This window comes from Bradyrhizobium sp. USDA 4501 (assembly GCF_054062115.1).
Genome location: NZ_JBSSEX010000001.1, coordinates 9,237,086 through 9,292,403 on the forward strand (window position 1 = coordinate 9,237,086; position 55,318 = coordinate 9,292,403).

Consider the following 55,318-nt stretch of genomic DNA (forward strand, 5'->3'; position numbering starts at 1 on the left):
CGCGGCAGAAGATCTGTGCCGGTCCGATGATCTGGCTGAAGAACAGCACGGCGCTCATCGGCAGCAATTCGCCGCGCGCGAGCAGCGGCGCACGCCAGCGCTCGATGCCGTCGGTGAGCCGCGAATTCTCGCTGCGCTGCGCGCCGCGCACCTCCTCGCCCCACTCGCTGCGCGAAATCTCGAACAGGAAGCGCGCCTCGCGCCGGTTGCTCACGACCCAATCGAGATGGGCGTGGATCAGCCGCTCAACGCCCTCGCCCGCCCCGCAGCTGGCGTCGACCGAGCTGATGATGGCGGCGTGATAGGCCTGCAGGATTTCCAGGAACAGGGTGCCGGCGAGCGCCTTCTTCGAGGTGAAGAAGTGGAAGAAGCTGCCGTTGGACGCGCGGGCGCGGGAGCGAATCTCGGCCACCGTCGCGCCCTCAAATCCGTCGCGGTCGAACACCGCCAGTCCCGCTGCCAGCAGATCTTCGCGCGCCGTGCTCAAGTCGTCCTCCTGACTAGATTAACACTCTAGAGCACTACTCTAATGATGGTCAAACAAATACGCCGGACCTTGCGGCCCGGCGTTGGCGATTACTTCGAGGTCGGAGCTTCCGGCGGGCCGGAGCCTGGCGTCGTGGGCGGTGGCGGCGGCGGCGCCGTCGCAGTCACCGGCGGCGCGGTTGGCGCCGGAGCGGGAGATGCGGCTGCTCCCGGCTCGGACGCCGCAGGCGCAGCCGCGGCAGGCGCCGGTGTGACCTGCGGAACCGGATCGGATCGCACGGCAGCCGGCTCGCCGCCGCCATTGCTCTTGGGCGCGTCGACCTTTGCCGTGTCGGGCTCGGCGGCAGGCTTCGCCGGCTTCTCGGCTTCACCCTTGTCATCATGCCGGGTGGATGTCTTGGGGTCTGTCTTGGGCTCGTCGCTGGTCGCCGCGCCCTTGGGCGCCTCCTCGGCCTTCGGCTCCTCGACGGGCTTACCGCGACGGCCGTGCTTCTGACGCGACGGCTTGCCCTCGCCCAAGGCCTGCGGCGTCTGGCCGTCGTCCGGCTTCGCGCCCTCCGGCGCCTCGCTCGGGCGGGCCATCCGCTTGCCGCGGTGAGCTGGACGTCCTTCGGGATTCAAGCCATCGCCATCGAGTTTGGCCCCTTCCTGCGGCGCGGCATCCTGGTGCCGTCGGCGGGCCGGACGCTCGGACGGCTGCTCCGGGGACTGGTTCGCCTCCTGCCTGCCTTCCCTACCGCCCTTAGCCCCCTTGGGCTGATCCTTGGCCTGGTAGCGCGGGTCGTTGGCACCATTCGAAATCAGATAGGACGCAAGCACGCCGGCCATGTCGCTGGACGTCGTATAGTGCTGGCGCAGGAAGCCCGGCAGCGAACCGGCCGGCACCGACTTCAGCAGGCCGCGCGGGCTCTTGTGGCAAGCTGTGCAGGTGCTTGCGAAGATCTGGGAGGGGCTCTTGCCGGCCTCGAGGTTTTGCGCCTGCGCCGATACGGCTGACAGGCAGCCAATCAGAAGCGCCACCGTCGCCAGACTGAGGGCTCGGCTCAACATTCCTTAAGTCTCCAGATTCCGGAAAAATCGCCGCCAGCGCCTGATGGATCGGCCGCGGCGGTCACCTTTTAGCCGATTATCGCGCGAATGGAAGCGCGCCCATGACGCATCCACGCAATTGTCACATTTTGGAATATCGGCTTTGACCACAACGCTATAGCGCGATCTAATTCCCTGCCTATCTTGAGGTTGGGGACACATTGGAGTGATCAACTCCAGTGGTGTCGGTGTGCAGCTTGCCGTTCCGTTGGTGTTTCGATGGACCGATTGTTGCGATATTTCTTGGGGCGCTTCATCCGCCGCGGTTCGATCACGTTCACGACCGCGAGCGGCGCTCAGTTCATCTGCGGTGATGGCACGGGTGTACCGGTCGCCGTGCGCTTCATGACGCGAGGGGCGGAACTCCGCATCCTAGTCGATCCCGAACTTTATCTCGGCGAAGCCTTCATGGACGGCACGTTCGTGGTGGAGCAAGGCACCGTCGCCGACGTGCTGGCGGTCCTGATGGGTCAGGCAGCCATGCTGCCGAACTTTGCCAGGCTGCAGGCCTGGGTACGCTTCCTCGGACGCCGCGCCCAGCAGATCAATGTGCGCGGCCGATCCAGAAGCAATGTCGCCCGTCATTACGATCTCGACGGCCGCCTCTATTCCCTCTTCCTCGACGCGGACAAGCAATACAGCTGCGCCTATTTCGAGACGCCGGACGCGACGCTGGACGATGCCCAGCTCGCCAAGAAGCGTCACCTCGCCGCAAAACTCCTGATCAAGCCCGGGCACCGCATCCTCGATATCGGTTCCGGCTGGGGCGGCCTTGGGCTCTATCTCGCCGAGATGAGCGGCGCCGACGTCACCGGCGTCACGCTGTCGACCGAGCAGCTGCAAATTTCCAACGCCCGGGCGGCGGAGCGGAACCTGGCGCAATCGGCGCGCTTCCTGCTGCAGGACTATCGCGACATCCCCGGGCCGTTCGACCGCATCGTCTCGGTCGGCATGTTCGAGCATGTCGGGGTCGCCTACTATGAAACCTTCTTCGCGCGCTGCGCCGAACTGCTGAGCGACGACGGTGTCATGGTGCTGCACTCGATCGGCCGCTCGACCGGCCCCGACGTCACCAGCCCCTGGATCCGGAAATACATCTTCCCCGGCGGCTACATTCCGGCGCTGTCCGAGGTCATGCCGGCGATCGAGAAGGCCGGATTGCTGATCTGCGACATGGAGATTCTCCGCCTGCACTATGCCGAGACGCTGAAGGCATGGCGCGAGCGCTTCATGGCGCGGCGCGAGGAGGCCGTGCGGCTCTACGACGAGACCTTTGCCCGGATGTGGGAATTCTACCTGGCTGCGTCGGAGATGTCGTTCCGCGTGCAGAACATGATGAACTTCCAGCTCCAGCTCACCAAGCGCCAGGGCATCGTCCCGATAACCCGCGACTATATCGGCGGCGAAGAAGCCCGCCTGCGGCTGAAGGAGGCCGGCGCGGCCAAGCCCCGGCTGCAACTCGCCGGCGAATAGGTCTGAAGGAACGGGTGCTGCTAGTTGCGCAGGCTATAGGCCGACCCGCAATGGCCAAAGGTCGGCGCCGGACGCGCCAGATGGGCCGCGGCGGCCGAAATCAAGCTGGCATCGCAGGGAACATTGCGGACCTCGGGACGCGCCGCCTGCTCCATGGCATCGACAAGCGCCGCCAGCCAGCGGCGATCCATGCCATCTGCCCGGCCAAGCCTTGATCGCGCTGTCTGAAACTCTCGAGCCATCGCCGCCGTATCTTGCCTGAGCGTAGACAACCTGGAATCCGCCGGGTCGTTCCCGCGAACCTGCCGCAAAAAAAGTGCGGCGCATGTGATCTGCTTCACAGAGGTCTGTCCGGGACTGTCGTAGTGGTCCGGAATGACCCGAGAAACACACCAGACGATGTTGGACCCGCAGCGCGATATCGCGACTGACTACGCCCTGATCGCCACTGGCGTGGTGGCCGCCTTGATCGCGCTGGCCTTCCTCATCCTGGTCTGAGAAATCGACGCCAACAGCCGCCTCGCCTCTCCATGGGTCCGCTCGCCTGGCAAAAGGTTCAGGCGGCGTCCAATTTTTGCCAACGACCGTGCTGATCGGCCGGCTCCCGCCCGGTTTCGGACAAAACCCCAGTCAAGCGGAATGCATCCGGCTGTTTCGGATTCACACCTCGCGTTGTGTGAATCGTGCATAAGAAACATCCGTCCTTTCGCTTCGTGCCGGGCTGGCGCTTCATCGCCGCCCCGCAGCCGAAAATCTCAGTAACGACGAAATCAGAAGAATAAGCTCGTCCATGGCCTTGATTGATTCGAACGTCCACAAGCTCGCGCCCGACGCCGCATCCCCGGCCTACCGAAGTGCGCCGCACAACATCGAAGCGGAACAGGGCCTGCTGGGCGCGATCCTGGTCAATAACGACGCCTTCTACCGGGTCTCCGATTTCCTGGAGCCGAAGCACTTCTTCGAAACCATCCATCAGCAAATCTATGAGACCGCCGGAAGCCTGATCCGGATGGGCAAGGTCGCGAACCCCGTGACCCTGAAGACGTTCCTGCCGGCCGAGCTCGACATCGGCGGCATGACGGTCGGCCAGTACCTCGCCCGGCTTGCCGCCGAAGCGACCACCATCATCAACGCGCAGGACTACGGACGCACCGTTTACGATCTCAGCCTGCGCCGCAACCTGATCCAGATCGGCGAGGACATCGTCAACGTCGCCTATGACGCGCCGGTCGACTTCGCGCCGCGCGCCCAGATCGAGGATGCCGAGCGGCAGCTCTACGGCCTTGCTGAAACCGGCCGCTATGACGGCGGCTTCCAGCGCTTCGCGCAGGCACTGACGATCGCCGTCGACATGGCGGCGAAGGCGTTCCAGCGCGACGGCAAGCTGTCGGGCATTTCGACCGGTCTGCGCGACCTCGACGCCAAGATGGGCGGCCTGCAGCCGTCCGACCTCATCATCCTCGCCGGCCGTCCCGGCATGGGCAAGACATCGCTCGCCACCAACATCGCCTACAACATCGCCAAAGCCTATGTGCCCGAAGTCCAGGCGGACGGCACCACCAAGGCAGTCAATGGCGGCTGTGTCGGCTTCTTCTCCTGCGAAATGAGCGGCGAACAGCTCGCCACCCGTATTCTCGCCGAGCGCACCGGCATTCCCTCGAGCTCGATCCGTCGCGGCGGCATCTCCGAGCTCGATTTCGAGAAGATCCGCGACTGTTCGATCGAGCTGCAATCGCTGCCGTTCTACGTCGACGAAACCGGCGGCCTCTCGATCTCGCAGCTCACCGCGCGGGCGCGACGGCTCAAGCGCCAGAAGGGCCTCGACCTGATCGTGATCGACTATATCCAGCTGCTGCAGGGCTCGGGCAAACGCGGCAACGACAACCGCGTGCAGGAAATCACCGAGATCACCACCAACCTGAAGGCACTTGCCAAGGAACTGAACGTTCCGATCATCGCGCTGTCGCAGCTGTCGCGTCAGGTCGAAAACCGCGACGACAAGCGGCCGCAGCTGTCCGACCTGCGTGAATCCGGCTCGATCGAGCAGGACGCCGACGTCGTGATCTTCGTCTATCGCGAGGAATACTACCTCGCCAACAAGGAGCCGCGCGCGGGCACGCCGGAATATGAGAAGTGGCAGATGGACATGGACCTTGCCCACGGCAAGGCCGAAGTCATCATCGGCAAGCAGCGACACGGCCCGACCGGCACGGTCGATCTGCACTTCGAGGCCAGCGTCACGCGCTTCGGCGACCTCGCACCCGACGGTCAGGTTCCGGATCACGGCCACTGAGATCCGGACTCGGTTGAACGACGCAGGGCACCCGCGTACAACTGAGCCATGAACATCGTGACTGACGCGAAATCGCAGCTGACATCCGAGGCCAGTTTGCTGGCGGCCCACCCGACCGCCAGCGGTATCCTCACCATCGACCTCGACGCCATCATCGCCAACTGGCGCAAGCTCGAGAAGACCGCGGTGCCGGCCGAATGCGCCGCCGTGGTCAAGGCCAACGCCTATGGCTGCGGCGCCGAGCAGGTTGCGCGGGCGCTGGCCAAGGCCGGCTGCAAGACCTTCTTCGTCGCCAGCGTCGAGGAGGCCGCCGCGGTGCGCGCGGCCGCTCCCGAGGCGACGGTGTATTCGCTCGGCGGTTTTTTCCAGAACACCGGCGACGCCTACGCCAGGATCGACTGCAAGCCGGTGATCGGCGATCTCAACGAGCTCGCCGAATGGGACGTGTTCTGCCGCCGCTCCGGCTGGTCCGGCGGCGCCGGCATCCATATCGACACCGGCATGAACCGGCTGGGGCTCACGGTCAGCGAGGCACAGGGCATCATCCCGCGTATCAATGCCGGCGATCACGGCATCACGCTGGTCATGAGCCACCTCGCCTCCGCCGAATTGCTCAACAATCCCGCCAACGCCAAGCAGCTTGCGAGCTTCCGCGAGATCGCGAGCCTGTTCACCGGCGTGCCGGCCTCGCTGGCGAATTCTTCCGGCGTGTTTCTCGGCGCGCAATTCCAGTTCGAGATGGTGCGGCCGGGCTGCGCGCTCTATGGCGTCAATCCGACGCCGGAGGCCGACAACCCGATGCAGCAGGTGGTCGATCTCAAGGCGCGCATCGTGCAGATCCGCAATATCGATCGCGGCGAGACCGTCGGCTATGGCGGCACCTGGACCGCGCGCCGGCCGACCCGGCTTGCGATCGTCGCCGCCGGCTATGCCGACGGCTATTTCCGCGCCGCCAGCGCCAATGACGGCACCCGCGGCGCCGAGGTCGTGGTCGCCGGCAAGCGCTGCCCGATCGCCGGCCGCGTCTCGATGGACCTGATCGCGGTCGATGTCACCGACCTCGACAAGAATGCCGTGCGGCGCGGCCACATGGTAACGCTGATCGGCGAAGGCATCACGGTCGACGAGGTCGCGCATCATTTCGGCACCATCGGCTACGAGGTGCTGACCAGCCTCGGCCGCCGCTTCGTGCGCATCTACAAGGGCGGCGATGCCGTCGCCGCGAGAAGCGACGCGGTCGCCGAGACGAGCGAGCCGGCTGCCACGCCCGCAGCGCCGCCAGCCTTGCCAACAGCAGCGCCCGCTGCGCCGCCGCCACTGCCGGCCGCCGAGCCAACAGCGACGTCCACCTGACATGATCAAGGTTCGCGATTGCCAGTGCGCATGAAGATCGCGACCTTCAACATCAACAACGTCAATCGCCGCCTGCTCAACCTGTTGCGCTGGCTCAAGACCGCCAAGCCTGACGTCGTCAGTCTGCAGGAGCTGAAGGCCAGCGACGCCGAGTTTCCCGCGGCCGCGATCGAGCAGGCCGGCTACGGCGCGGTGTGGCAGGGACAGAAGACCTGGAACGGTGTCGCCATCCTCGCGCGCAAGGCCGAGCCGGTGCTGATCCGCACCGCCCTGCCCGGCGATGCCGGCGATCACGAAGCGCGCTACATCGAGGCCGCGGTGCGCGGCATCGTCGTCACCAGCCTCTATCTGCCGAACGGCAATCCGCAGCCCGGGCCGAAATTCGATTACAAGCTCGCCTGGTTCAAGCGGCTGCGCGCCCATGCCGCCAAGCTGCTCAAGCAGGACGTCCCGGTGGTGCTCGCCGGCGACTACAATGTCGCGCCGACGCCGTTCGACATCTACCCAACGCGGTCCTGGGACAAGGATGCGCTGATCCAGCCGAAGAGCCGCGCCGCCTTCAAGGCGCTGGTCGATCAGGGCTGGTGCGATGCGATCCGCGCCCTGCATCCGGACGCGCCGATGTTCACCTTCTGGGACTACAAGCGCCAGCGCTGGCCACGCGATGCAGGCCTGCGGCTCGATCATCTCCTTCTCAGCCCCGCAGTGACGCCGCGCCTCGTGAAAGCCGGCGTCGACCGCGCCATCCGCGGCGAGGACGGCGCCAGCGATCACGCGCCGGCGTGGGTTGTGTTGAGGTGACGGGTTTGCGTGTCGCGCTCGCGCCACAATCACTCTGTCGTCCCTGCGAAAGCACTAGTGCATCTACACGTTTGTCGGGCCATTTGCGAGGATTTGGAAGCGGGCCATTCCGGTGTGGAAGGTGATTGGTCCAGGTGGACGGTGGGAGGCGTAGCCGGTCCATCCGCCGAGTTTTGCGATGATCCATGCCGCCCAAGCAAGAGTGTTGGGGCGATGGTGGTTTTTCTGAAGCTCGGTGCGACCTTTCATGGTTTTGTTGATGGCCCTGAGCGTCTCGATCTCTTCTGCGGTGAAGACAAATTCAGCCGGCAATTCTTCGCCACTGTTGCGGGCCTGAACGAGTTGAATGACGATACATGCCGCTCTGGTGGCGACCGCCACGAGCTTGATCAGGCCTTCGGCGCTCTCGATCTGACTATCCTCGATGCGCAAACCCTGGCTCTTCAGCGAGCGAAAGAGTTGCTCAATGATCCAGCGCTGGCGGTACCAGGAGACGATCTGCCAGGCGTCTTTAACGGTGGCGACCGGATGAGTGGTCAGGAGCAGCCAGCGAATGGGCTCCGCACCTCTCGGCGGATGCAACTCGACCACTTCTACGAAGCTGAGTTTGATGCCCTCCGCCAAGTCGGTGACGCCGGGCCTCTGCGGCCGCTTGAGCACGACGGTTCCGAAGCGCATCGAGAGATGGGCCTGCCGGCCGCGCCGATCCATTCGCTGCGGCAGATCGATCACCGCGTTGTCGCAGAAGCGGCTCCGCTCGACCGCCTGATAAAGTGTGTCGCCATCGACCAGCGCATGGTCGTGCATGGCACGCGACAGAAGATGGACATTCTCGGCTGGCGTCAGCGCCCAGTGAGCAAAGAAATCCCCCTCGCGGTCGTTGACGACGGTGATCATGCGGGCATCTGCCAGGACGTCGCGGCCTTGCTCGGCGGCCGTCACCCAGCGCGCCGACTCCTTGTCGGCCAAGGCGCGCCGCTCATGCGGGATTTTTACCTTGCCTTTGCGCGTCCAAACGTTGCCGCCAGTAAGGCCAAGACAGACCCCGCTGTCGGCATCCACCGCCATCATCGCATGCAACAGCACGCCGCGAGCATTGCCCTTGCCGACTTTGCCCAGCCCGCGCCGCCGTCCCGCCTGGGTCTGGAACTTGACCTCGCTCGTATCCTGGATCGCCAGCACATGACGCCCGCTGACCGCAGTCCGCGTCTGCGCGCTCCAGCCCTCAATCAATTTATCGATCGTGACTTGGGGGTTGTTCACAAACCGCCAGAACGCCATATTGGCAGCCCAATCGCCCCGGGCCATCTGGCGCAAGCAGACGCTGCGCGTGCAAAGCATAGCCCGGAGAAGCGTCGCCCCCTTTTGTCGAGACGAACGTCCCCGAACTCACCCAAAGACAAATCCGGCTGCATCGCTGGCGCTCCTTCGAATCAAAGCGCCAGTGAGAGAATCATACAACATGCTCCAGAGACGCCACTTCTTGCTGCACCGAGTCAATCTGTCGCGCCCCAAAACCGTGTAGACACGCTAGTGCGAAAGCAGGGACCCATACTCCGCGGCCGATGTTGTGAACGGGACTTGTCGTTCCGGCGGCGCGCAATAATCCGCATTCGTGGTTATGAGTCCCTGCTTTCGTAGGGTCGACAACAAATGTGTTGCGCGGTCTGTGAGTCATACCTCCGCATTCTCGCGACATGATTTGTCCAAGTCTTGCTGCGCTGCGCACGATGGCGTGTCGATGGTTCGGCGGCGCCCTTGCGCCGTCTCGAGCCATGAGGTCACACTGAGCCCCTCTCCCGGGGCACGCATTCAGCATGGCTCGGGATCACCTCACCGGAGCGCGCAGGTGGGCTTCCTCTTCGTCCTCATCGTCGGCCTGGTCGCCGGCACCATTTCCGGCATCGTCGGCACCGGCTCGTCGATCATGCTGATGCCGGTGCTGGTCTATCAGTACGGGCCGAAGCAGGCGGTACCGATCATGGCCGTCGCCGCCGTGATGGCCAATCTGTCGCGCATCCTCGCCTGGTGGCGCGAGGTCGACTGGCGTGCCTGCATCGCCTACTCGATCACCGGCATCCCGGCCGCCGCGCTCGGCGCGCGCACCCTGCTCGCGCTGCCCTCGCATGCGGTCGATATAGCGATCGGCGTATTCCTGATCGCGATGGTGCCGGTGCGGCACTGGCTGGCGCGGCACAGGCTGAAGGCCAATCTCTGGCATCTCGCAATCGGCGGTGCGCTCATCGGCTACCTCACCGGCATCGTGGCCTCGACCGGCCCGCTCAGCGTGCCGCTGTTCCTGTTCTACGGTCTCAGCAAGGGCGCGTTCCTCGCCACCGAGGCGGCGAGTTCGCTCGGGCTCTATGTCAGCAAGTCGGTGACGTTCGAGCGCTTCGGCGCGCTGACGCCGGACATCGCGCTGAAGGGTCTGATCGCCGGCGCCTCGCTGATGGCCGGCGCCTTCATCGCCAAGCGCTTCGTGCTGCAGCTGAAGCCGGAGTCGTTCCGCCTGATCATGGACGGCATCATGCTGGCGGCGGGCACGGCGCTATTGTGGTCTGCAATGACGCAGTAAAATTCCGACATCGACCAGGCCCTGGGCAAACGGATTTCACCGTGACGAACACCAACATCCTCCCGATGGTGTCGTAATTCTACGGGGCTTTGCGCATCGGGTGGCGCGTACCCCGAAAGAGTTTTGTTGAGCGCTCACCTTCCGTTGTTATCCGGATTGCCATCGTCCGGCCGCTGCGTTTATGACAATCTCATTACTTGCACTTGATCGTTTGCGGAAAAGAACTTTGCTCCAGCAGGCATCACAGGGTTGATCGACGACCCGGATGCGAGTCCCGAGAGTTCAGGCGACACGAGTTCAGCGAAACATGGCGTGCAGATCGGGCGCAGAGCCCGGCGCCTGATGTCGCCGATGTCGGCCTGACGAATGCGGGATCGCAAGTCGAAGCATTGGGAGTCGCGGGTCGTCAAAGCCCACGACAGGCGGGAAAGGCAGGCGCGCGATGCGCAAGATGATGATCACGACTGCGGCGATTGTGACGTTCGCTGTTGCCGGCTCGGCGTTCTGGCCGACGGCAAGGCCCGATGTCGCGCAGTTCGGAGACAGCGTCTACGAGACGATCTGGGTCTGGCGCATTCCGGCCTACGCCAACAATCCGTCGTGGCGGGTTCGCTGGAGCTGGAGCGATCCGTTGCACGCGCAGGCGAGATGCTGCCGCGCTCTGCCGACGAGTCTGACGCCGCGCGAGAATCCGCCGCTGCTGCTGTCGAGGCGGGACATCCACGTTTGACCGCGCGTACAAACGAGAGCAGTTCCCTTGCGCGAAGCGCATTTGATTCAAATTCGCGCTGTAGTTGAACTTACTTTTTATCCTTAACCAGAAACCTGATCTTTGATTTACATCTGCAAGATGCGGTTTACCTTGTCTCCGCGAGCACAGCGGATTCAGGGACAACAACAACATGCGCCAACCAAGCCTCACCCTGTGGTTGACCGTTGTTCTGGCGACGCAGGGATTGAGCGTCGCGGCAGACGATACAAGACCGGGGCAACCGGGTGCCGTTGCCGCTGCTGACCGCGTTGCATGTTCCCTGCAGCCAAAAAGTGAGGAACGGTCCGATCCGTCGTCGACCTCGGCAATTCCTCACGCCGAAAAATTCGTCGCGCGGGAACATTTCAAGGAGGACATCGCCTCGAGCGCGCCGGTCAGGATTTCCTGGTTAGGCGCGACCTTCGCGCAGCGCTTCACGAACAAGATCGAGGACGATAGCGGCGGCGCATCGTTGCAGACCTTCATCCTGAGCGCAGCCTCGAGCGACAAGGAGATCCTCGCCAAACTGGGTCAGAGCCACGAGAGCAGACTGGCCGACGTCTGGTGCGCGTTGAGCCGACAGCCCAGCGGCAGCAACGGCCCGCTGGAGGTCAACGCCAAGCCGAACGTGTTTTACGTCCGCGACAGCGCCGGAGAGCTTGGTGCCGTCGACGTGCTGTGGGGCGGCGTCGGCTGGGAAATCGGCGCAAGCCCGGTCGGCGACAAGCCGCGCTGGCCGGGCGGAACACGGGTGTTCTCGCGCTGAGCCGGCCCCGCCATCTGGCACTCCGTCTTCGATGGATCGCGCGCGGCGGCCGAACCGTGTTATGCATCGTGCTCGATAGCGCGACTCACCTGCTCCATGGCCAAATCCACCCTCTCCTTCGTCTGCCAGAACTGCGGCGCGGCGTATAATCGCTGGCAGGGCAAGTGCGATTCCTGCGGCGAGTGGAACACGCTGGCCGAGGAGGACACCACAGGCTCGGTGCCGGTCTCGATCCGCAGCAAGCGCAAGGGGCGGACGTTTGCGCTGGAATCGCTGTCCGGCAAGACCCAGGACGCGCCGCGGCTGTCCTCCGGGATGGCCGAGCTCGACCGCGTCACCGGCGGCGGCTTCGTCCGCGGCTCGGTGCTTTTGGTCGGCGGCGATCCCGGCATCGGAAAATCGACGCTGCTGACCCAGGCGACCAGCATGATGGCGCGCGCCGGCCACCGCGCCGTCTATATCTCCGGCGAAGAGGCGGTCGCCCAGGTGCGGCTGCGCGCCGAACGGCTCGGCCTCGCGGACGCGCCGGTGCAGCTGGCTTCGGAAACCTCGGTCGAGGACATCGTCGCGACGCTGTCGGAAGGCGCGGTGCCGCGCCTGATCGTGATCGATTCGATCCAGACCATGTGGACCGACACGGTGGAATCCGCGCCCGGCACGGTGACCCAGGTCCGCGCCTCGGCGCAGGCCCTCATTCGTTTTGCCAAGAAGACGGGTGCCGCGATCATCCTGGTCGGCCATGTGACAAAGGACGGCCAGATCGCCGGTCCCCGCGTGGTCGAGCACATGGTCGATGCGGTGCTGTCGTTCGAGGGCGAAGGCTCGCAGCAGTTCCGCATCCTGCGCTCGGTGAAGAACCGTTTTGGCGCGACCGACGAGATCGGCGTATTCGAGATGACCGGCCTCGGCCTGCGCGAGGTCACCAACCCCTCGGAATTGTTCCTGTCCGAGCGCGAGCTCGGCAGCCCCGGCACGGCGGTGTTCGCCGGCATCGAGGGCACCCGTCCGGTGCTGGTCGAGTTGCAGGCGCTGGTGGCACCGACCTCGCTCGGCACGCCACGCCGCGCCGTGGTCGGCTGGGACCCGAGCCGGCTGTCGATGGTGCTCGCGGTGCTCGAAGCGCATTGCGGCGTCAAATTGTCCGGACATGACGTCTATCTCAACGTCGCCGGCGGCCTGCGCATCCAGGAACCGGCCGCGGACCTTGCCGCGGCGGCCGCGCTGGTCTCCTCGCTGGTGAATGCGCCGCTGCCGACGGATGCGGTCTATTTCGGCGAGATTTCGCTGTCGGGCGCGATCCGCCCGGTGGCGCAGACCCCCGCCCGGCTCAAGGAGGCCCTCAAGCTCGGCTTCGCCCGCGCCATCCTGCCCGAATCGGCCCGCGGCGAGAGCGGCGGCGATTCAGGGCTCACCCTCAACAGCGTCGGCAACCTCACCACGCTGGTCGCCGAAATTGCGGCACGCGGAACGCCCCGGGGCGGCCGGCGCGACCAGGACGGCTCCGGAGGCCCTGATGCGGCTGAGAAAAATGCCACACCGGCCCGATTCCGTCGCGAGACCAGCTAAAGCGGGCGTGACGTATCAGCCCCCCGCCGCTATACATCCGCCGCGCGGGACAGGTGGCGCTCTGGCCTTGCCGGATGCCCCCAATGCGCCTCAGTTAGGACGGCACCGACTTCGCCGATTCGCGAGAGCACTTAGCAGCGTAAGCCCTTAACAGCGTACCGAAACGTACCAGCGGACCTGACCAGCCGATGCCCATAACGATACTTGATCTCGTCCTGCTCGGCGTGATGCTGATTTCGGGCCTGCTCGCGATGGTGCGCGGCTTCATGCGCGAGATCCTGTCGATCGCGGCCTGGGGCGCCGCAGCTTTGGTCACGCTGTATGCGTTTTCGAAGCTTCTGCCGACCGCCAAGACCTATTTCAACAACGACACGGTCGCCGCCGTGGTCGTGGTGGCCGGCGTCTTCATCGGCACGCTGATCGTGGTCTCGATCGTCACGGTGCGGATCTCGGACATGATCCTGGATTCCCGGATTGGCGCCCTCGACCGCACCCTCGGCTTCCTGTTCGGGCTCGCCCGCGGCCTCCTGATCGTGGTCGTGGCGTTCATGTTCTTCACCTGGCTGGTTCCGGACAAGCAGCGGCCCGATTGGGTGACCGGGGCGAAGTCGCGGGTGGTGCTGCAGGGAACCGGGGATTGGCTGATGTCGCTCTTGCCTGACGACCCCGAGAACACCATCTTAAAGAAGTTCAAGAAGAATAAGCCAGACGACGATTCTGCGGCCGATACCAATGATCAGGCGACGCCGGCGTCGGGCGATGGCTATAGCAAACCTGCGCGTGACAGCTTGAAGAAGCTGATCGAGAAACCCGCGGGCCGATAAACTATTTGGGCCCTTACGAGAGGCGATGAACGAGATGCAGACCCCTTCGGATCATACCGACCAAATGGATCTCGACCTCGGCCCGATCGAACCGCAAGACCCTCTCAGATACCACCCCGACCTCGATGGCGACACGCTCCGCGAGGAATGCGGCGTGTTCGGCATCTTCGGCCATCCCGAGGCCGCCGCGATCACCGCACTCGGCCTGCACGCCCTGCAACACCGCGGCCAGGAAGCCGCCGGCATCGTCTCCTTCGACGGCAGCCGCTTCCACAGTGAACGCCGCCTCGGCCTGGTCGGCGACGCCTTCTCCCGCCGCGAGGTGATCGAGCGCCTGCCGGGCAACGCCGCGGTCGGCCATGTCCGCTACTCCACCACCGGCGGCACCATCCTGCGCAACGTGCAGCCCCTGTTTGCCGAGCTCAGCGCCGGCGGATTTGCGGTCGGCCACAACGGTAACCTCACCAATGGCCTGACCTTGCGCCGCGAGCTGGTCAAGGGCGGCGCCATGATGCAGTCGACTACCGACACCGAGGTGATCCTGCATCTCGTGGCGCAGTCCAAGCGCACCCGCTTCATCGACCGCTTCATCGAGGCGCTGCGCACCATCGAGGGCGCCTATGCGCTGGTCGCGCTGACCAACAAGAAGCTGGTCGGCGCGCGCGACCCGCTCGGCATCCGCCCGCTGGTGCTCGGCGATCTCGACGGCCGTCCGATCCTGACCTCGGAGACCTGCGCGCTCGACATGATCGGCGCCAAATACGTCCGCGACATCGAGCCCGGCGAGATCATCGTGTTCGACGAGCGAGGGGCGCACAGCCACAAGCCGTTCCCGCCGAAGCCGGCCCGGCCCTGCATCTTCGAATACATCTATTTCGCGCGGCCGGATTCGATCGTCGGCGGCCGTTCGGTCTACGACGTGCGCAAGGCATTCGGCGCCCAGCTCGCGCGCGAGAGCCATCCCGAGGTCGACGTCGTGGTGCCGGTGCCGGATTCCGGCGTGCCCGCCGCGGTCGGCTACAGCCAGTATTCCGGCGTGCCATTCGAGCTCGGCATCATCCGCAACCACTATGTCGGCCGCACCTTCATCCAGCCGACCCAGAGCGTGCGCGAGCTCGGCGTGCGCATGAAGCATTCGGCCAACCGCGCCGCGATCGAGGGCAAGCGCATCATCCTGATCGACGACAGTCTGGTGCGCGGCACCACTTCGAAGAAGATAGTGCGCATGATGCGCGATGCGGGCGCCCGCGAAGTGCATTTCCGCCTCGCCTCGCCGCCGATCCTCTATCCCGACTATTACGGCATCGACCTGCCGGACCGCGGCGGCCTGCTCGCCGCGACCCATTCGCTCGAGGAGATGCGCGACATCATCGGCGCCGACTCGCTCGCCTTCCTGTCGATCGACGGCATGTACCGCGCGATGGGCTATGAGGGCCGCGACCCGGCAAATCCGAGATTCGCCGACCATTGCTTCACCGGCGCCTACCCGACCCACCTCACCGACCAGAGCGAAACCGAGGCCCCGCCGCGCCAGCTCTCGCTGCTGGCGGAGGCGAGCTGAGGCGAAGCGTCATCCCGGGGCGATGCGCAGCATCGAACCCGGGATCTCGAAGTTGTCTTGCGTTCTTGCCTCAAATTTCGAGATTCCCCGATGCGCGATTGCGCATCTGAGGTCTGGTCCTTCGGACCATCCCGGAATGACCATGTCTTTTAGCCATGGCCGGGCTTGTCCCGGGCATTTCCGTCTGTAATACCCCGGGCAAACACGCGGACAGACAGACATGACAACACCCCTCGCCTCCCGTATCGCCCTCGTGACCGGCGCCTCGCGCGGCATCGGCTATGCGACCGCGGTCGCACTGGCCAAGGCCGGCGCGCATGTCGTGGCGGTGGCGCGCACGCAAGGCGGGCTGGAAGAGCTCGACGACGAGATCCGCAAGGCCGGCGGCAGCGCCACCCTGGTGCCGCTCTCGCTCACCGATTACGACGGCATCGCGCGGCTCGGCCTTGCGCTGCATGAGCGCCACGGCAAGCTCGATATCCTGGTCGGCAATGCCGGCACCGCAGGGCCGTCGTCGCCGCTCGGCCATATCGAGCTGAAACCATGGAACGACGTGTTCGCGATCAACGTCACCGCCAACTTCCAGCTGATCCGCTGCATGGACCCGCTGCTGCGCCAATCCGACGCCGGCCGCTCGGTGTTCGTGACGTCGGGCGTGGCCCACAAGGCCAACGCCTATCTCGGCCCCTATGCGGCCTCGAAGGCCGCGCTGGAGGCACTGGTGCGCTCCTGGGCCAACGAGACCGCCAACACAAAGCTCCGCGTCAACCTGTTCAGCCCCGGCCCGATCCGCACCCGGATGCGCGCGCAGGTGTTTCCCGGCGAAGACCCGATGACGCTGGATACGCCCGACATGGCCGCCGAATTCATCGTGCCGATGTGTTCGCCCGCATGGACCGAGACCGGCAAGCTCTACGACTACAAGGCGCGCACGCTGCGCAGCTTCCAGCCGCCGGCGTGAGCGCGGCTCTCTCTCCCGTAGCCCGGATGGAGCGAAGCGCAATCCGGGATAATCTCTACGCGGAGAAACCGGCCCCGGATTTCGCTTCGCTCCATCCGGGCTACGCACCTCCTTGCGATTGACTCGCTCGCATCCCCACGATTGACTACGCTTCCCAGCGGGACGACCGCCAAGAAAAATCTCGGGAGGCAACCAATGACGCCGACGTTCAATCGCGCGCGCTCCATTCTGTCCGGATTGTTTCTCTCCGCCTGCATCGCATCATCAGCCCTCTTCGCTACACCGACCCCCGCGAAAGCCGGCGACATCCCGACCTTCACCGTGGATGCATCATGGCCAAAGCCGCTGCCGAACAACTGGATCCTCGGCCAGGTCGGCGGCATCACGGTGGATTGGCAGGGCCACATCTGGATGATTCACCGGCCGCGCTCGCTGACCGACGACGAGAAGGGCGCGAGCCTCAATCCGCCCCGCTCGAAATGCTGCGTCTCGGCGCCGCCGGTGCTCGAATTCGACGCTGACGGCAATCTGCTGCGGTCCTGGGGCGGTCCGGGTGACGGCTATGAGTGGGTTGGCCGCGAGCACGGTATCGAGGTCGACGAGCGCGGCTTCGTCTGGATCGGCGGCAACGCCGACAATGACAATGCGATCCTCACGTTCACCCTCGACGGCAAGTTCGTCGCGCAGATCGGCTCGATCGCACCGAGCAAGGGCAGCAACGACACCACCCAGCTCGGCAAGCCCGCCGAGACCGCGATCGACAAGGAGGCCAACGAGATCTACGTCGCCGACGGTTACGGCAACCGGCGCGTCATCGTGTTCGATGCCACCACCGGCGCCTACAAGCGGCACTGGGGCGCCTATGGCAACAAGCCCGACGACGCCAAGCAGCCACCCTACGATCCGAAGGCGCAGGTCGCGCAGCAGTTCGGCAATCCCGTGCACTGCGTGAAGATCGCCGATGACGGACTGGTCTATGTCTGCGACCGCATCAACAACCGCATCCAGGTGTTCAGGAAGGACGGCAGCTTCGTGAAGGAGTTCTTCTTCGAGAAGAGCACGCTCGGCAACGGCGCGGTGTGGGACATCGCGCTGTGGCCCGATCCCAAGCAGACCTACCTGCTCTCCGCCGACGGCGAGAACAACGAGATCCGCATCATCAGGCGTGACGACGGCGCGGTGGTCGGCAGCTTCGGCCGCAACGGCCGCAACGCCGGGCAGTTCCACTGGGTGCACGCGCTCGCGGTCGACGCCAGGGGCAACGTCTATACCGCCGAGGTCGACACCGGAAAGCGGATCCAGAAATTCAAGCTGACCTCCGACGCGCTCAAGTAAGGGTTTCACCGGATGACGCTTCGACGCAGGCCCACCCGGCTTTAGGCGGATTGCCGCCTCCCCCCGGAAAGGGTAAGCGGGAACCTGAGCGACCGGCAAAAAGGCTCCGCAAGAGGGCTGCCCGGGCTTTAGACAGTGGAGGGAATTTCATGACAATGACGTTTGCGCGGCGCTGCGCCGCGCTTCTTGCTTGCGCCGCACTCGGCCTTTCAACTTCTGCGTTCGCGCAGGACAAGACCGTCAAGATCGGCGTGCTCAACGATATGTCGAGCCTCTATGCCGACATCGGCGGCCCGAACTCCGTGGTCGCGATCAAGATGGCCGTGGAGGATTCCGGCCTGCTCAAGAAGGGCTGGAAGATCGACGTCCTCAGTGGCGACCACCAGAACAAGCCCGACGTCGGCGTCAACATCGCTCGGCAATGGGTCGACAACGAGAAGGTCGATGCGATCGCCGACACGCCGAACTCCGGCGTGGCGCTTGCGGTCAACAATCTCGTCAAGGAAAAGAACATCGTCCTGCTGAATTCGGGCGCGGCGACCGCCGACCTCACCGGCAAGGCCTGCACGCCGAACACGATTTCATATACCTACGACACCTACATGCTGGCCAACGGCACCGGCAAGGCCCTGACGAAGGCCGGCGGCGACACCTGGTTCTTCCTGACGGCCGATTATGCATTCGGCCACGCGCTCGAGCGCGACACCACCGCGGTCGTCAACGCCAATGGCGGCAAGGTGCTCGGAAGCGTTAAGCATCCGATCAACACCGCCGATTTCTCCTCGTTCCTGCTGCAGGCACAATCGTCCAAGGCCAAGGTGGTCGGCCTCGCCAATGCCGGCGGCGACACCACCAACGCGATCAAGCAGGCGGCCGAATTCGGCATCGTTTCCGGCGGCCAAAAGCTCGCGGCGCTGCTGCTGTTCATCAACGACGTGCATTCGCTCGGGTTGAAGACCGCGCAAGGCCTGACGTTCACGGAATCGTTCTATTGGGACATGAACGATCAGACCCGCGCCTGGTCGAAGCGGTTCTCTGCTTTGGCCAGCAAGAACGCGATGCCGTCGATGACCCAGGCCGGCAACTACGCGATGGTGCTGCACTATCTCAAGGCGATGGAAGCGCTTGGCGGCAATCCGCATGACGGCGCCAAGGTCGTCGCCAAGATGAAGGAATTGCCGACCGACGATCCGCTGTTCGGCAAGGGCCCGCTGCGCGCCGACGGCCGGCGCCTGATTCCGGCCTATCTGTTCGAGGTGAAGAAGCCCGAAGAGTCCCAATATCCCTGGGACTATTACAAGCTGATCGCCACGATCGCGCCGGAGGACGCCGCAAAGCCGCTTGAGGCCAGCGACTGTCCGCTGCTGAAGAAGTGACCGCGTAGCGGTCATTCCGGGGCGCGCAACGCGCGAACCTCAGATGCGCAATTGCGCATCGGGGAATCTCGAGATTCCGGGGTTCGATGCTACGCATCGCCCCGGAATGACTTTTTGCACCTTCTTACTTCGCCGCCGACTTCGCCTTGACGGGCGGCGGCAGCGATGCCCATTCCCTGTCGGCGCGCGGGCCGCCGACGTCGCCGGTCAGGCCGACGAGCTGGCCCGGCTGCACGTCCAGCGTCTGCGTCCAGGTCTGGGTCTGGCACAGCAGCTTGAGCAGGCATCCCTTGAGCTTCAGCCGGTCGGACTTGTCGCGCCACAGCGAGACCGCATAGGACTTGCCGTCCTCGGCGTTGTAGATGTCGCCGTCGAACCTGCCCTCCGGCGTCAGCTTCAATCCGAGGATCAGCTGATGGCCGAGCAGCGCACGCGTCCGCTTGTCGGGTTCGGGATTGAAGCTGTCGCGGAGCGGCTGGCCGTGTGAATCGAGCGGATCCTTCATCCACACGATGAAGCCGCAGATGCGGTCATGCGCAGGGCCGCAGCGCTCGAGGCGGATGCGTGCGCGGCCGTCTTCGGTCAGCCAGGTGCCGCTGGGATCGGCTGGGGCAATCGTCTCGGCGCGGCCGGTCGAGCTCATCAGCAAGGCAGCGACGAGGCTGCGCAGAAACATGCGAACCAGAAAGTTCATGGTAAAGGACCTTTCAGCGTCGGGATGGTTTGCGGACGCGCGCGGCGCGTGTCACTTCAATTGCGCCATGAAGGCATCGGCACCCTTGTCGATGCCGGCGGTGGCCGCGGCGAGATCGCCGACGCTGGCCTTGATGTCGTAGGCATTGGGATATTGCTTGCTGACATAGGCGCCGAGCAGCCGCGAGGTCGAGCTGTCGAACATCTCGACGGCATAGATGACGGAGCCGGTCATCGTGCCCTCGCCGTCGCGCGCGGCCTGCACGCCGTTGTAGACCGCGCCCGCCAGATCAAAACGCGACAGCGTGCCGAGCACCGGCGTGTTGGCGACCGCGCCGGTCAGCGTCAGCCGCAGGCGGAACGTGTTCGGCCCGCGCGCGTTCACCAGCGTGAAGCGGCCGCGCAGCTTGTCGGCGAAGCGGGTCTGCATGTAGGCAGCGAGCGTCTGCTTGTCCTTCTCGGACATGTCGCCGAACTGATGATCCGCGCCGCGATAGATCACGACCGGATCGATCATTACCTTGTTGTAGCTCCGCCAGTCGACCGGCGGCGCATAGCGATACGGCACACGTCCCGAAGAATCGGACGTGTCCGGCGTCATGTAGGCCGACGATGCCACCTCCGAATAGGCCACCGGCGTGACGGCGGCACATCCTCCCGCGAGGACGCAAAGCGCCATCGCTCCCAGACCGCGCGCGGCGATCGAGCTCTCCATTCCAATCTCCTCATCCGACCTGGGCGGAAGAGCAGCTCGGCCGCAGCCGCGTCCGGGGCTAAATAGTACGGCTGCGGCCGTCACTGCCGGTCTGGCTCGCCGTCGCGGGGCGCCGCCAGACCTTGCCTCAGTGCGATCAACTATAAAACCGACCAGTTGGTTTGTACAATTGCAATCGCAGGAGACGCGTCGGAAAAATGCGGTGGTCGAAATGTCGTGTTGGCTGGCGAGGCGGCTTCGCGAATGGCGGCGCGCGTTGTCACAAAACCCGCGACATCTCGTGTGGTACGGCAGAAATCGCCGGGGGATTTCAGGGGCCCGGTGCCGATCCAACGCCGCCAAGCGATCCATATTCCGCTTGGGCGGCGTTGTGCTTTCGGCGGCGCCGGGAATTCAGCGGCGCTTGCGCGCCGATGCGGGCTTTGCCGCGCGCGCGCCGGCCGGAGGCGAAGATGCCGTGCGCGCCGCCGTCGTCTTGGCTGGCTTTGCTGCTTCCGACGCGCCCTGCTCCATCGCGGTCCACTTGCTGTCGTCGAGCAAGCGCTCGAACAGGCGATCGCGCTCGGCCTCGGTCAGCGACAACATGCCGAACAACGAACTGAGCAGCAGCCCCCGCGCCGCCGCCCAGCGCAGCAGCGCGAGATCCGGATCCCTCGCCTCGGCCTTCATCAGCGCGACCTTCTTGATGTCGACATCGCGCGGCATCGCCATCAATTCGGGGTTCTCGTTCATCGCCGCCAACAGTGCGAACGCCCCTGCCCGCGGCGTTGAGATCGCCTCCCGGAGCGTCGCGATCTGCGCCGACAGCTCGGGCTGGTCCGTGGTCCCGCGTACCTTTTCGATGTAGCGGTTCGAGAATTCCTCGAAATGCGCCATCTGCTGCTCGAGCAAGGCGCGCAGCACCGCTTCCTTGGTACGGAACTGATGCATCACGCCGCCCTTGCTGAGACCGCTCTCGCGCGCAATCGCGTCCAGCGTCAGGCGCCCCGGACCATCGCGCGTCACGATGGTGATCGCGGCGTCGAGTGCGGCGTTGCGGGAGCGTTCCGAACGGGAAGGATTATCCATGGTGTACTCAGGAAGGAGTCGCTTGAGATCACAGTATCTCAGTGGCTTCGGTCAATCTCAAGCGCTGCGAGGCAGCGCGAACGGCGTCCCCGGAATGGCGGTGTCGCCCTCGGAAGACGCGTCAATTTCGGGAATCGGTCTTCGACCTATCCGATCGCTCACGCGCACAAGCGAACCTTTTGCAGCAGGCCATGAAGGAAGCCGTAGGCCATTCGGCCGACGACCCGTTCCCCTCGACCGCGTGCGCGTGCGACGGCCTGCGCGTCGGCATAACTCGCCGCGACGATCGTCCCGTGCCTGCCGCCATCGAGTTTCAGGTCGGTCAGGTAGACAAGGCCGCGCGACGTCAGCAGCGCCGCCTGCGCGGCGCTGAAGCGGGTCAATTCATCGCAGATATCAACGGCCTCGTCGGTCACCATGCTGCTCCTGGCAGCGCGCCCCGGAGCGAGGCGCGTCTTCATCCGGTATCAGCTCCTATATAAACCAACCGGATGGTTTGTAAATGGACAATATGACGCAATCCGCCCGGTGCGGCCGGACACATCATCGTGTCGGATCGGCGCGCTCGCATTCGTCCTCGAAGCATCAGCCAGCATTCGGAGCACGCGAGCGATGACACAGCAGAAACAGAAAGCGGAAACCGAAATCAGGGCGCTCATCGACGCCTGGACGGACGCCGTCCGCAGACGCGACTATCCCGGCATTTTCGCCCATCACGATCCGGACATCGTGATGTTCGACGTTCCCCCGCCATTTCAGTCACGCGGATTGGACGAATACCGGAAGACGTGGGACTTGTTCTTCAGGTATCATCGCCCCTCCTACGCCTTCGATATCGAGGAGATCGCGATCACGGCCGGCGATGATGTGGCCTTCGCGGTCGCGGTGATGCGGTGCGGGCCACCTGATGCCACGTTCCAGTTCAGGCTGACGATCGGATTGCGCAAGGTCGACGGCGAGTGGCGCGTCACGCACGAGCACCATTCGGTGCCGGCGACGGAATAGAGCGTCTCGTGGTGGATCCGTCGGCGGCCCGCCCTACGCTCTCTTTGCCGCCGTCGTGCGCCAGGCGATGGCGAGCGCGAGCAGCAGCAGCGCGCCGGCCAGATAGAACGGCGCGCCGGGCATCTTCACCGGCACGGTATCGCCGATGAAATACGCAAACGTCAGCGTGAACAGGAACGGGCCGATCAATTCCGACATGCTCTGCACGCTTGAAGTCGCGCCCTGCAACTGGCCCTGTTGATCGGCGGCGACGAGCTGCGTCGTCAGCGCCTGCGTCGCAGCGCCCGAGAGGCCCCACAGCGCCATCACGGGAATGCCGATCCAGAACAGCTGGCCGGTCGGCGCGGCGCCGAAGATCACGAAGCCCAAGGCGCCGCAGACGAGGCCGAGGAACAGCGCGTTGCGCTCGCCGAGGCGCTGCACGATCGGGCCGATCGCCGCGCCCTGCACGATCATGCCGCAGAGCCCGACCAGCGCCAGCGTCGCGCCGACGGTGCCGGTGTCCCAGCCATAGCGATAGGTGGCGTAGAGCACGAACACCGAGGGCAGCACGACATGCGCGAGCTGGCCGAAGAACGTCGCCAGCGACAGGCCGGCGAGCGTCCGGTTCGAGCGCAGGAAATGCAGCGCGCCGATTGGATTGGCGCTCTTCCATTTGAACGGCGCGCGCCGCTCCACGGGCAGCGATTCCGGCAGGATGAACAGGCCATACAGCCCGTTGACGAAGCTCAAACCCGCCGCCGCCCAGAACGGCAGCCGCGGATCGATCTCGCCGAGCAGGCCGCCCAGCGCCGGTCCGAGGATGAAGCCAGCGCCGAAGGCGACGCCAATCTTGCCGAACATCGCGGCGCGCTGCTCCGGCGCGGTGACGTCGGCGATATAAGCGAACACGGTCGAGATGCTCGACGAGGTGATGCCCGAGATCGCCCGCCCGATGAACAGCCAGATCAGGTTCGGCGCCAGCGCCATCAGCACATAGTCGGCGGCAAGGCCGAAATTCGACAGCAGCACCACCGGCCGGCGGCCGAAGCGATCGGACAGCGCGCCGAGGATCGGCGAGCAGACGAACTGCATCAAGGCCCAGATCGAGCCGAACACGCCGAAGATGCGCGCCGCATTTGCAGTGTCGTTGTTGACGAAGCCCTCGATCAGCTTGGGCAGGATCGGGATGATGATTCCGAGCGCGAGCATGTCGAGCAGCAACGTGATGAAGATGAAGATCACCGCGCCGCTGCGCGGTTGCGCTACAGCAACCGTGTCGCCCTCCGACCTTTCGCTCACGACGGGCGTTTGCGCTTGTGGGCGAACGGATTGGCCTTCTCGCGCAGCGTGATCCGGATCGGCGTGCCCGGCAGATCGAAGGTCTCGCGCAGCGAGTTGATGAGGTAGCGCAGATAGGATCGCGGGATCGCGTCGGCGCGCGAGCAGAACAGCACGAAGCTCGGCGGGCGCGCCTTCACTTGCGTGATGTAGTTCAGCTTCAGCCTGCGGCCCGAGACCGCCGGCGGCGGGTTGGTCTGGATCGCCTGCTCGAACCAGCGATTGAGCGCCGAGGTCGGCAAGCGCCGGTTCCAGACCGCATAAGCCTCCTGGATCGCCGTCATCAGGCGGTCGATGCCTTCGCCCATCAGGCCGGAGACGGCGACGATCGGGGCGCCCTTGACCTGCGGCAGCCAGTGGTCGGCATCGGTGCGCAGTTGCGAGATCTGGTTCGGCTTGCGCTCGACGAGGTCCCATTTGTTGACCGCGAGCAGGATGGCGCGGCCCTCGCGCTCGATCAGGTCGGCGATGCGCAGATCCTGCTCCTCGAACTTGTTCTGCGCGTCCATCATCATCACGACGACTTCGGCAAAGCGCACCGCGCGCAACGCGTCGGCGACCGAGAGCTTTTCCAGCTTCTCCTCGATCCGCGAGCGACGGCGCAGGCCAGCGGTGTCGAACACCCGGAACTGGCGGCCCTGCCAGGTGATCTCGACCGCGATGGAATCGCGCGTGGTGCCGGCCTCGGGGCTGGTCAGCAGCCGCTCCTCGCCGAGCAGATGGTTGATCAGCGTCGACTTGCCGGCATTGGGCCGGCCGACGATGGCAACGCGGATCGGGCGCTGCGCGGCCTCCTCCTCCGAGATGTCCTCGTCATCCTCGAGCTCGTCGTCTTCCTCCGGTGTCTCCGGCACCAGCGCGCTCAGCGCCTCGTGGAGGTCGCCCATGCCCTCGCCATGCTCGGCGGAGATCTGGACGGGATCGCCGAGCCCAAGCGCGTAGGATTCCATCGCGCCGATCTCGCCATGCTTGCCCTCGGCCTTGTTGGCGACCAGCACCACCGGCTTGTTGGCTTTTCGCGCGAAGTCGGCGAAGGCACGGTCGGTCGGCGTCAGGCCGACGCGGGCGTCGATCACGAACATCAGGGCGTCGGCGAGCTCGATCGCGGTTTCGGTCTGCTCCTGCATCCGCGCCGTCAGCGAACCCTTGGCGCCTTCGTCGAGGCCCGCGGTGTCGATGATGGTGAAGTCGAGATCGTAGAGCCTGGCCTGACCCTCGCGACGGTCACGCGTCACGCCGGGCTCGTCGTCGACCAGTGCGAGCTTCTGGCCGACCAGCCGGTTGAACAGCGTCGACTTTCCGACATTGGGCCGGCCGATAATGGCGATGGTGAAAGACATGGATCATCCAGGCGCGGTCTGTTGTCCGCGGGTCAAGGTGCTGGAAAGAACTACAGCAGGAATGGGGAGCGGTCGAAGCAAATGATGGAGCATCTTCTCCCTCTCCCCGCTCTTACGGGGAGAGGGTTGAAACTCCCCCTCACCCGGAATTCAAGCTGTGCTTGAATTCCGACCTCTCCCCGCAGGCGGGGCGAGGTGGAATCCCGCTCGCAATTAGCGTGAAAATCCGCCACTCGGTAGCGGTGCGGGGAAGGCGCCGCCGGATTGTTGCGTGGTCTGGGTCTGCTGGGCCGGCGCTGCAGGCTGCGCCTGCTGATCGTCGGCGGGTGGCGCGGTGGTGCGGCGGCGGACGATCTTCTTCGGCTTCGGCTCCGGCGGCAGCGCGGCGGGCGCGCCCTCCTCGGCTGCGGCATCGGGAGCAGCCGCCTGATCCGCGGCCGGCGCCGCCCTGCCCTTGGCGTGCTTCTTCGCGCCCTTCGGCGGCTCGGGCGGCGGGGCCGGCTGGGCGGCAGCGGCTGCCGCGGCGTTCTGCTGATCGAGCTGTTCCTGCTGCGAGCCCTTGTACAATTCCTTCGGCACACCCTGCTCGAGGCCGGGCACGCCTTCGGGGAATACCGGCTTGCGGTCGCCGGCCAGCTTCTTCTTGGTGTCAAGGAAGTCGAGCAGGTCGCTCGGATCGAAATTGGACATGCCGCCACCGCCGCACCCAGCCAGCACGCTGCAAAGCGCTGTCAGAACTGCGGCTGCGATCAGGCGTTGCGAGCGGCGCATGGTCGATCTCTCACTCAAACTCGGGTTTCGCGCCAAGTCAGCTCTTCGCGACCGGCGGCAACAAGGCCTGCAGCGCTTCGGCACGCGAGCGCAGGCTCGGCGGCGTCTCACCGTCATTGGCAATCTGGTCGAGCCACTGCCGCGCGGCGGTGGCATCGTTGGCGCGCCAGGCCGACAGCGCCAGCAGCTCGCGGGCGGAGTGACGGAACGTCGAGTCCTTCGCCGTTGCCGTGGCCTCGAGCCCGTTGCAGCATGTTCGGATAGGTGGTGGTTTCCATCGCGAGCTGCGCGGCGCGGATCCGCGCCAGGTCCTGCTCGGGACCGCCGACGCTGCGGTCGGCTGCGATCTCGTCATAGAGCTTCGCGGCAGCCGGCTGATCGCGGGTCGCGACCTCGGCGGCCATGCGCAGCCGCGCCAGATTGTGGTAGCCGGACGGTGCCTTGGTGATGAGAGCGGCGAACGCAGCCTCGGCCTCGGCGTGCTTGTTCTGATCGGACAATTCGACGGCACGGTCGAACGCCGCACCGGCCTCGGCGGCCTTCTTGGCCTCAAGATACTGGTAGCCGCGCCAGCCACCGACGCCCGCAACGATCAGGATCGCCAGGGCGATGATAAAGAGCGAGTACTTGTCCCACAGCTTCTTGAGCTGATCGCGACGGACTTCCTCGTCGACTTCGTCAAATAATTCAGACACTTAAGGCTATCCCATCCCCTCGGGACCGCTGCTATCGGTGGGGCCCAGCCCTACCCGATCCCCACATCGCGGCGGCGTTACCCTAATGGTGTGGCGGAGGCAAGGCAAAGCGAGGCGGATCAAAGCGTTAACGGGGGACGTTTGCGACTTGCCGCAACAGGCCCCCAGCCCGCGCTGCACGTGCCGACCTAAGAGCGAGCTTCGCTCGTCTCGACCCCCGCAAGCGGGAGAGGTCGACCGAATTCGCGGATGGTACGTCCACGCCTCGCTAGGTGCCTATCGCGGACAGGCTCTCCCTGATCTGGCGCTTGATCACCTTGCCGTTGGCGTTGCGCGGCAGCGGCTCTGATGTCAGCGCCATGGTCTCCGGCACCTTGTAGTCGGAGAGCCGCTCGGCGCACCAGGCGCGCAGGCTCTCCGCATTCACGTCCGTGCGGGTCACGATCACGGCGTGCACGCGCTCGCCGAGCACCGGGCACGGCTTGGCGATGATCGCGCTCTCGACCACGGCGGGATGGCCGGCCAGGACAGACTCGACCTCGGCGGAATAGATCTTCAGGCCGCCGCGATTGATCATGTCCTTCTGGCGATCGAACACGTGGACGAAGTTTGCCGCGTCGATCGAACCGAGATCGCCGGAATGCCAGAAGCCGGCGGTGAAACTCTCCATGGTCGCCTTCGGATTGTTCCAGTAGCCCTTGATGACCGAGGCGCTGCGGATCCAGAGCTCGCCGATCTCGCCGCGCGGCAGTTCGCGGCCGTCAGCGCCCATCACGATGATCTCGGCGCCGGGGCACGGCAGGCCGACGCTGTCGATATGGGCGGCGGTCAGTTCGCCCGGCATCAGCGTCGAGGGCGACGTGGTCTCGGTCGCGCCGTAGCAATTCGCAAGCTTCAGCCCGGGAATCTTGGCGTCGAGTTTTTCGATGGTCGCGACCGGCATCGGCGCGCCGCCGAAGCCGCCGATCCGCCAGCTCGACAGATCGTAGCTGTCGAAGTCCGGCTGCATCAGGCAGAGATTGTACATCGCCGGCACCATCACCGTGTAGCTGACGCGCTCGCGCGCCGCGACCTTCAGATATTCCGAGGCCTTGAACTCCGGCATGATGATCAGCGCGCCGGCGCAGCGTGCCATGGTGGTGATGTTGGCGACCGCGCCGGTAACATGCGCGAGCGGCACCGCGGCGATCGAGCGATCCGACTTGGTCAGCTTCAGGCACGACACGAACACCATCGAGGAGTGGATGATGTTGCAATGGGCGAGCATGGCGCCCTTCGGCCGGCCCGTGGTGCCCGAGGTGTAGAGGATCATCGCGGTGTCCTCTTCCCTCACCTCCGCCGGCGCCTGGGCCGCAGCGTTGTCGGCGAGACCAGCGAATTGCGATGCGCCGTCATCGCTGACCGAGATGCGATGCTTGAGGCCGGGAACGTCGGCCGCATCAGGGATGCGGTCGGCAAGCGTGGCCTCATGGACCAGCAGCGTCGCGCCGCAATCGTTCAGCACATAGGCGATCTCGGGCTTCTGCTGGCGCGTCGAGAGCAGCACCGTGACCAACCCGGCATGCGCGGCGGCGAACATCGTCAGCACGAACTCGATGCGGTTGCCGAGCAGGATCGCGACGCGGTCGCCGGGCGCAAGGCCGAGTCTTGCAAAGCCCGCCGCGACCTTGGCCGATTTCTCCGCGACCTCGCGCCAGCTCAGGCGCGTCGCGCCGCAGACCAGCGCCTCGCCGTCGCCGTTCTGCGCAACGGCGTCCGCGATCATCGCCCAAAGGCTGCCGGGCCGCTCCGGGAAAGCCGGCACGACGCGGTCGCCGAACCGCGGCTCGAGCCGCATCGGCGGAATTGCGTGCTGCGACCAGTCCATGCGCGCCCGGTCAGCTCTTCTTCATGCCGTAGACGTGCTCCGGCCCCGGGAAGGCGCGGCTCTTCACGTCGCGCGCATAGCCGGCGATCGCCTCCTCGATCATCGGCCCGAGATTGCCATAGCGGCGCACGAATTTCGGCGCCCGCGGCGACAGGCCGAGCATGTCCTCCAGCACCAGCACCTGGCCGTCGCAGGCAGCGCTGGCGCCGATGCCGATGGTCGGCACGGCGATCGACTGCGTGATCTTGCGCGCCAGCGGCTCGGCGACCGCCTCGACCACGATCGAGAACGCGCCCGCCTCCGCGATCGCCCTGGCGTCGTTCTCGATCGGCGCCCAGTTCTCTTCCTCGCGGCCCTGCGCGCGGAACGAGCCAAGCGTGTTGATCGACTGCGGCGTCAGACCGATATGGCCCATCACCGGAATGCCGCGCTCGGACAGGAACGCCACCGTCTCCGCCATCCGCGCGCCGCCCTCGAGCTTGACCGCGCCGCACAGGGTCTCCTTCATGATCCGCACCGCGGATTGAAACGCCTGCTCCTTCGAACCCTCATAGGAGCCGAACGGCATGTCCACCACGACGAGCGCAGCTTGCGAGCCGCGCATCACCGCGCGGCCTTGCAGGATCATCATGTCGAGCGTGACCGGCACGGTGGTCTCGAAGCCATGCATGACGTTGCCGAGGGAATCGCCGACCAGGATGGCGTCGCAATGACGGTCGACCAGCGCCGCGGTGTGCGCATGATAGGACGTCAGCATCACGATCGGCTCGCCGTTCTTGCGGGCGCGCAGATCGGGCGCGGTCTTGCGCTTGATGGCGGATTGAACAGACATAGTCAGGCTCCCATGACAGGCACGCCGATCACGACCGGGTGGAACGCAAACGCCAGCGCCAGATAGACGATGACACCGACCGCGATCGCGATCAGGTCGTTGGTTGGGCCGCCCACCGGAATCGGCGGCGCGCCAGCATCCGTGCGGCGCTTCAGCGAGATGCGGTCATAGACCGCCCAGCCGAGAAACGAGCCGAACAGGATGATCGAGCCGAGGTCGCCGTTGGCGAGCAGATGCGCGAACGCCCACAGCTTCACGCCGGCGAGCATCGGATGCTTCAGCGTGGTGTAGATGCGGCCGCGGATATAGGAGGCGACGACGAGGATGACGGCGGGCAGCATCAGCGCGACCGTGATGTGCTTGAGCGCCGTCGGCGGGGTCCAGACGTCGATCCATCCGCTCGCGCGATAATGCGCAAAGCCCCAGATGATCAGCACGAGCCCGGCCGCGGAGGCGAGCGAATAGGCGATCTTGTAGCCGCCCTCGCCCATCGCCTTGATCAGGCCGGCGCGCATCTCGCGCAGGCTTGACAGCACATGGACGCCGAGGAACAGCACGAGACCCAGGATCATGACGAGCAGTCCCACGATGTTCCTCCCCTGATCGAACTAATGCCTTCGCGTATCACCTTCGCCGGGCGGGTGGCAATGCGTCACGCCACGACTCCGTCATTCCGGGATGGCCCGCAGGGCCGGACCCGGAATCTCGAGGTTGCCGGGCGCGCAAGCCAATCCCGGGATTCCGGGTTCGCGCTTCCAGCGCGCCCCGGAATGACGTGTCTCACGGCTTGTTGGCCGATTTGGCCAGCTCCCGGTTGTCGACATAGCGGATCATGATCGGCCGGCCGGCCAGCGCGCCGCCCAATCCGCCGGTGAATTTCAGCGGCAGGCAGGCATCCAGCGAGGCGTTGATCGCATTGAGGTAGGTGGTGCGGGTGTCGGCCGGGATGCCCCGCGTCGAAAACGTCAGGCGCGGCGCGCCGATCATCTCGCCCGATCGTTTGAAGCTGAATCGCACCGACATCTGCATGCCCGCGCGCGCGTCGTCCGGCGGTGGCGGCGCCCAGCAGGCGCGCAGCGCGGCGAACAGATCGCCGATGGTATTGAGATCATGATCCGGCTTGCGGTACTTCTCGGCCTGATCCTGCGGTGGCACGGTCAGGATCGTGAGCTGGAGATTTTCGCCGTACGGATAATCCATCTCGGGCAGGCATGGCCCGTGGTTGAACACGCTGCAATAGGACGGGATGCAAGGCCCTTCGTCGAGCACGCTGCAAGGCGTGTGTGCGAAGGGCGCCGGGTTGGTTTGTTGCCGCTGCTGCGCAGAGGCCGCGCTCGCGAGCGCAAAGGCCGGCACGGCAAAAGCGAGGCAGATGGCGACGCGTCGGAGCATGCAGGCGGACCCGGATTGCACTCCGGAGAAAATGGGTCCGCGGCCGGACCGCATCAAGCGGGGCGGCGTTCAATTCCTCGCGCTTGTCAATACTAAAACCTAGGTTCGGCCGGTTCGTGTCCCCTTGATACCGGCGAGGATGAGATCGATGCCGGCGAGATAGTCGACACGGTCGTCGTGGTCCCGCATCGCGCCGGCCACGCTGCGTGCAAACGGGTAGTCGCTTGCGTCGAGCGCGGACCAGTCGGTCGCCACCGCATCCAGGAAGCTCGATCGGTCCAGGCCATGCGTCCGCGCGAACTGCGCGTTGGCTGCGTTCTGGCCACCGACGCCAAGGATGTAGTTCAGCAGGACCGAGACGATCGTCCACTGCGTGTCGGCAGCCACGCCAAGCGCGCGAACCTGCTGGCCGATGCATTCCAGAACGCGCACGGTCGGCAACTGCCCGGCAGCACGGATCAGCGCTGTTCCGACCCACGCATGCGCCTCCATTGCGTCGAACATGCCGAGCGCAAGGGCGCGAATGGTGGCCTTCGGCGATCCGCTGACCGCGTGCGCATCCACCATACGCGCGACAATGGCGTCGCAGGCGGCGACCAGCAGATCACTCTTGTTGGCGATATGCCAGTAGATCGCGCCGGGACCGGTCGCGAGCCGTTCGGACAGGGCGCGGAACGTCAGACCGTCCTCGCCGCTTTCGTCCAGGAGCTCGATCGAAGCCTCGATGATGCGATCCCGCGAGAGCGAGTCCTCGCGTCGCTGGCTGCTGCGCGCCTTCTTAACCATGCCGCATCTTGACACGTCTGGAACGGCATTCCAAGTATTGGAACGACGTTCCATAACTCTCAGCCCGGAAGGACTCCGCATGAAATCTCCCGTCACGATCGTCGGTGCCGGCCTCGGCGGCCTGACGCTTGCCCGCGTCCTCCACGTCCACGGGATCGCAGCGATCGTCTACGAAGCGGAAGCCTCCGCAGAGGTACGAACGCAGGGCGGCATGCTCGATATCCATGAGCACAACGGCCAACGCGCGCTGAAGGCCGCAGGCCTCTTTGAGGAGTTCCGCGAGCTGATCCACCCCGGCGGCCAGGAAACCCGCGCGCTCGATACCCAAGGCAATGTCCTGCTGCATCATCCGGACGACGGCACGGGCGGGCGCCCCGAGGTGCCGCGGGGCGAGCTGCGCCGGATCCTGCTCAATTCGTTGCCCGAAGGCACGGTGCGGTGGGGACACAAGGTCATAGCGGCCTCACCGCTCGGCGGCGGGCGGCATGTATTGAGCTTTGCCGACGGCACGACGGTGACGACCGACCTTCTGGTCGGGGCCGACGGTGCCTGGTCGCGCGTGCGATCGCTTCTCTCCGCAGACAAGCCGACCTATGTCGGCACTTCGTTCATCGAGACATATCTGTTCGACGCCGATGTCCGTCACCGAGCGAGCGCGGAAGCGGTTGGCGGCGGCGCGATGTTCGCGCTGGCGCCGGGAAAGGGCATCGCCGCGCATCGTGAGCCGAACGGCGTGCTGCACACCTATGTGGCGCTGACCAAGCCTGAGGAATGGTTTGCCAACCTCGACTTCTCCAACCCTGCGAGCGCCCTCGCCCGCGTCGCCGAGGAATTCGATGGCTGGGCCCGGGCGCTGACCGCGCTGATCACCGACGGCGAGACGGCGCCGGTGCTGCGCCTCATCCATGCGCTTCCGGTCGCGCATCAATGGGACCGCGTGCCCGGCGTCACGCTGCTCGGCGATGCAGCGCATCTGATGGTTCCATCGGGCGAAGGCGCCAATCTCGCAATGTATGACGGTGCCGAACTCGGCGCGGCGATCGCTGCCAACCCAGGTGACGTCGAGGCCGCGCTCGCCGCCTATGAAGAGGACCTGTTTCCCCGCAGCGCGTCCGAAGCCGCTGATGCGGCGGAACTCCTCGAGTTGTGCTACGGCGCTAACGCGCCGCAGAGCCTCATCGACTTTTTCGGCAGTCACCTCCCCGCCGAGAACCGTAGCGAGTAACGGAGAAGCCGCGGCGTACCGGGTCCCCCGCCCTCCCGGGGGACGACACCGGAGCGAGCGCCACTACGCCTTCTTCTTCACGTCCTTGACGTTGGAGAAGGTGATGCCCTCGGCGCGCTCCCGGGTGTAGCCGAGATAGAACTCGTTCTTGGCCATGAACACGGGATCACCGTCGACATCGTCGGCGATGCCGGAATTGTTGGCGGAGATGAAGGCGTCGAGCTGCTTGCGGTCGTCGGACGAGATCCAGCGCGCCAGCGAAAATTCGCTGATCTCGAACTCGACCGGCAGCGAATATTCCGCGTCGAGCCGCGCCTTCAGCACGTCGAGCTGCAGCGGGCCGACCACGCCGACCAGCGCGGGCGCGCCGTCGCGCGGGCGGAACACCTGCACGACGCCCTCCTCCGACATCTGCTGCAAGGCTTCCTTCAGCTTCTTCGCCTTCATCGCGTCGGTCAGCCGGACGCGGCGGACGATTTCCGGCGCGAAGCTCGGTACGCCGACGAAGGTCAGATCCTCGCCCTCGGTCAGGGTGTCGCCTATCCTGAGCGTGCCGTGGTTGGGAATGCCGACGACGTCGCCGGCAAAGGCCTCGTCGGCGACCGAGCGGTCCTGCGCGAAGAAGAACTGCGGGCTCGACAGGCTCATGTTCTTGCCGGTGCGTACCAGCTTGGCCTTCATGCCGCGGCTGAGCTTGCCCGAGCACAACCGGGCGAAGGCGATGCGGTCGCGGTGGTTCGGATCCATGTTGGCCTGGATCTTGAACACGAACGCGCTCATGCGCGGCTCCGATGCCTCGACCTTGCGCAAATCCGAGTCCTGCGCGCGCGGCGCCGGTGCGAACTTGCCGAGGCCTTCCAGCAGATCGCCGACGCCGAAATTGCGCAGCGCGCTGCCGAAATAGACCGGCGTCAGGTGGCCCTCGCGGAACGCAGCGAGCTCGAACGGCTTGCAGGCTTCCGAGGCCAGCGCGAGCTCGTCCTTGACCTCGGCGACGTCGAGATTGGGATTGCGCTTGCCGAGATCGGCGATGTCGATCTGCTCGGTGGCGCCGGTCTTGGCGCCGCCGCCCTCGAGCAGCCGCACGCCGCCATTGACGACGTCATAGGTGCCGAGGAAGTCGCGGCCGCGGCCGACCGGCCAGGTCATCGGCGTCGTGTCGAGCGCCAGCGTCTTCTCGATCTCGTCCAGAAGCTCGAACGTGTCGCGGCTCTCGCGGTCCATCTTGTTGATGAAGGTGATGATCGGGATGTCACGCAGCCGGCACACCTCGAACAGCTTTCGCGTGCGCGCCTCGATGCCTTTCGCCGCGTCGATCACCATCACAGCGGAATCGACCGCGGTCAGCGTGCGATAGGTATCTTCCGAAAAGTCCTCGTGGCCCGGCGTGTCCAAGAGGTTGAACACGAGGTCGTTGAACTCGAAGGTCATCACCGAGGTGACGACCGAGATGCCGCGCTCGCGCTCGATCTTCATCCAGTCCGAGCGCGTGTTGCGCCGCTCGCCCTTGGCCTTGACCTGGCCCGCGAGATTGATGGCGCCCCCGAACAGCAGCAGCTTTTCCGTCAGCGTGGTCTTGCCGGCGTCCGGGTGCGAGATGATCGCAAAGGTACGCCGTCGCGCCACTTCCTCTGAAAGCGGCGAGCGGGACGGCGATTCGGCTGAAACTGAAATGTCGGACATGGCGGGGCATTTGGCAGGGAAAACGGGCGCAATCAAGGGCGTTTTGTCGCAATGCGGAACGCCCGCACCATCCCCATATGGGCACCGGAAGGACGACCTTCTCCTCACCATACCATTCGCGGGGACGACCCTGCCTTATCTGGAGGGTTCGTGATGGCTTGGACCATTCTGTTCACCGCTGGCCTGCTCGAGATCGGCTGGGCGATCGGGCTGAAATATACCGAAGGTTTCTCGCGGCTGGTGCCGTCGGTGCTGACGCTGGCGGCGATGGCCGGCAGCGTGATCCTGCTCGGCCTCGCGCTGAAGACGCTGCCGATTGGAACCGCCTATGCGGTCTGGACCGGGATCGGCGCGGTCGGCACCGCGGCGCTCGGCATCATCCTGCTCGGCGAACCCGCGACCGCGATGCGGCTTGCCAGCATCGGACTGATCGTTGCCGGCATCGTCGGGCTGAAGCTGGTCGGCTGATTACTCCTTTTTGGGACGCGTTTTCTTAACGCGAACCGGCTTCCACTTCGCTCGAAAACGCTACTTCAGAATCTGCACCGCCCAATAGCTCGCGGCTGCGACCGCGGCCGACGCCGGGATCGTGATCACCCAGGCGTAGACGATCGAGCTCGCCACATTCCAGCGCACGGCGGAAAGCCGCCGTGCGGCGCCGACGCCGACGATGGCGCCCGTGATGGTGTGCGTGGTCGATACGGGAACCCCGAGATAGGTCGCCATGAACAGCGTCACGGCGCCGCCGGTTTCGGCGCAGAAACCCTGCATCGGCGTCAGCTTGGTGATCCGCAGCCCCATGGTGCGGACGATCCGCCAGCCGCCCATCAGGGTACCCAGCGCCATCGCGCCCTGGCAGGCCAGCACCACCCAGAACGGAATTTCGAAGGTGTCGCCGAGATGGCCCTGCGAATAGAGCAGCACGGCGATGATGCCCATGGTCTTTTGCGCGTCGTTGCCGCCATGGCCGAGCGAATAGAGCGACGCCGAGGCGAATTGCAGGATGCGGAATGCGCGATCGACCGCGAACGGCGTCGAGCGCACCGAGAGCCAGGACACGATCGCGACCAGCACCAGCGCCAGCAGGAAGCCGACCAGCGGCGACAGCACGATCGCGAGCAAGGTCTTGGAGAGCCCGCTCCACACCGCCGCCGAAATCCCCGCCTTCGCCATGCCGGCGCCGACCAGGCCGCCGATCAGCGCGTGCGAGCTCGACGACGGAATGCCCAGCGCCCAGGTGATCACGTTCCAGACGATCGCGCCGACCAATGCTGCGAAGATCACGGTCGCATCCACCACCGACGGCTCGATGATCCCGGTGCCGATCGTGTTGGCAACGTGCAGGCCGAACACCAGGAACGCGAGGAAGTTGAAGAACGCCGCCCAGAACACCGCATATTGCGGCCGCAGCACGCGGGTCGAGACGATGGTCGCGATCGAGTTCGCGGCGTCGTGCAGGCCGTTCAGGAAGTCGAACAGCAGCGCGACCGCGATCAGGATGGTCAGAATTGGAAGACCCAGCGTGGCGTCCACGTGATGCCCCACTCTATTGTGCTTTGTTGAGCATGATCGCCGCGCAAACGCTTCGCGTTTGTCGCAGGGAAAACCGCATCACACTTTTCCGGATCATGCTCAGACTTGCTCGATCACGATCGAGTTGATCTCGTTCGCCACGTCGTCGAAACGGTCGGCCACTTTCTCGAGATGGTCGTAGATCTCCGCGCCGACGATGTAGTCCATCGTGTTGGCGTCGCGGTGCTTCAGGAACAGCTCCTTGAGCCCGATATCCTGGAGATCGTCGACCCGGCCCTCGAGCTTGGTCAGTTCCTCGGTGATCTGGGTCAGCATCGAGACGTTGTGGCCGATCGACTGCAACAGGGGCAGCGCGCGGCCGACCAGATTGGCGCATTCGACGATCAGGCCACCCATCTCGCGCATCGGCGGCTCGAACTCGCGCACCTCGAACAGCATGACCGCCTTTGCGGTCGCCTGCATCTGGTCGACCGCGTCGTCCATCGAGGTGATCAGGTTCTTGATATCGCCACGATCGAACGGGGTGATGAAGGTGCGGCGAACCGCGGTCAGGACCTCGCGGGTGACGCTATCGGCGTCGTTCTCGAACTGATTGACGCGCTGGCAAAAGACCGGAGTCTCCTCCCCGCCCTTCAGCATGTCCTGCAACGCCAATGCGCATTGCACGGAGGTCTGGGCGTGTCGGGCGAACAGGTCGAAAAACCGCTCTTCCTTGGGCAGGAAGGCGCGAAACCAGCGCAGCATGTCTCAGTTCCATCATTCCGGGACAGCCCTTTTAGCGACTGTCACAGAACTGTCATAGAGCATCTGGCGGGGAAAGCATCGGGATCGACCGCCCGAGCGGGCGGTCGTCCACCGCTATGTCGGCCGAAAGTCGCCGGGACCTGCCCTACAGCGACCGCCGCAACAAATGGGCCAACTCACCGACCAGGCCACGCCGGAACAGCAGCACGCAGGCCACGAAGATCACGCCCTGGATCACCGTCACCCACTGGCCGAAACCGGCGAGATATTGCTGCATGGCGATGATCACGAAGGCGCCGACCACCGGGCCGAAGATGGTGCCGAGACCGCCGACCAGCGTCATGAGCACGATTTCACCGGACATCGACCAGTGCACGTCGGTGAGCGAGGCATTCTGCGCCACGAACACCTTCAGCGAGCCGGCAAAGCCCGCCAGCGTGCCCGACAGGATGAAGGCGAGCAGCTTGTACTGGTCGGTCTTGTAGCCAAGCGAAATCGCCCGCGGCTCGTTTTCGCGGATCGACTTCAGCACCTCGCCGAACGGCGAGTTGATGGTGCGGTAGATCAGCAGGAACCCGGCGAGGAAGCCGACCAGCACGACATAGTAAAGCACCAGCGGCTTCGAGAGATCGAAGATGCCGAGCAGGTGGCCTTGCGGAATGCCCTGGATGCCGTCTTCACCATGGGTGAACGGCGCCTGCAAATAGAGGAAGTAAAGCAGCTGCGACAGCGCCAGCGTGATCATCGAGAAATAGATGCCCTGCCGCTTGATCGAGATGTAGCCGGTGACCAAGCCGAGCAAGGCCGCGGCCGCGGTGCCGACCAGGATGCCGAGCTCCGGCGTCAGCCCCCACACCTTCAGCGCGTGGGCCGAGACGTAACCGGCGGTGCCGAGGAACATCGCGTGGCCGAATGACAGCAGGCCGCCATAGCCGATCAGGAGGTTGAAGGCGCAGGCGAGCAGCGCGAAGCACAGCGCCTGCATGACGAAGAACGGATAGATCCCCGTCCACGGCACGATCGCCAGCAGCAGCGCCATCGCGGCGAATACGATCATTTCGTCGCGCATCGCGCGCGGCGTGATCGGAAGTGTATCGTCGGTCAATGCTGACATATCAAGCCGCCCGTCCCGTCAGTCCCGTTGGCTTCACCAGCAACACCACCACCATCAGGACAAACACCACGGTGTTGGAGGCCTCGGGATAAAAATACTTGGTCAGTCCCTCGATCACGCCTAGCGCGAAGCCGGTGATGATCGAGCCCATGATCGAGCCCATGCCGCCGATCACGACCACCGCGAACACCACAATGATGAGATCGGCGCCCATCAGCGGGCGGACCTGGTTGATCGGCGCCGACAGCACGCCGGCGAGCGCGGCAAGACCGACGCCGAGCCCGTAGGTCAGCGTGATCATGCGCGGCACGTTGATGCCGAACGCGCGCACCAGCGTCGGGTTCTCGGTCGCGGCGCGCAGGTAGGCGCCGAGCTGCGTCTTCTCGATCAGGAACCAGGTCGCAAGGCACACCACGAGCGAGAAGATGACGACCCAGCCACGATAGATCGGCAGGAACATGAAGCCGAGATTGACGCCGCCCTTGAGCTGATCGGGGATCGAGTAAGGCAGGCCCGAGGAGCCGAAATAGTTCTGGAACACGCCCTGCACGATCAGCGCGATGCCGAAGGTCAGCAGCAATCCGTAGAGATGATCGAGGCCGGTCAGCCATTGCAGCATGGTCCGCTCGAGGATCATGCCGAAGATGCCGACCACGACGGGTGCGATGATCAGCGCCCACCAGTAATTGATGCCGCCCAGGTTGAGCAGGAAATACGCCACGAAGGCGCCCATCATGTAGAGCGCGCCATGCGCGAAATTGATGATGTTGAGCATGCCGAAGATGACGGCGAGCCCCAGACTGAGCAGCGCGTAGAACGAGCCGTTGATCAGTCCCACCAGAAGCTGTGCGTAGAGAGCCTGCATCGAATGAGCTTTCGCTAGATAGATGAAGCCCGCCGGCCACGCGCATGGCCGGCGGGCATGATCGTCACTTCTTCAGAAGCGCGCAGGCGCTCTTGTCGAGCGGCGTGAAGGCCTGGTTGCCCGGCACGGTGCCGACCAGCTTGTAGAAGTCCCACGGTCCCTTGGACTCCGAGGGCTTCTTCACTTCGAACAGATAGGCATCGTGGGTGACGCGGCCGTTGGCCTCGACCTCGCCCTTGCCGAACAGCGGATCGTCGGTCGGGATCGTCTTCATCTTCGCGACCACCTTGGCGCCGTCATGCGGATTGCCACCGAGCGCTTCCAGCGCCTTGAAGTAATGCATGAGGCCCGCATAGACGCCGGCCTGCACCATGGTCGGGGGCGCGCTGTTCTTCATCCGGTCCGAGAAGCGCTTGGAGAAGGCACGGGTCTTGTCGTTGAGGTCCCAGTAGAACGTCTCGGTGAAGTTGAGGCCCTGCGCGGTCTCGAGCCCGATCGCCTTGACGTCGGTGAGGAACAGCAGCAGCGCCGCGAGCTTCTGGCCGCCCTTGACGATGCCGAACTCGGCCGCCTGCTTGATGGAGTTGGTGGTGTCGCCGCCGGCATTGGCGAGGCCGATGATCTTGGCCTTGGAAGCCTGCGCCTGCAGCAGGAAGGAGGAGAAGTCAGCGGTGTTGAGCGGATGCTTGACGCCGCCGACCACCTTGCCGCCATTGGCGGTGACGACTGACGTGGTGTCGCGCTCGAGCGCGGCGCCGAACGCGTAATCGGCGGTGAGGAAGAACCAGGTGTCCCCGCCCGCCTTCACCAGCGCCTGGCCGGTGGCGTGGGCGAGCATGTAGGTGTCGTAGGTCCAGTGCACGGTATTCGGCGAGCACTGCGCGTTGGTGAGATCCGAGGTGGCGGCGCCTGAATTGATGTAGACGCCGTTCTTTTCCTTCACGACGTTGTTGACCGCGAGCGCGACGCCGGAATTCGGCACGTCGACGATGGTGTCGACCTTGTCGACGTCGAACCACTGGCGGGCGATGGTGGTGCCGATATCGGGCTTGTTCTGGTGATCGCCGGAGATCAGGTCGATGGTCCAACCCTTGGCCTTGAGGCCGGAGTCCTCGATCGCCATCTGCGCCGCCAGCGTCGAGCCGGGGCCGGCGAGATCCGCGTAGAGGCCGGACTGGTCCGACAGCGCGCCGATCTTGACCGTCTTGTCGAGCTTTTCCTGGGCGGAGGCGACGCTTGCGGCGGACAGCACCATCGCGGTGCCGAGCAAGAGCGCCGAAATCTTGTTCTTCATGTCGTATTCCCTCGTCCTAAATTTTCTGGTTCTGGCGATATCAGACGCCGAGATAGGTATGGAGCTTGTCCATGTTGGCCGACAGCTCGGAATTCGCGAAGCCGTCGATCACCTTGCCGTGCTCGACAATGTAATAGCGGTCCGCAACGGTCGAGGCGAAACGGAAATTCTGTTCGACCAACAGGATCGTGAATCCCTGCGACTTCAGGCGCGCAATGGTGTGCCCGATCTGCTGGATGATGACCGGCGCCAACCCTTCGGTCGGCTCGTCCAGCATCAGGAAGCGCGCGCCGGTGCGCAGGATGCGCGCGATCGCCAGCATCTGCTGCTCGCCACCCGAGAGCTTGGTGCCCTGGCTGGTGAGGCGCTCCTTCAGGTTGGGAAACAGCGTGAAGATCTGGTCGAGCGGCAGGCCGCCCGGGCGCACCACCGGCGGCAGCAGCAGGTTCTCGCGCACGTCGAGGCTGGCGAAAATGCCGCGCTCTTCGGGACAGAATGCGATGCCGAGCCGCGCGATTTTGTCCGAGGTGGCGCGGATGATTTCCTGATTGTCGAAGCGGATCGAGCCGGAGCGCTTGTTGATGACGCCCATCACCGACTTCAACGTGGTGGTCTTGCCGGCGCCGTTGCGGCCGAGCAGCGTCACCACCTCGCCGGCCTTCACGTTGAAATTGATGCCGTGAAGGATGTGGGATTCGCCGTACCAGGCCTGCAGATCCTTGACCGTCAGCACGTCGGCGCCGGCCGCAGCGACAGGCTTCTCCGCCAGTTTTGCCTCAGCCATGACCCGCTCCCAGATAGGCTTCCTTCACGCGCTCGTCCTTGGAGAGGTCGGCGTAGTTGCCCTCCGCCAGCACCTGCCCGCGCGTCAGCACCGTGATGATGTCGGAGAGGTTGGCCACCACCGAGAGGTTATGTTCGACCATCAGGATGGTGTATTTCGCGGAGATCCGCTTGATCAGCGCCGCGATCTTGTCGATGTCCTCGTGGCCCATGCCGGCCATCGGCTCGTCGAGCAGCATCATCTCGGGGTCGAGCGCGAGCGTCGTTGCAATTTCAAGTGCGCGCTTGCGGCCGTACGGCATCTCGACCGCCGGCGTATTGGCGAATTCGCTCAAGCCGACGTCGTTCAGGAGCTCGTGGGCGCGCGGATTGAAGCGGTCGAGCACGCTTTTCGAACGCCAGAAATCGAACGACGAACCGTGCTGCCGCTGCAGCGCCACGCGAACGTTCTCGAGCGCGGTCAGATGCGGAAATACCGCCGAAATCTGAAACGAACGGACCAGCCCGAGGCGCGCCACGTCGGCCGGCGGCATCGCGGTGATGTCGTTGCCCTTGTAGCGAATCTGGCCTGCCGACGGCTTCAGGAATTTGGTCAGCAGATTGAAACAGGTCGTCTTGCCGGCGCCGTTCGGCCCGATCAACGCATGGATACTGCCCCGACGCACTTTCAACGCGACGTCGCGAACGGCGAAGAAACCCGCGAATTCCTTGGTCAATCCGCTGGTTTCGAGGATGAACTCATCGGCCAAATAGATTCCCCCATACGCCATCGCTGCGAAGCCCCTCGCCCGCGTGGCCAGCTTTTTTCGTGTCCGACAGGCGTCCGATCCGTCTTGGAAACCGTCCGGGGCCCGTCGCCTCCGGGCCGGAATATGCCGTCATCTGCGGCAGTTACGCAAGGTGGAAAGCTGTGCAGTGCGGCATCAGCGTGACCGGTTCCGGTTGATCCTTAGTCGAATGGCATTTCGGTGCGCTTTGCGCCTCGGGAAAGCGGTCGTTAACGGTGTTTTGCTCCGGACTCCCACTTTCATAGAATATTTGCGCCTCTCGCCGAAGCTCCGGCCATTGCATGATGAACGGCTAGAGCCTTGCATTTCAAGCGCGCCAATTCTTCGGTCGTCAAATCGATCCCGCAACGTGATTTCCTCGGCACGTGGCTGCGACTTTATGCCCGCAGCCAAACCATCCCGCAGATCGATGAACTTGTCCCTGGCCGCATCCCGTCCGGGGATGTGCCTGAATTCGGCTAGCCGATGCAATTCAGAAGTGCCGATCCATCGGTGGTCAAATCGATCACGCAGCGTGTGCTGCTGAACGCCTGGCTGCGCGCGCTGCGCATGCCGGACGCGCTTCCCCTGCTGTGCGACTTCCACACCGAGGGCACCGCCGACGAGCGCGCCGACATGATGGGCTTTGACGTGGTCGGCAGTGGCGAGGCCGCCCGTTTCCTGATCACGCAGGAAGGCGCGAGGCTGACGACGGCCTATGGCAACGAGCACGTCGAGCCGCGGCTGCGCACCAACCGCTATCTCGATGACGCGATCGGCCCCGAGCGCTATGCCGGCGTGATCCTGTCCTATCGTGCTTGCCTCGCGCGCAAGCGTCCGACCTATACAGTTGCGGGGGTCACGGACGCCGACGGCAAGGACGTGTCCTATGAGCGGCTGCTGCTGCCGTTCGGACGCGGCGACAACGTCGAGCACATCATCGGCTCCTACAAGGCGATCAGCATCGACGGCGGCTTCCGGCTGCACAATCTGATGGGCGTGGCTGCGAAGTCGGCCCCGGTGGTCACGGAGCGGGCCGTGATCGACCGCAGGTTCGTGCCCACAGATGGTCCGGCGAGCCATGAATCAGTCGAGCTGATCTAGACTCGTCACTTCTCGCGAAGCGGTCGCGGCATCGCTGGAAGCGCCTTAGCCCTTCTTGCGCGCCTTCGCCGGCACTTCCTTGGCGTAGATGTCCGGCTTGAAGCCGACCACGCGCTTGCCCCCGAGATCGAGCACCGGGCGCTTGATCATCGAGGGCTGCTCGGCCATCAGCGCCAGCGCCTTGCGCTCGTTCAGGCCTTCCTTGTCGGCATCGGGCAGCTTCTTGAAGGTGGTGCCGGCGCGATTGAGCAGTGTCTCCCAGCCGACCTCGTCGCTCCACTGCTTGAGCTTATCCTTGGCGATCCCGGCGGTCTTGTAGTCGTGGAAGTCGTAGGCGACGCCGTGATCGTCGAGCCAGGCCCGCGCCTTCTTCATGGTGTCGCAGTTCTTGATGCCGTAGATGGTGATGGTCAATGCCGTTCCCCGCATGCGATTGCGGCGGGAAATTAGCCTCGCGGCAATCCCGGCGCCAGATCGGAGCCATCAGGTCTCCACACCGATATTGCCGGCATTCAATGCGCATAGTGCGTGAAGACGAAATCGTGATCGCTGGCATGGGCCTCGTGGCAGGCGAAACAGGTCTCGTGCTGAGCGGCATCGACCGGCTTGCCGTCGACGAAGCGGCCGAACCCCCAGCCTCCGGTCGATGCATATTTGGCCGCGTCCTTGACCATGACCTGGACCGTGGTCGCCGGCCCCGCGATGAAGGCGCCGTTGAGGCCATCAACGGGCTTGCGCTTCCAGGCCAGCTTGACCAGCACGGTGCCGTCGGGGAAACGCGCGGCGCCGTCCTGATAGGCCTTCACGGCGGTCGCGTTGCCGAGCACGCTGCGCAGTTCGTCGAGCCCGGTCTCCTCGCCGACCGCGATCAGCTTCCAGTCGCGATAGCCGTCGGGGATTTTCACGCCGAAGATCGGCGATGCCAGTGCGGCGTCATCGGCATGTCCGACGGCAAACGGCAATGACGCGCTGATGCAGGCTGCCGCGATCGCGGCAGCTGCCCATTTCAAAACCTGTCTCATGATCCTCGATCCGCTCCGTCTCAGACCTTGCTGACGTCGATGATGGCCTGGACGAAGGCCTGCGGCGCCTCCTGCGGCAGATTGTGGCCGATGCCGCCGGTCAGGAGCCGATGTTCGTAATGGCCGGAGAACTTCTTGGCATAGGCCGCGGGCTCCGGATGCGGCGCGCCGTTGGCATCGCCCTCCATCGTAATGGTCGGGATCGCGATCACGGGCGCCTGGGCGAGCGTCTTCTCGAACGCGTCGTACTTCGCCTCGCCCTCGGCGAGACCAAGCCGCCAGCGGTAATTGTGGATCACGATATCGACGTGATCAGGATTCTCGAAGGCCGCCGCGCTGCGGTCGTAGGTGGCGTCGTCGAACTTCCACTGCGGCGACGCCAGCTGCCAGATCAGCTTGTTGAAATCGTGCCGGTTCTTGGCATAGCCCTCGCGGCCGCGCTCGGTCGCGAAATAGAACTGGTACCACCATTGCAGCTCGGCCTTCGGCGGCAGCGGCATCTTGCCGGCCGCCTGGCTGCCGATCAGATAGCCGCTCACCGAGACCATGGCTTTACAGCGCTCGGGCCAGAGCACCGCCATGATGTTGGCGGTGCGCGCGCCCCAATCATAGCCGCCGAGCACGGCCTTCTCGATCTTCAACGCGTCCATCAGCGCGATGATGTCGGCTGAGACCGCGACCGGCTGGCCGCTGCGCATGGTGTCGCTGGAGAGGAAGCGCGTGGTGCCATAGCCGCGCAGATGCGGCACGATCACGCGGTAGCCGGCCTCGGCCAGCGCCGGCGCGACGTCGGCATAGCTGTGGATGTCGTAGGGCCAGCCGTGCAGCAGGATCACTGCGGGACCGGACGCAGGACCCATCTCGACATAGCCGGTATCAAGCACGCCGGCATTGATCTGCTTGACCGGACCGATCGTGGTGTGGGCGCCGGCCTTGATCGCAGGCAGCGCCGGCTTGGACTGAGCCTGAGCCGAATAGACGAAGCCGAACTTGGAAGCAGCAAGGATCCCGCCGGCGATGCCAAGGAAGCGGCGGCGCTGCTGATTGATGGACTGCGACATGGCGATCTCCTTAAGTCTGGTGTCGGGATTGAATATCGCAGCGACCGCCACCGTCCGCTTTCAGAGGACGTGGATTTGTCCTTCAGAGCGTCGTGATTTTGGCTCCACCCGACCTGTGCTAGGTTCCGCCACGAACTCAGCCGCGGGCCGCCGGACTCTTCGATTTGACTTACCATTTCAACGACTTGACCCTCGATCCCGAGCGCCGTGAGCTGCGCCGTGGCGATAATCTGGTGGCCGTCGAGCCGCAGGTCTTCGACCTCCTCGAATTCCTGATCCGCGCCCGCGATCGCGTGGTCAGCCGCGACGAGGTGCTGGCCGCGGTCTGGCACGGCCGGATCGTCTCGGAAGCGACGCTGAGCAGCCGGATCAATGCCGCGCGGACCGCGATCGGCGACAATGGCGAGGAGCAGCGGCTGATCCGCACCCTGCCCCGCAAAGGTCTGCGTTTTGTCGGCGATGTCCGCGAGGACACCGCGCACGATCGTCCGATTGCAGACAATGCCAGCCCGCCGCGGCCCAGCGAGGGCCCGTCGATCGCGGTGCTGCCCTTCACCAATATGAGCGGCGATCCCGAGCAGGATTATTTCGCCGACGGCATCGCCGAGGACATCACCACCGCGCTCGCACGTTGCAGCCGGCTCACCGTGATCGCGCGCAACTCCGCCTTCACCTACAAGGGCAAGGCGGTCGATATCCGCCAGGTCGGACGCGATCTTGGCGTCGGCTATGTGCTCGAAGGCAGCGTCCGCCGCGGCGGCGATCGGCTGCGGATCACCGGGCAGCTGATCGACGCCGTCTCCGGCGCGCATCTGTGGGCCGACCGGTTCGATGGCGCCGCTACCGACGTGTTCGACCTGCAGGACCGCATCACCGAGAACGTGGTCGGCGCGATCGAGCCGACCTTGCTCGTCGCGGAAGCCGAGCGGGTGCGGGCAGCGCCGCCCGACAGGCTCGACGCCTACGACCTGCTGCTGCGCGCCTACAGCCTGCGTTACGAGTTCACGCCGGAGAGCATCGAAGCTGCACTCGATTGCCTCGACCAGGCGCTGGCGCTCGACCCCGCCTATGCGCCCGCGCTGGCGGCCTCCGCCTATTGTCATGCGATGCGCCATGTCCAGGGCTGGCTGAAGCCGAACGACGCCTACCGGGAGCGCGCGGTGGCGCAGGCCTGGCGCGCGGTCGAGCTCGCGCCCGGTGACCCGCAGGTGTTGTGGATGGCGGCGTTCGCGATCTGGAACATGGCCGACGAGATCGAGCCCGCGCGCGACCTGTTCGAGCGGTCGCTTGCGATCAATCCGAACTCGGCGATGGCGCTCGTGCTCGGCGGCTGGATCGAGGCGATGCGCGGCAATCAGAAAGCTGGCCGCGCCATGATCGAGCGCGCGCAACGGCTGAACCCGCGCGACCCGCGCGGCTGGTTCGCCGCCGCGGCACTGGCGATCTGCGCAGTGCTCGACCGGAATTTTGCCGAAGCAGTGATGTGGGCCGACAAGGCGCTGGCGCAGAACCGCCGCTTCGCGGTGGCGCTGCGCGTCCTGATCGTGGCGCTGGTCAGGACCGGCGACACCGCACGCGCGGCCCAGATCGCGCGCGAGCTGCTCAAGGTCGACCCGGAGTTCACGATCTCCGGCTTCCTGTCGCGGATTCCCTTTCCGGTGGAAGCGATGTCCGCGACCTATCGCGAGACGCTGAAGGCGGCCGGCGTCCCGGACTGATGCTGCTCTGGCGGCGCGACGTCATTCACCCGCTGGTTAGGCCAAAATACCTCCATCGACCACCAAGGCATGGCCGACCACAAAGCTTGCCGCCGAACCGCATAACCATAGAACAGCGGCAGCGATTTCTTCAGGTTCACCAAGGCGTCCGATCGGTTCGGCTGCTACGAACGCCTTGACGATCTCTGGATCGTTGTTCCTTGTTACCCGCTTCGCCATCGGAGTATTGCCGATAATGCCCGGGCATACTGCGTTGATACGGATGCCCTTCCCGGCATAATCGAGTGCGGAGGCGCGGGTGAGACCTATCACCCCGAATTTGCTGGCGGAATAGGCGGCGCGCCCTTTGGAGCCCCTCATCCCGCCGATCGACGAGCAGTTGACGATTGCGCCGCTTCCTTGTGCGGTCATGTGGCGAAGCTCCGCCTTCATGCAGTTCCACACACCGCGCAGATTGACATCGATGATGTTGTCAAACTCGGCATCTTCCGTTTCAACCAATGGCGCAGCATCGCAGTTGATGCCCGCATTGTTGAAGGCTGCATCGAGCTTCCCGTAAGTCTCGATCGCCTGCTCGATCATTGCGTTCACCTGGCCCCGATCCGTTACATCGCAGCCGACGGCAAGGACGTCATGACCCGCGGATCGCAGTTCAGCAGCGGCAGTTTCGAGCAACGCTGTGTTGCTGTCTGCAACGACCACGGACGCGCCTGCAACACCAAATGCCCTGGCTGTCGCCAGACCAATGCCACCAGCGGCGCCGGTAACAAGCGCAACCTTTCCTTCGAAGCTCTCTACCATTGCTGACCTTTCAAAATGCTGGATCTCGTCGAATAGGCGGCGCTGCTCAGAGTGACGGAATTGGCTTACTCAGCTTGCTCAGTGTCATCACACGCGCATGCGGGTGATCCAGTATTCCAGAGACGCCGATTGTTGAGCCGAGAGGCCGCGGCGTACAACCGCACCACGCGAAGCGTTGCGCCGACTCCGGCGGGAGAGCGCCTGCTCCGAAGCGTCGGGCCGAAATTTGAGGAAATGGACGCCGAGCTGTCGGCCCTTGGCGAGTTGCGGGAGAAACCGGCCGGCAACATCCGGATCACGGCGACCGAACACGCCGCCGAAGCGATCCTGCTGCCCGCCCTGGCGAAGATCCTGCCGAATTACCCGGACATCAGTGTCGAAGTCATTGTCGACTACGGCCTCGCGAACATCGTTGCGCAGCGATACGACGCCGGTATCCGACCTGGCGAGCTGGTCGCGAAAGACATGATTGCCGTTCGAGTCGGACCGGATTTGCGGTCCGCGGTCGTGGGCGCTCCGTCATATTTTGCCAACCGAAAGAGGCCGCGCACCCCCCAGGATCTGACCAGCCACAACTGCCTGAACCTGCGCCTGCCGACCCATGGCGGGCTCTACGCTTGGGAATTCGAGAAGGACGGGCGCGCGCTCAACGTGCGGGTCGACGGCCAGCTCGTCTTCAACGGCGCAGGCCCGCTCCTGCAAGCGGCGTTGAACGGCTTTGGCCTCGCATACCTGATGGAGCGTAACGTGCAGCCCTACGTCTCCGACGGACGGCTCGTTCGGGTACTGTCGGATTGGTGTCCTCCATTTTCCGGATACCACCTGTACTACCCTAGCCGTCGTCAACCTTCACCGGCATTCTCGCTGCTGGTTGAAGCTCTTCGGTATCGAGGGAAGTAGGCGGCACTCCCGCTTGCGGCCGTTCGGCGATCTCGGGAGATGACCGCTTTTTCGCCGCTGTGGGGGTTGAGCGCACATCAGCGCCAGCCGCTAATGAGTACACAGCCCGGGCAGTGGACTTGTAAGCGTGGAGCCACAGCCGGCTTGAAGCGAGCACTACAATCCCGGTGATCTCGCCGCCCAAGCCTTGGTGGCCTGGCAGCTTTCCATTGCTCGTGCGTAGGCAGGGCGTGCCGTCGTGCGGGCGAGATAGTCCCGCTCGGTAGGACCGGGGACGTAGTTGCCGGTTCGCATGCCGAGCAGGAGAGCGTAGCTCACCGAGATATCGGCAGCAGTGAATCGGTCGCCGGCGAGATAGGGGCAATCCGCGAGACGGCGGATAACCAACCCCAGCCGGCTCTCGAAGGTCTCGAATGCCCAGCAGGTAACCCGGGCATCTCGCTCGGCTTCGGGCGCCAGTTGGCGACCGACAATGACGGCGTTCATCGGCCCGGCGAGCCCGGCCTCGCCCAGATGGAGAAATTGCAGATAGGACGCGAAGGCGGGATCGTCCGGAGCGACGGCAAGCGAACCTGAGCCGTGCCGGGCGAGCAGGTACTCGAGAATCGCGATCGATTCGACCATGATCGTCTCGCCGTCCTGCAGTGCGGGAATGAAGCCGGCGGGATTGATCGCGAGGAAATCGCGATCAATCCCGCCAGCGAGCAGATCGACCGGGCGCAGCCGATAGGCCAATCCCAATTCCTCAAGCAGCCAGACAACACGGAAGCCACGACCTTCGCCATAGACGGTGAGCATAGTTAAGCGTTCCTGGATTGGGCTGGATGGACGAACTCGCTGAGGTGAGCCAGTCCCGCCACGGACTATCGATGGAGCATCATGCACGCAAGGCTTGGCGCATAGTCGTCATCCTACAGTGCGGGCCCTTCCCACTTCATGGGTTCACGACCTAGGCTGCGGCCGCGAACGAGACGCGTTCCCCTCTCCCGCCTGCGACGCAGTCAGTTGCAGAGGCCCGCAGATGCCATATGCGACAGCCTTGGGACGAGCGGACACCTGCGCAATTTCGGAATATTAGAAGAGTATCCCTGAGTTGCCCGACATGTCAAGTTGCCTGCTCGAACACCGGCCGCCGCCGGCTGCTTTGCATGGGGTTGTTTTCGATATTTTGGCAGCGCCCTATCCGACGGCCCCTTAACTTCATATTGCTCTAGCCTGAGCCGCCCGGCTCCAGCGCCTCGCCGAGCTCGAGCGGATGCGCCATCGTCTCGTGCAGCGCCTGCTTGTCGAGCTCGCCTTCCGACAGGCTGATCACGACGCAGGCGACGCCGTTGCCGATCAGGTTGGTGAGCGCGCGGCACTCGCTCATGAACTTGTCGATGCCGACCAGGATCGCGATCGACTGGATCGGAATATCGGGCACGATCGACAGCGTTGCGGCGAGCGTGATGAAGCCGGCGCCGGTGACGCCGGACGCGCCCTTCGAGGTGATCATGGCGATGCCCAAAATGCCGAGCTCCTGCCAGATCGTCAGATGCGTGTTGGTGGCCTGCGCCAGGAACAGCGTCGCCAGCGTCATGTAGATGTTGGTGCCGTCGAGATTGAAGCTGTAGCCGGTCGGCACCACGAGGCCGACCACCGAGCGCGAGGCGCCGAGATGCTCCATCTTCTGGATCATCTGCGGCAGCACCGTCTCCGACGACGACGTGCCGAGCACGATCAGGAGCTCGTCCTTGATATAGGCGATGAAGCGGATGATCGAGAAGCCGGCGAGCCGCGCGATGGCGCCGAGCACGATCAGCACGAACAGGATGCTGGTGAGGTAGAAGGTCGCGATCAGCGCTGCCAGATTCAGCAGCGAGCCGAGGCCGTAGGCGCCGACCGTGAAGGCCATCGCGCCGAATGCGCCGAGCGGCGCGACGCGGACGATGATCCGGATGATGCCGAAGAACATCTTGGCGGCCGTGTCGATCGCTGACGCAATCGGCTCGCCGACCTTGCCCATGAGAGCGATGGCGAAGCCCGAGAGGATCGAGATCAGCAGCACCTGCAACAGGTCGCCGCGCGCGACCGCGCCGAGATAGCTGTCCGGAATGATCGCCATCAGATGGGCAACGATGCCCTGCTCTTTGGCCTGCGTGACGTAATTGGAGACCGATTTCGGATCGATCGTGGAAGGATCGATATTGAAGCCGTGGCCGGGCTGCAGCAGCTCGCCGACCAGAAGACCGACCGCAAGCGCCACCGTCGACACCGCCTCGAAATAGATCAGGGTCTTCAACCCGACCCGGCCGACGCGCTTGAGGTCGCCCATCGAGGAGATGCCGTGCACCACGGTGCAGAAGATGACCGGCGCGATCATCATCTTGATCAGCGCGATGAAGCCGTCGCCCAGCGGCTTCAATTCCTTGCCGAGATTCGGATAGAAATATCCGATCAGGACACCTGCCACGATCGCGATCAGCACCTGGACGTAGAGGATCTTGTACCAGGGCTGATGACGGGGATGGGCAACGGGCTTGATGGCGGCTGTGGTCATGAGGTGCCCCGGCTGGGATGAACTCAACTGGTGATGCCATCTTGGCGGAGCCGCGCGCAAGCGACAATGCCCATTCGCACCGTCGCGAGCGCACACGAATCTGTCATAGACTGCGGCCGGCTCGCATCGGGAGGCTGGGAATGGAATTCACGGCATTGTTTCTCGCCATCACCATCGCCCTGCTGGTGGCCTGGCGTGGCCCGCGTCCCGTCGCGATCGGTCTGTTCGCGGTGACCCTGATCGCCTGCGTCGCGACCTTGCTGCACCACGCCACCGACCGTCTCACTTTGTCGTTCTGAGGCCGGCCATGAACGACACGCAGGCCGTCACCCTCAATGCCGTCGCGCTCTATGGGCTGGCGCTGGTACTGGCCGCCGCCTTTGCCGCGCAGCTGCTGCTCCACGAGCTGCCCTGCCCGCTCTGTCTGTTGCAGCGCATCCTGTTCGCCTTGCTGGCGATCGGGCCGATCCTCAATATCCGCTTCGGGCCGCGGCCGAGTCATTATGCGTTGTCGCTGCTCACGGCCGTCCTTGGCGCCACGGTCTCGACCCGGCAGGTGCTGCTGCACATCCTCCCCGGCGACGCCGGTTACGGTTCGGCGCTGCTCGGCTATCATTATTATACGTGGGCGCTGATCGGATTCATCGCCGCGATCGTGATGCTCGCGGCGATGCTGCTGTTCGACCGCCAGTTCGCGCACCGCGCGGCGCCGGGCAGCTCGCCCGGCAGGGTCGCGCAAGGTGCGGTGTGGCTGGTGGTCGGGCTGACGGCACTGAATGTGCTCTCCACCCTGCTCGAGTGCGGCTTTGCCGCCTGTGCCGACAATCCCATCGTCTATGAGCTGCTGAAGTAGGTTGCTTAGGGCCGCTTCGGAATGTTCAATCCGCGCTCGACTGCCGGCCGCTTGAGACCGCGCTCCAGCCAGGCCGCGACCTGCGTGAACTGGTCGAATTCGACGAGCTCGCGCGCGCCGTAGAAGCCGATCAGATTGCGCACCCAGCCGAGCATCGAGATGTCGGCGATGCTGTATTCGTCGTCCATGAACCACTGCCGTCCGGCGAGATGCGTCTCCATCACGCCGAGCAGGCGCTTCGACTCGGCGATGTAGCGCTGCAGCGGCCGCTTGTCCTCGTAATCCTTGCCGGCGAATTTGTGGAAGAAGCCGACCTGGCCGAACATCGGTCCGATGCCGCCCATCTGGAAATGCACCCACTGGATGGCCTGATAGCGGCGCGCGACGTCCGCCGGCAACAGCTTGCCGGTCTTGTCGGCGAGATATTGCAGGATAGCGCCGGATTCGAACAATGGCAGCGGCTTGCCGCCGGGGCCGTTGGGATCGAGGATCGCCGGAATCTTGCCGTTCGGGTTCAGCGACAGGAACTCCGGCGTCTTCTGGTCATCCTTGTTGAAGTCGACGAGATGGACCTCGTAGGGCAGCCCGATCTCCTCGAGCATGATCGAGACCTTCACGCCGTTCGGCGTCGGCAGCGAATAGAGCTGCAGGCGGTCCGGATGCTGGGCGGGCCAGCGCTTTGTGATGGGAAAGGCAGACAAGTCGGTCATGTCGACATTCTTTGCACGGTTGTTGCTTTGCAGGTTTATTGATGGACGGCTAATGTACGGAGCTCAGTGAAAGCCGCAAGGTCTGCAACCGGCCATGAACGATCAACAGACGGGCGCAACGACAGGCGCAATGCTCGGCCTCTCCGACGACGAACTCGCAACGCACCCGACCGTGTTCGCGGCCGATGCGCTCGCCGGTCAGGTGGTCGTGGTGTCCGGCGGCGCCGGCGGCATCGGCCGCGCCATCGCATGGCTGTTCGCGCGGCTCGGCGCGCATGTCGTCGTCGCAGGCCGCAATGCCGACAGGCTCGACGCACTGGTCGATCATCTCGTCCATCGCGGGCTCAAGGCGTCGGCGCATGTCGCCGACATCAAGGATCCCGACGCGGTCAATGCGATGCTCGAGGCGCTGTGGACTGAGCACGGCCGCGTCGATCATCTCGTCAACAGCGCCGGCGGCCAGTTCCCGCAACCCGCGATCGACGTCTCGATCAAGGGCTGGAATGCGGTCATCAACACCAACCTCAACGGCACCTGGTACATGATGCAGGCCGCGGCGCAGCGCTGGCGCGACCGCAAGCATCCCGGCAGCATCGTCAACATCGTCGTGGTCACGACGCACGGCCTCTACGGCATTGCGCACTCGATCGCGGCACGCTCCGGTGTGATCGGCCTGTCGCGCGCGCTCGCGGTCGAATGGGCGCCGCTGAACATCCGCATCAACTGCATCGCGCCCGGCGCGATCGAGACCGAGGGCTGGAACGTCTACAGCGAAGCGGCGCGCGCCGCCTACCCGCGCTCCAATCCGATGATGCGCCCGGGCACGCCCTGGGACATTGCGGAGGCCGCCGTCTACCTCGCCGCGCCCTCCGGCAAGTTCATCACCGGCGAGACGCTGACCGTCGACGGCGGCGGCCAGCATTGGGGCGAGACCTGGACGACCGGCAAGCCCGACTATTTCAAAGGCGGCGAATAGCGCACGCATGCCGGTCGCCCGACGCGCTTGCGTCACTTGCCGTCGTCGAAGCTGACGATGACGGCGGCATTCGCGATCAGGATCGGGTCGTTGCCGAGATCGGACGGAATCTCGAGCCCGCCCGCGATCGCCTTCACGGTCTTGGTGCCATAGGGCAATTCCTTCGCGACCGCTTCGATATCGACATCTTCGGGATTCGGCACGGCGATCGTGACGTCGACGAACATGTCGTTGGCGGTCTTGCCGAGCATGCGGAAGAAGCCGAGGCTGGAATGGCGGATGGCGTCCGAGACGGCCCGCTTGGCGGCCTTGGTGGCGTCGCGGCCGTGAACGTCGACGCCCATGCCCATTTCGGTGATACAGCGCACGCGTGTCATGAAGGTTCCTGTTGTCGTTGGCGTGAGAGACCTTCACTCCTTCGGCTGCTGCGCGCGCGGCGTCAAGCCGGGTCCGTCGCCTCGCTTACGCGCTTGTGATCGCCGCGCGCCAGCATCCACGCCGCGAGACCGGCAAGGATCGCCGCGGCCACCACCATGACGCAGGCCGCGCCCCAGCCCCATGCCGAGACCACGGCGCCGACCGCGATCGGAGCGGTGACCTGGCCGAAATTGCTGCCCGTCATCAACAGGCCCATCATGACAGGCACCATCGCCGCCGATCGCGCCGCGGCGGGTGCGGTTGCAAGCAACGTCGCCGGGATCAGGCCGCCGATCGCGGAGAACAAAAGGCACAGCCAGAATGCGCCCCAGCCGCCGAGCACCGGCAGGAAGATTCCGAGCGCGGACGCGCCCATCACGAATGCCGCCACGGCAATCAGCAGGTTGCGGCTGACGCCGCGCGCGAGCAGATGACCGGCGGCGAGATTGCCGACGATGTTGCCGGCCGCGGCCAACGCACTGAGCCCGCCGGCGCCTTTGCTGGATACGCCGAGCCGCTCGGTCAGCAGGATCGGCAGGAAGCTGAACAGCGCAAAGAACATCAGGCTGTAGAGCGCAAACAGCACCATCAGGAGCGCCGGGGTGCGGCGCCGCGCCAGCGCGGTGGCTTCCTGCATCAGGCCGCTCCGCGCCGGGCCGGTCCGCGATGCCACTTCAGGCACAATGACGCCGGCGAGCACGAACAGCAGGGCGACAAAGGCAGCACTGGCCCACCAGATCGTGCGCCAGCCATCGAAGATCGGACCGGCGACCAGCGCCAGCGCGATCCCGAACGGCATCACGCAGCTCCACACCGCCATGGTGACGTCGCGCGCGCTGACATCGACGACACGATCCAGCAATGCAGGAGCCGCGACCATCACCAGCAGGAAGCCGAGCCCTTCCAGCAGGCGCGACGCCAATAGCACCGCGAGCTGTGGCGCGAGCGCGCCCGAGGCTGCCCCCAGCGTGATGGCCGCGAGCCCGCACAGCAGCACCTTGCGAGCACCAACCGCGGCAATCACCACGCCCGCCGGAACGCTGCCGATCGATGCCGAGGCTCTGTTGCAGCATCGAGGCGGCAATCGGAACCTTGCCGACCTGCAGCGCCGCGCCGATCCCGCAACCGATCACGATGGCGACCGTGGCCCATCGCTTCGCCTCGCTCTGCTGCATCACGGCCGTCTCGATCGTCATGCGTCCACTCCGCCCTGGGTCAGAGCACAGAGATAGCGTTTCCCGACCATCGACAGGAGTGATATGTTTTGCATCCGATTGATCGATTTCATAGATCATGCTCGACAACCTCACGCTCGATCAGATCCGCACCTTTGTCGCCATCGCCGAGAGCGGCAGCTTTCGCGCCGCCGCGACCAAACTGGCGCGGGTGCAATCCGCGGTCAGCCATGCCATCGCCAACCTCGAGGCCGAACTCGGGCTGACGCTGTTCGACCGCTCCAGCCATCGCCCGGCGCTGACGGCCGAGGGCAAGGCACTGCTGGGCAACGCGCGCGAC

56 protein-coding genes and 3 pseudogenes (2 of these 59 cut by a window edge) are annotated in these 55,318 nt (G+C 64.9%); 25 read left to right on the forward strand and 34 right to left on the reverse strand.

Features of this window, described 5'->3' with window-relative positions; translation table 11 throughout:
- Positions 1–487, reverse strand: partial view of a TetR/AcrR family transcriptional regulator gene (locus ACVWZM_RS43255; protein WP_456784728.1) — the 5' portion only. The gene continues 119 nt to the left of window position 1, outside the view; the window shows 487 of its 606 coding nt (coding positions 1–487); it begins with the start codon at positions 485–487; its stop codon lies beyond the left edge, outside the window.
- 89 nt (positions 488–576) lie between these two features.
- Positions 577–1,536 carry a hypothetical protein gene (locus tag ACVWZM_RS43260; RefSeq protein WP_456856316.1) on the reverse strand — a complete coding sequence of 320 codons (960 nt, stop codon included), beginning with the start codon at positions 1,534–1,536 and terminating at the stop codon, positions 577–579.
- Between the two features lie 258 nt (positions 1,537–1,794).
- Here ACVWZM_RS43260 and ACVWZM_RS43265 point away from each other — a divergent pair, with 258 nt between their 5' ends.
- Positions 1,795–3,048 (forward strand): SAM-dependent methyltransferase, encoded by a 1,254-nt coding sequence (locus ACVWZM_RS43265; RefSeq protein ID WP_141343105.1) that lies wholly within the window; start codon positions 1,795–1,797, stop codon positions 3,046–3,048.
- 20 nt (positions 3,049–3,068) lie between these two features.
- Here the strand turns inward: ACVWZM_RS43265 and ACVWZM_RS43270 are convergent, their stop codons facing one another.
- Positions 3,069–3,239, reverse strand: coding sequence for a hypothetical protein (locus ACVWZM_RS43270; RefSeq protein WP_194295401.1), 171 nt, complete (start codon positions 3,237–3,239; stop codon positions 3,069–3,071).
- A 184-nt stretch (positions 3,240–3,423) separates the two neighbouring features.
- Between ACVWZM_RS43270 and ACVWZM_RS43275 the strand changes: the two genes are divergently transcribed.
- From ACVWZM_RS43275 to ACVWZM_RS43290, 4 genes are all read left to right on the forward strand, one after another.
- Positions 3,424–3,546, forward strand: a complete 123-nt coding sequence (locus ACVWZM_RS43275) for a hypothetical protein (protein WP_256520498.1) — start codon at positions 3,424–3,426, stop codon at positions 3,544–3,546.
- A gap of 292 nt (positions 3,547–3,838) precedes the next feature.
- Complete coding sequence (locus tag ACVWZM_RS43280; protein ID WP_057019871.1) at positions 3,839–5,341, forward strand: replicative DNA helicase; 1,503 nt, start codon at positions 3,839–3,841, stop codon at positions 5,339–5,341.
- A 48-nt stretch (positions 5,342–5,389) separates the two neighbouring features.
- Positions 5,390–6,694, forward strand: a complete 1,305-nt coding sequence (gene alr / locus ACVWZM_RS43285; protein ID WP_057019870.1) for an alanine racemase — start codon at positions 5,390–5,392, stop codon at positions 6,692–6,694.
- Between the two features lie 30 nt (positions 6,695–6,724).
- On the forward strand, positions 6,725–7,495 hold the full coding sequence (locus ACVWZM_RS43290) for an exodeoxyribonuclease III (protein WP_456856858.1): 771 nt from the start codon (positions 6,725–6,727) through the stop codon (positions 7,493–7,495).
- A 63-nt stretch (positions 7,496–7,558) separates the two neighbouring features.
- On the opposite strand, the gene ACVWZM_RS43295 is transcribed toward ACVWZM_RS43290, so the two are convergent.
- Positions 7,559–8,776 carry an IS4 family transposase gene (locus ACVWZM_RS43295; RefSeq protein ID WP_438071829.1) on the reverse strand — a complete coding sequence of 406 codons (1,218 nt, stop codon included), beginning with the start codon at positions 8,774–8,776 and terminating at the stop codon, positions 7,559–7,561.
- Positions 8,777–9,344: 568 nt separating this feature from the next.
- Between ACVWZM_RS43295 and ACVWZM_RS43300 the strand changes: the two genes are divergently transcribed.
- The 9 genes from ACVWZM_RS43300 (at position 9,345) to ACVWZM_RS43340 (ending at position 19,210) form a co-directional block, all read left to right on the forward strand.
- Complete coding sequence (locus tag ACVWZM_RS43300; protein WP_028335150.1) at positions 9,345–10,070, forward strand: sulfite exporter TauE/SafE family protein; 726 nt, start codon at positions 9,345–9,347, stop codon at positions 10,068–10,070.
- A gap of 442 nt (positions 10,071–10,512) precedes the next feature.
- Positions 10,513–10,800 (forward strand): hypothetical protein, encoded by a 288-nt coding sequence (locus ACVWZM_RS43305; RefSeq protein WP_253587034.1) that lies wholly within the window; start codon positions 10,513–10,515, stop codon positions 10,798–10,800.
- Between the two features lie 172 nt (positions 10,801–10,972).
- The gene (locus tag ACVWZM_RS43310; protein ID WP_057019867.1) at positions 10,973–11,587 is read left to right on the forward strand and encodes a hypothetical protein; all 615 of its coding nucleotides are present in this window, start codon (positions 10,973–10,975) and stop codon (positions 11,585–11,587) included.
- Between the two features lie 96 nt (positions 11,588–11,683).
- Positions 11,684–13,153, forward strand: a complete 1,470-nt coding sequence (radA, locus tag ACVWZM_RS43315; protein ID WP_057019866.1) for a DNA repair protein RadA — start codon at positions 11,684–11,686, stop codon at positions 13,151–13,153.
- Positions 13,154–13,341: 188 nt separating this feature from the next.
- Positions 13,342–13,977, forward strand: a complete 636-nt coding sequence (locus ACVWZM_RS43320) for a CvpA family protein (RefSeq protein WP_026192677.1) — start codon at positions 13,342–13,344, stop codon at positions 13,975–13,977.
- 34 nt (positions 13,978–14,011) lie between these two features.
- Complete coding sequence (gene purF / locus ACVWZM_RS43325) at positions 14,012–15,538, forward strand: amidophosphoribosyltransferase (RefSeq protein WP_456856860.1); 1,527 nt, start codon at positions 14,012–14,014, stop codon at positions 15,536–15,538.
- A gap of 220 nt (positions 15,539–15,758) precedes the next feature.
- On the forward strand, positions 15,759–16,499 hold the full coding sequence (locus ACVWZM_RS43330; protein WP_253608930.1) for an SDR family NAD(P)-dependent oxidoreductase: 741 nt from the start codon (positions 15,759–15,761) through the stop codon (positions 16,497–16,499).
- A 195-nt stretch (positions 16,500–16,694) separates the two neighbouring features.
- Complete coding sequence (locus ACVWZM_RS43335; RefSeq protein WP_456856318.1) at positions 16,695–17,834, forward strand: hypothetical protein; 1,140 nt, start codon at positions 16,695–16,697, stop codon at positions 17,832–17,834.
- A gap of 149 nt (positions 17,835–17,983) precedes the next feature.
- On the forward strand, positions 17,984–19,210 hold the full coding sequence (locus ACVWZM_RS43340) for an ABC transporter substrate-binding protein (RefSeq protein WP_456856320.1): 1,227 nt from the start codon (positions 17,984–17,986) through the stop codon (positions 19,208–19,210).
- A 124-nt stretch (positions 19,211–19,334) separates the two neighbouring features.
- Here the strand turns inward: ACVWZM_RS43340 and ACVWZM_RS43345 are convergent, their stop codons facing one another.
- The 4 genes from ACVWZM_RS43345 to ACVWZM_RS43360 all read right to left on the reverse strand — a co-directional run bounded on the left by ACVWZM_RS43345 (position 19,335) and on the right by ACVWZM_RS43360 (position 22,105).
- Complete coding sequence (locus tag ACVWZM_RS43345) at positions 19,335–19,904, reverse strand: DUF2147 domain-containing protein (protein ID WP_057019861.1); 570 nt, start codon at positions 19,902–19,904, stop codon at positions 19,335–19,337.
- 51 nt (positions 19,905–19,955) lie between these two features.
- Positions 19,956–20,618, reverse strand: a complete 663-nt coding sequence (locus ACVWZM_RS43350; protein ID WP_057019860.1) for a DUF3313 domain-containing protein — start codon at positions 20,616–20,618, stop codon at positions 19,956–19,958.
- A 393-nt stretch (positions 20,619–21,011) separates the two neighbouring features.
- Complete coding sequence (locus ACVWZM_RS43355; protein WP_456856322.1) at positions 21,012–21,686, reverse strand: TetR/AcrR family transcriptional regulator; 675 nt, start codon at positions 21,684–21,686, stop codon at positions 21,012–21,014.
- A 158-nt stretch (positions 21,687–21,844) separates the two neighbouring features.
- The gene (locus ACVWZM_RS43360; RefSeq protein WP_225159099.1) at positions 21,845–22,105 is read right to left on the reverse strand and encodes a hypothetical protein; all 261 of its coding nucleotides are present in this window, start codon (positions 22,103–22,105) and stop codon (positions 21,845–21,847) included.
- A 193-nt stretch (positions 22,106–22,298) separates the two neighbouring features.
- On the opposite strand from ACVWZM_RS43360, the gene ACVWZM_RS43365 reads away from it, so the two are divergent.
- Entirely contained in the window at positions 22,299–22,691 is a 393-nt protein-coding gene (locus tag ACVWZM_RS43365) for a nuclear transport factor 2 family protein (protein ID WP_456856324.1), read from the forward strand.
- 33 nt (positions 22,692–22,724) lie between these two features.
- Here ACVWZM_RS43365 and ACVWZM_RS43370 read toward each other — a convergent pair whose 3' ends face one another.
- The 9 genes and pseudogenes from ACVWZM_RS43370 to ACVWZM_RS43410 all read right to left on the reverse strand — a co-directional run bounded on the left by ACVWZM_RS43370 (position 22,725) and on the right by ACVWZM_RS43410 (position 31,694).
- Positions 22,725–23,972, reverse strand: coding sequence for an MFS transporter (locus ACVWZM_RS43370; RefSeq protein ID WP_057019856.1), 1,248 nt, complete (start codon positions 23,970–23,972; stop codon positions 22,725–22,727).
- Entirely contained in the window at positions 23,969–25,351 is a 1,383-nt protein-coding gene (gene der / locus ACVWZM_RS43375) for a ribosome biogenesis GTPase Der (RefSeq protein WP_456856325.1), read from the reverse strand. The genes ACVWZM_RS43370 and der overlap by 4 nt, the downstream gene beginning before the upstream one ends.
- A gap of 213 nt (positions 25,352–25,564) precedes the next feature.
- Positions 25,565–26,122: a hypothetical protein gene (locus ACVWZM_RS43380; RefSeq protein ID WP_076831906.1), complete on the reverse strand. Its 558-nt coding sequence runs from the start codon at positions 26,120–26,122 to the stop codon at positions 25,565–25,567.
- A gap of 37 nt (positions 26,123–26,159) precedes the next feature.
- A pseudogene (locus tag ACVWZM_RS43385) lies at positions 26,160–26,817 on the reverse strand (tetratricopeptide repeat protein).
- 268 nt (positions 26,818–27,085) lie between these two features.
- Positions 27,086–28,684 (reverse strand): class I adenylate-forming enzyme family protein, encoded by a 1,599-nt coding sequence (locus tag ACVWZM_RS43390; protein WP_456856327.1) that lies wholly within the window; start codon positions 28,682–28,684, stop codon positions 27,086–27,088.
- 10 nt (positions 28,685–28,694) lie between these two features.
- Positions 28,695–29,516 (reverse strand): 3-methyl-2-oxobutanoate hydroxymethyltransferase, encoded by an 822-nt coding sequence (panB, locus tag ACVWZM_RS43395; RefSeq protein ID WP_018271260.1) that lies wholly within the window; start codon positions 29,514–29,516, stop codon positions 28,695–28,697.
- Positions 29,517–29,518: 2 nt separating this feature from the next.
- Entirely contained in the window at positions 29,519–30,103 is a 585-nt protein-coding gene (locus tag ACVWZM_RS43400; RefSeq protein ID WP_057019851.1) for an NnrU family protein, read from the reverse strand.
- 193 nt (positions 30,104–30,296) lie between these two features.
- The gene (locus tag ACVWZM_RS43405) at positions 30,297–30,908 is read right to left on the reverse strand and encodes a hypothetical protein (protein WP_225159105.1); all 612 of its coding nucleotides are present in this window, start codon (positions 30,906–30,908) and stop codon (positions 30,297–30,299) included.
- Positions 30,909–31,007: 99 nt separating this feature from the next.
- A complete protein-coding gene (locus tag ACVWZM_RS43410; protein ID WP_168855622.1) occupies positions 31,008–31,694 on the reverse strand; it encodes a TetR/AcrR family transcriptional regulator in 687 nt (228 codons plus the stop codon).
- 79 nt (positions 31,695–31,773) lie between these two features.
- On the opposite strand from ACVWZM_RS43410, the gene ACVWZM_RS43415 reads away from it, so the two are divergent.
- The gene (locus tag ACVWZM_RS43415) at positions 31,774–32,919 is read left to right on the forward strand and encodes an FAD-dependent oxidoreductase (protein ID WP_456856329.1); all 1,146 of its coding nucleotides are present in this window, start codon (positions 31,774–31,776) and stop codon (positions 32,917–32,919) included.
- 63 nt (positions 32,920–32,982) lie between these two features.
- Here ACVWZM_RS43415 and ACVWZM_RS43420 read toward each other — a convergent pair whose 3' ends face one another.
- Complete coding sequence (locus ACVWZM_RS43420; RefSeq protein WP_028335130.1) at positions 32,983–34,602, reverse strand: peptide chain release factor 3; 1,620 nt, start codon at positions 34,600–34,602, stop codon at positions 32,983–32,985.
- 153 nt (positions 34,603–34,755) lie between these two features.
- Between ACVWZM_RS43420 and sugE the strand changes: the two genes are divergently transcribed.
- Positions 34,756–35,070 carry a quaternary ammonium compound efflux SMR transporter SugE gene (gene sugE, locus ACVWZM_RS43425; protein ID WP_016839884.1) on the forward strand — a complete coding sequence of 105 codons (315 nt, stop codon included), beginning with the start codon at positions 34,756–34,758 and terminating at the stop codon, positions 35,068–35,070.
- Between the two features lie 60 nt (positions 35,071–35,130).
- Here sugE and ACVWZM_RS43430 read toward each other — a convergent pair whose 3' ends face one another.
- From ACVWZM_RS43430 to ACVWZM_RS43460, 7 genes are all read right to left on the reverse strand, one after another.
- Positions 35,131–36,135, reverse strand: a complete 1,005-nt coding sequence (locus ACVWZM_RS43430) for an inorganic phosphate transporter (RefSeq protein WP_057019847.1) — start codon at positions 36,133–36,135, stop codon at positions 35,131–35,133.
- 99 nt (positions 36,136–36,234) lie between these two features.
- Complete coding sequence (locus ACVWZM_RS43435) at positions 36,235–36,879, reverse strand: DUF47 domain-containing protein (RefSeq protein WP_092088306.1); 645 nt, start codon at positions 36,877–36,879, stop codon at positions 36,235–36,237.
- Positions 36,880–37,024: 145 nt separating this feature from the next.
- Positions 37,025–37,993, reverse strand: coding sequence for a branched-chain amino acid ABC transporter permease (locus ACVWZM_RS43440; RefSeq protein WP_057019845.1), 969 nt, complete (start codon positions 37,991–37,993; stop codon positions 37,025–37,027).
- A gap of 1 nt (position 37,994) precedes the next feature.
- Positions 37,995–38,858 carry a branched-chain amino acid ABC transporter permease gene (locus ACVWZM_RS43445; RefSeq protein WP_016839880.1) on the reverse strand — a complete coding sequence of 288 codons (864 nt, stop codon included), beginning with the start codon at positions 38,856–38,858 and terminating at the stop codon, positions 37,995–37,997.
- 64 nt (positions 38,859–38,922) lie between these two features.
- Positions 38,923–40,152, reverse strand: coding sequence for an ABC transporter substrate-binding protein (locus tag ACVWZM_RS43450; protein ID WP_456856331.1), 1,230 nt, complete (start codon positions 40,150–40,152; stop codon positions 38,923–38,925).
- A gap of 40 nt (positions 40,153–40,192) precedes the next feature.
- On the reverse strand, positions 40,193–40,936 hold the full coding sequence (locus tag ACVWZM_RS43455) for an ABC transporter ATP-binding protein (RefSeq protein ID WP_076831885.1): 744 nt from the start codon (positions 40,934–40,936) through the stop codon (positions 40,193–40,195).
- Positions 40,929–41,684, reverse strand: a complete 756-nt coding sequence (locus tag ACVWZM_RS43460) for an ABC transporter ATP-binding protein (protein WP_456856333.1) — start codon at positions 41,682–41,684, stop codon at positions 40,929–40,931. The genes ACVWZM_RS43455 and ACVWZM_RS43460 overlap by 8 nt, the downstream gene beginning before the upstream one ends.
- 339 nt (positions 41,685–42,023) lie before the next feature.
- On the opposite strand from ACVWZM_RS43460, the gene ACVWZM_RS43465 reads away from it, so the two are divergent.
- Positions 42,024–42,185, forward strand: coding sequence for a hypothetical protein (locus ACVWZM_RS43465; RefSeq protein WP_159109470.1), 162 nt, complete (start codon positions 42,024–42,026; stop codon positions 42,183–42,185).
- A gap of 3 nt (positions 42,186–42,188) precedes the next feature.
- Entirely contained in the window at positions 42,189–42,806 is a 618-nt protein-coding gene (locus ACVWZM_RS43470) for a hypothetical protein (RefSeq protein ID WP_456856335.1), read from the forward strand.
- 45 nt (positions 42,807–42,851) lie between these two features.
- Here ACVWZM_RS43470 and ACVWZM_RS43475 read toward each other — a convergent pair whose 3' ends face one another.
- The 3 genes from ACVWZM_RS43475 to ACVWZM_RS43485 all read right to left on the reverse strand — a co-directional run bounded on the left by ACVWZM_RS43475 (position 42,852) and on the right by ACVWZM_RS43485 (position 44,889).
- Positions 42,852–43,220, reverse strand: coding sequence for an ArsC family reductase (locus tag ACVWZM_RS43475; RefSeq protein WP_085967190.1), 369 nt, complete (start codon positions 43,218–43,220; stop codon positions 42,852–42,854).
- 98 nt (positions 43,221–43,318) lie between these two features.
- Positions 43,319–43,828 carry a cytochrome P460 family protein gene (locus ACVWZM_RS43480; RefSeq protein WP_076831881.1) on the reverse strand — a complete coding sequence of 170 codons (510 nt, stop codon included), beginning with the start codon at positions 43,826–43,828 and terminating at the stop codon, positions 43,319–43,321.
- A 20-nt stretch (positions 43,829–43,848) separates the two neighbouring features.
- Complete coding sequence (locus ACVWZM_RS43485) at positions 43,849–44,889, reverse strand: alpha/beta fold hydrolase (RefSeq protein ID WP_253587050.1); 1,041 nt, start codon at positions 44,887–44,889, stop codon at positions 43,849–43,851.
- 164 nt (positions 44,890–45,053) lie between these two features.
- On the opposite strand from ACVWZM_RS43485, the gene ACVWZM_RS43490 reads away from it, so the two are divergent.
- Positions 45,054–46,607, forward strand: a complete 1,554-nt coding sequence (locus ACVWZM_RS43490; protein ID WP_456856338.1) for a winged helix-turn-helix domain-containing tetratricopeptide repeat protein — start codon at positions 45,054–45,056, stop codon at positions 46,605–46,607.
- Positions 46,608–46,643: 36 nt separating this feature from the next.
- Here ACVWZM_RS43490 and ACVWZM_RS43495 read toward each other — a convergent pair whose 3' ends face one another.
- Positions 46,644–47,408, reverse strand: coding sequence for a glucose 1-dehydrogenase (locus ACVWZM_RS43495; protein WP_438071096.1), 765 nt, complete (start codon positions 47,406–47,408; stop codon positions 46,644–46,646).
- 156 nt (positions 47,409–47,564) lie between these two features.
- Here ACVWZM_RS43495 and ACVWZM_RS43500 point away from each other — a divergent pair.
- Positions 47,565–48,308: pseudogene (locus tag ACVWZM_RS43500) on the forward strand (LysR substrate-binding domain-containing protein); the annotation flags it as partial.
- 156 nt (positions 48,309–48,464) lie between these two features.
- Here the strand turns inward: ACVWZM_RS43500 and ACVWZM_RS43505 are convergent.
- Positions 48,465–49,106, reverse strand: coding sequence for a glutathione S-transferase family protein (locus ACVWZM_RS43505; RefSeq protein ID WP_456856340.1), 642 nt, complete (start codon positions 49,104–49,106; stop codon positions 48,465–48,467).
- A gap of 412 nt (positions 49,107–49,518) precedes the next feature.
- A complete protein-coding gene (locus ACVWZM_RS43510) occupies positions 49,519–50,847 on the reverse strand; it encodes a dicarboxylate/amino acid:cation symporter (RefSeq protein ID WP_076831866.1) in 1,329 nt (442 codons plus the stop codon).
- A gap of 140 nt (positions 50,848–50,987) precedes the next feature.
- Here ACVWZM_RS43510 and ACVWZM_RS43515 point away from each other — a divergent pair, with 140 nt between their 5' ends.
- Both ACVWZM_RS43515 and ACVWZM_RS43520 read left to right on the forward strand, forming a co-directional pair.
- Entirely contained in the window at positions 50,988–51,146 is a 159-nt protein-coding gene (locus ACVWZM_RS43515) for a DUF5993 family protein (protein WP_456856342.1), read from the forward strand.
- An 8-nt stretch (positions 51,147–51,154) separates the two neighbouring features.
- Positions 51,155–51,700, forward strand: a complete 546-nt coding sequence (locus ACVWZM_RS43520; RefSeq protein ID WP_456856344.1) for a disulfide bond formation protein B — start codon at positions 51,155–51,157, stop codon at positions 51,698–51,700.
- Positions 51,701–51,705: 5 nt separating this feature from the next.
- Here the strand turns inward: ACVWZM_RS43520 and ACVWZM_RS43525 are convergent, their stop codons facing one another.
- Positions 51,706–52,410 (reverse strand): glutathione S-transferase family protein, encoded by a 705-nt coding sequence (locus ACVWZM_RS43525; protein WP_456856345.1) that lies wholly within the window; start codon positions 52,408–52,410, stop codon positions 51,706–51,708.
- A 94-nt stretch (positions 52,411–52,504) separates the two neighbouring features.
- Between ACVWZM_RS43525 and ACVWZM_RS43530 the strand changes: the two genes are divergently transcribed.
- Positions 52,505–53,386 carry an SDR family oxidoreductase gene (locus ACVWZM_RS43530; RefSeq protein ID WP_456856347.1) on the forward strand — a complete coding sequence of 294 codons (882 nt, stop codon included), beginning with the start codon at positions 52,505–52,507 and terminating at the stop codon, positions 53,384–53,386.
- Between the two features lie 32 nt (positions 53,387–53,418).
- On the opposite strand, the gene ACVWZM_RS43535 is transcribed toward ACVWZM_RS43530, so the two are convergent.
- Together ACVWZM_RS43535 and ACVWZM_RS43540 are read right to left on the reverse strand one after the other, a co-directional pair.
- On the reverse strand, positions 53,419–53,763 hold the full coding sequence (locus ACVWZM_RS43535; protein ID WP_076831854.1) for a Lin0512 family protein: 345 nt from the start codon (positions 53,761–53,763) through the stop codon (positions 53,419–53,421).
- 62 nt (positions 53,764–53,825) lie between these two features.
- Positions 53,826–54,827: an MFS transporter gene (locus tag ACVWZM_RS43540; RefSeq protein ID WP_456856349.1), complete on the reverse strand. Its 1,002-nt coding sequence runs from the start codon at positions 54,825–54,827 to the stop codon at positions 53,826–53,828.
- Between the two features lie 269 nt (positions 54,828–55,096).
- Between ACVWZM_RS43540 and ACVWZM_RS43545 the strand changes: the two are divergent.
- Positions 55,097–55,318, forward strand: a pseudogene (locus ACVWZM_RS43545) (LysR family transcriptional regulator); it runs 500 nt beyond the window's last position.

What these genes read in the sequence shown, in the direction of transcription:
- ACVWZM_RS43265 (WP_141343105.1), top strand. Translation starts at nt 1,795, where the DNA reads ATGGACCGATTGTTGCGATATTTCTTGGGGCGCTTCATCCGCCGCGGT.
- ACVWZM_RS43355 (WP_456856322.1), bottom strand. Translation starts at nt 21,686, where the DNA reads ATGGATAATCCTTCCCGTTCGGAACGCTCCCGCAACGCCGCACTCGAC.
- purF (WP_456856860.1), top strand. Translation starts at nt 14,012, where the DNA reads ATGCAGACCCCTTCGGATCATACCGACCAAATGGATCTCGACCTCGGC.
- sugE (WP_016839884.1), top strand. Translation starts at nt 34,756, where the DNA reads ATGGCTTGGACCATTCTGTTCACCGCTGGCCTGCTCGAGATCGGCTGG.
- ACVWZM_RS43340 (WP_456856320.1), top strand. Translation starts at nt 17,984, where the DNA reads ATGACAATGACGTTTGCGCGGCGCTGCGCCGCGCTTCTTGCTTGCGCC.
- ACVWZM_RS43270 (WP_194295401.1), bottom strand. Translation starts at nt 3,239, where the DNA reads ATGGATCGCCGCTGGCTGGCGGCGCTTGTCGATGCCATGGAGCAGGCG.
- ACVWZM_RS43495 (WP_438071096.1), bottom strand. Translation starts at nt 47,408, where the DNA reads ATGGTAGAGAGCTTCGAAGGAAAGGTTGCGCTTGTTACCGGCGCCGCT.
- ACVWZM_RS43505 (WP_456856340.1), bottom strand. Translation starts at nt 49,106, where the DNA reads ATGCTCACCGTCTATGGCGAAGGTCGTGGCTTCCGTGTTGTCTGGCTG.
- ACVWZM_RS43435 (WP_092088306.1), bottom strand. Translation starts at nt 36,879, where the DNA reads ATGCTGCGCTGGTTTCGCGCCTTCCTGCCCAAGGAAGAGCGGTTTTTC.
- ACVWZM_RS43480 (WP_076831881.1), bottom strand. Translation starts at nt 43,828, where the DNA reads ATGAGACAGGTTTTGAAATGGGCAGCTGCCGCGATCGCGGCAGCCTGC.
- ACVWZM_RS43290 (WP_456856858.1), top strand. Translation starts at nt 6,725, where the DNA reads ATGAAGATCGCGACCTTCAACATCAACAACGTCAATCGCCGCCTGCTC.
- ACVWZM_RS43390 (WP_456856327.1), bottom strand. Translation starts at nt 28,684, where the DNA reads ATGGACTGGTCGCAGCACGCAATTCCGCCGATGCGGCTCGAGCCGCGG.
- ACVWZM_RS43410 (WP_168855622.1), bottom strand. Translation starts at nt 31,694, where the DNA reads ATGGTTAAGAAGGCGCGCAGCAGCCAGCGACGCGAGGACTCGCTCTCG.
- ACVWZM_RS43455 (WP_076831885.1), bottom strand. Translation starts at nt 40,936, where the DNA reads ATGGCTGAGGCAAAACTGGCGGAGAAGCCTGTCGCTGCGGCCGGCGCC.
- ACVWZM_RS43260 (WP_456856316.1), bottom strand. Translation starts at nt 1,536, where the DNA reads ATGTTGAGCCGAGCCCTCAGTCTGGCGACGGTGGCGCTTCTGATTGGC.
- radA (WP_057019866.1), top strand. Translation starts at nt 11,684, where the DNA reads ATGGCCAAATCCACCCTCTCCTTCGTCTGCCAGAACTGCGGCGCGGCG.
- ACVWZM_RS43535 (WP_076831854.1), bottom strand. Translation starts at nt 53,763, where the DNA reads ATGACACGCGTGCGCTGTATCACCGAAATGGGCATGGGCGTCGACGTT.
- ACVWZM_RS43470 (WP_456856335.1), top strand. Translation starts at nt 42,189, where the DNA reads ATGCAATTCAGAAGTGCCGATCCATCGGTGGTCAAATCGATCACGCAG.
- ACVWZM_RS43295 (WP_438071829.1), bottom strand. Translation starts at nt 8,776, where the DNA reads ATGGCGTTCTGGCGGTTTGTGAACAACCCCCAAGTCACGATCGATAAA.
- alr (WP_057019870.1), top strand. Translation starts at nt 5,390, where the DNA reads ATGAACATCGTGACTGACGCGAAATCGCAGCTGACATCCGAGGCCAGT.
- ACVWZM_RS43485 (WP_253587050.1), bottom strand. Translation starts at nt 44,889, where the DNA reads ATGTCGCAGTCCATCAATCAGCAGCGCCGCCGCTTCCTTGGCATCGCC.
- ACVWZM_RS43345 (WP_057019861.1), bottom strand. Translation starts at nt 19,904, where the DNA reads ATGAACTTTCTGGTTCGCATGTTTCTGCGCAGCCTCGTCGCTGCCTTG.
- ACVWZM_RS43360 (WP_225159099.1), bottom strand. Translation starts at nt 22,105, where the DNA reads ATGGTGACCGACGAGGCCGTTGATATCTGCGATGAATTGACCCGCTTC.
- ACVWZM_RS43510 (WP_076831866.1), bottom strand. Translation starts at nt 50,847, where the DNA reads ATGACCACAGCCGCCATCAAGCCCGTTGCCCATCCCCGTCATCAGCCC.
- ACVWZM_RS43275 (WP_256520498.1), top strand. Translation starts at nt 3,424, where the DNA reads ATGACCCGAGAAACACACCAGACGATGTTGGACCCGCAGCGCGATATC.
- ACVWZM_RS43420 (WP_028335130.1), bottom strand. Translation starts at nt 34,602, where the DNA reads ATGTCCGACATTTCAGTTTCAGCCGAATCGCCGTCCCGCTCGCCGCTT.
- ACVWZM_RS43440 (WP_057019845.1), bottom strand. Translation starts at nt 37,993, where the DNA reads ATGTCAGCATTGACCGACGATACACTTCCGATCACGCCGCGCGCGATG.
- der (WP_456856325.1), bottom strand. Translation starts at nt 25,351, where the DNA reads ATGTCTTTCACCATCGCCATTATCGGCCGGCCCAATGTCGGAAAGTCG.
- ACVWZM_RS43320 (WP_026192677.1), top strand. Translation starts at nt 13,342, where the DNA reads ATGCCCATAACGATACTTGATCTCGTCCTGCTCGGCGTGATGCTGATT.
- ACVWZM_RS43330 (WP_253608930.1), top strand. Translation starts at nt 15,759, where the DNA reads ATGACAACACCCCTCGCCTCCCGTATCGCCCTCGTGACCGGCGCCTCG.
- ACVWZM_RS43525 (WP_456856345.1), bottom strand. Translation starts at nt 52,410, where the DNA reads ATGACCGACTTGTCTGCCTTTCCCATCACAAAGCGCTGGCCCGCCCAG.
- ACVWZM_RS43530 (WP_456856347.1), top strand. Translation starts at nt 52,505, where the DNA reads ATGAACGATCAACAGACGGGCGCAACGACAGGCGCAATGCTCGGCCTC.
- ACVWZM_RS43305 (WP_253587034.1), top strand. Translation starts at nt 10,513, where the DNA reads ATGCGCAAGATGATGATCACGACTGCGGCGATTGTGACGTTCGCTGTT.
- ACVWZM_RS43445 (WP_016839880.1), bottom strand. Translation starts at nt 38,858, where the DNA reads ATGCAGGCTCTCTACGCACAGCTTCTGGTGGGACTGATCAACGGCTCG.
- ACVWZM_RS43405 (WP_225159105.1), bottom strand. Translation starts at nt 30,908, where the DNA reads ATGCTCCGACGCGTCGCCATCTGCCTCGCTTTTGCCGTGCCGGCCTTT.
- ACVWZM_RS43450 (WP_456856331.1), bottom strand. Translation starts at nt 40,152, where the DNA reads ATGAAGAACAAGATTTCGGCGCTCTTGCTCGGCACCGCGATGGTGCTG.
- ACVWZM_RS43415 (WP_456856329.1), top strand. Translation starts at nt 31,774, where the DNA reads ATGAAATCTCCCGTCACGATCGTCGGTGCCGGCCTCGGCGGCCTGACG.
- ACVWZM_RS43515 (WP_456856342.1), top strand. Translation starts at nt 50,988, where the DNA reads ATGGAATTCACGGCATTGTTTCTCGCCATCACCATCGCCCTGCTGGTG.
- ACVWZM_RS43310 (WP_057019867.1), top strand. Translation starts at nt 10,973, where the DNA reads ATGCGCCAACCAAGCCTCACCCTGTGGTTGACCGTTGTTCTGGCGACG.
- ACVWZM_RS43380 (WP_076831906.1), bottom strand. Translation starts at nt 26,122, where the DNA reads ATGCGCCGCTCGCAACGCCTGATCGCAGCCGCAGTTCTGACAGCGCTT.
- ACVWZM_RS43365 (WP_456856324.1), top strand. Translation starts at nt 22,299, where the DNA reads ATGACACAGCAGAAACAGAAAGCGGAAACCGAAATCAGGGCGCTCATC.
- ACVWZM_RS43280 (WP_057019871.1), top strand. Translation starts at nt 3,839, where the DNA reads ATGGCCTTGATTGATTCGAACGTCCACAAGCTCGCGCCCGACGCCGCA.
- panB (WP_018271260.1), bottom strand. Translation starts at nt 29,516, where the DNA reads ATGTCTGTTCAATCCGCCATCAAGCGCAAGACCGCGCCCGATCTGCGC.
- ACVWZM_RS43520 (WP_456856344.1), top strand. Translation starts at nt 51,155, where the DNA reads ATGAACGACACGCAGGCCGTCACCCTCAATGCCGTCGCGCTCTATGGG.
- ACVWZM_RS43335 (WP_456856318.1), top strand. Translation starts at nt 16,695, where the DNA reads ATGACGCCGACGTTCAATCGCGCGCGCTCCATTCTGTCCGGATTGTTT.
- ACVWZM_RS43350 (WP_057019860.1), bottom strand. Translation starts at nt 20,618, where the DNA reads ATGGAGAGCTCGATCGCCGCGCGCGGTCTGGGAGCGATGGCGCTTTGC.